This is a genomic window from Albidovulum salinarum, assembly GCF_025673475.1.
Lineage (GTDB): Bacteria > Pseudomonadota > Alphaproteobacteria > Rhodobacterales > Rhodobacteraceae > Albidovulum > Albidovulum salinarum.
Window position 1 is genome coordinate 1 of record NZ_JAOVQO010000021.1, and the last position, 57,671, is coordinate 57,671.

Annotated in this window: 48 protein-coding genes and 6 pseudogenes (1 of these 54 running past the window's edge); 31 read left to right on the forward strand and 23 right to left on the reverse strand. The window is 65.0% G+C overall.

Features of this window, described 5'->3' with window-relative positions; all coding sequences use genetic code 11:
• A pseudogene (locus OEZ60_RS18815) lies at window positions 1–590 on the forward strand (IS5 family transposase); the annotation flags it as partial.
• A gap of 295 nt (window positions 591–885) precedes the next feature.
• Here OEZ60_RS18815 and OEZ60_RS18820 read toward each other — a convergent pair.
• Both OEZ60_RS18820 and OEZ60_RS18825 read right to left on the reverse strand, forming a co-directional pair.
• Complete coding sequence (locus OEZ60_RS18820) at window positions 886–1,251, reverse strand: rhodanese-like domain-containing protein (protein ID WP_263339595.1); 366 nt, start codon at window positions 1,249–1,251, stop codon at window positions 886–888.
• A gap of 24 nt (window positions 1,252–1,275) precedes the next feature.
• A complete protein-coding gene (locus OEZ60_RS18825; protein ID WP_263339597.1) occupies window positions 1,276–1,644 on the reverse strand; it encodes a DsrE family protein in 369 nt (122 codons plus the stop codon).
• A 401-nt stretch (window positions 1,645–2,045) separates the two neighbouring features.
• Here OEZ60_RS18825 and OEZ60_RS18830 point away from each other — a divergent pair, with 401 nt between their 5' ends.
• The 5 genes and pseudogenes from OEZ60_RS18830 (at window position 2,046) to OEZ60_RS18850 (ending at window position 7,300) form a co-directional block, all read left to right on the forward strand.
• Window positions 2,046–2,678, forward strand: a complete 633-nt coding sequence (locus OEZ60_RS18830; protein WP_263339600.1) for a TetR/AcrR family transcriptional regulator — start codon at window positions 2,046–2,048, stop codon at window positions 2,676–2,678.
• A 672-nt stretch (window positions 2,679–3,350) separates the two neighbouring features.
• The gene (locus OEZ60_RS18835) at window positions 3,351–4,850 is read left to right on the forward strand and encodes an HD domain-containing phosphohydrolase (RefSeq protein ID WP_263339603.1); all 1,500 of its coding nucleotides are present in this window, start codon (window positions 3,351–3,353) and stop codon (window positions 4,848–4,850) included.
• 70 nt (window positions 4,851–4,920) lie between these two features.
• Window positions 4,921–6,501: a class I adenylate-forming enzyme family protein gene (locus OEZ60_RS18840; RefSeq protein WP_263339605.1), complete on the forward strand. Its 1,581-nt coding sequence runs from the start codon at window positions 4,921–4,923 to the stop codon at window positions 6,499–6,501.
• Between the two features lie 232 nt (window positions 6,502–6,733).
• Window positions 6,734–6,841 (forward strand): annotated as a pseudogene (locus OEZ60_RS18845) (IS481 family transposase); the annotation flags it as partial.
• 309 nt (window positions 6,842–7,150) lie between these two features.
• Window positions 7,151–7,300 (forward strand): hypothetical protein, encoded by a 150-nt coding sequence (locus OEZ60_RS18850; protein WP_263339609.1) that lies wholly within the window; start codon window positions 7,151–7,153, stop codon window positions 7,298–7,300.
• Window positions 7,301–7,456: 156 nt separating this feature from the next.
• Here OEZ60_RS18850 and OEZ60_RS18855 read toward each other — a convergent pair whose 3' ends face one another.
• From OEZ60_RS18855 to OEZ60_RS18880, 6 genes are all read right to left on the reverse strand, one after another.
• Window positions 7,457–8,467 carry an ABC transporter ATP-binding protein gene (locus OEZ60_RS18855; RefSeq protein WP_263339611.1) on the reverse strand — a complete coding sequence of 337 codons (1,011 nt, stop codon included), beginning with the start codon at window positions 8,465–8,467 and terminating at the stop codon, window positions 7,457–7,459.
• Entirely contained in the window at window positions 8,464–9,492 is a 1,029-nt protein-coding gene (locus OEZ60_RS18860; protein ID WP_263339613.1) for a Gfo/Idh/MocA family protein, read from the reverse strand. Before OEZ60_RS18860 ends, OEZ60_RS18855 begins: the two co-directional genes overlap by 4 nt.
• Window positions 9,489–10,328, reverse strand: a complete 840-nt coding sequence (locus OEZ60_RS18865; protein ID WP_263339615.1) for a carbohydrate ABC transporter permease — start codon at window positions 10,326–10,328, stop codon at window positions 9,489–9,491. Before OEZ60_RS18865 ends, OEZ60_RS18860 begins: the two co-directional genes overlap by 4 nt.
• 11 nt (window positions 10,329–10,339) lie before the next feature.
• Window positions 10,340–11,263 carry a carbohydrate ABC transporter permease gene (locus OEZ60_RS18870; RefSeq protein WP_263339619.1) on the reverse strand — a complete coding sequence of 308 codons (924 nt, stop codon included), beginning with the start codon at window positions 11,261–11,263 and terminating at the stop codon, window positions 10,340–10,342.
• An 81-nt stretch (window positions 11,264–11,344) separates the two neighbouring features.
• Window positions 11,345–12,592 (reverse strand): ABC transporter substrate-binding protein, encoded by a 1,248-nt coding sequence (locus tag OEZ60_RS18875; protein WP_263339621.1) that lies wholly within the window; start codon window positions 12,590–12,592, stop codon window positions 11,345–11,347.
• 32 nt (window positions 12,593–12,624) lie between these two features.
• The gene (locus OEZ60_RS18880) at window positions 12,625–13,521 is read right to left on the reverse strand and encodes an N-acetylmuramic acid 6-phosphate etherase (RefSeq protein ID WP_263339624.1); all 897 of its coding nucleotides are present in this window, start codon (window positions 13,519–13,521) and stop codon (window positions 12,625–12,627) included.
• 161 nt (window positions 13,522–13,682) lie between these two features.
• Here OEZ60_RS18880 and OEZ60_RS18885 point away from each other — a divergent pair, with 161 nt between their 5' ends.
• The 6 genes from OEZ60_RS18885 to OEZ60_RS18910 all read left to right on the forward strand — a co-directional run bounded on the left by OEZ60_RS18885 (window position 13,683) and on the right by OEZ60_RS18910 (window position 22,608).
• Window positions 13,683–14,576, forward strand: coding sequence for a glucosamine kinase nucleotide-binding domain-containing protein (locus OEZ60_RS18885; protein WP_263339626.1), 894 nt, complete (start codon window positions 13,683–13,685; stop codon window positions 14,574–14,576).
• Entirely contained in the window at window positions 14,573–15,331 is a 759-nt protein-coding gene (locus OEZ60_RS18890) for a GntR family transcriptional regulator (protein ID WP_263339629.1), read from the forward strand. Before OEZ60_RS18885 ends, OEZ60_RS18890 begins: the two co-directional genes overlap by 4 nt.
• A gap of 3 nt (window positions 15,332–15,334) precedes the next feature.
• Window positions 15,335–16,363: an SIS domain-containing protein gene (locus OEZ60_RS18895; RefSeq protein ID WP_263339632.1), complete on the forward strand. Its 1,029-nt coding sequence runs from the start codon at window positions 15,335–15,337 to the stop codon at window positions 16,361–16,363.
• Window positions 16,360–17,496, forward strand: a complete 1,137-nt coding sequence (nagA, locus tag OEZ60_RS18900) for an N-acetylglucosamine-6-phosphate deacetylase (RefSeq protein WP_263339634.1) — start codon at window positions 16,360–16,362, stop codon at window positions 17,494–17,496. The genes OEZ60_RS18895 and nagA overlap by 4 nt, the downstream gene beginning before the upstream one ends.
• A gap of 858 nt (window positions 17,497–18,354) precedes the next feature.
• A complete protein-coding gene (locus OEZ60_RS18905; protein ID WP_263339636.1) occupies window positions 18,355–19,473 on the forward strand; it encodes an efflux RND transporter periplasmic adaptor subunit in 1,119 nt (372 codons plus the stop codon).
• A 57-nt stretch (window positions 19,474–19,530) separates the two neighbouring features.
• Complete coding sequence (locus OEZ60_RS18910) at window positions 19,531–22,608, forward strand: efflux RND transporter permease subunit (protein ID WP_411709817.1); 3,078 nt, start codon at window positions 19,531–19,533, stop codon at window positions 22,606–22,608.
• 318 nt (window positions 22,609–22,926) lie between these two features.
• Here the strand turns inward: OEZ60_RS18910 and OEZ60_RS18915 are convergent, their stop codons facing one another.
• Both OEZ60_RS18915 and OEZ60_RS18920 read right to left on the reverse strand, forming a co-directional pair.
• Window positions 22,927–23,472: an ATP-binding protein gene (locus OEZ60_RS18915; protein WP_263339644.1), complete on the reverse strand. Its 546-nt coding sequence runs from the start codon at window positions 23,470–23,472 to the stop codon at window positions 22,927–22,929.
• On the reverse strand, window positions 23,469–25,322 hold the full coding sequence (locus tag OEZ60_RS18920) for a glycerophosphodiester phosphodiesterase family protein (protein ID WP_263339647.1): 1,854 nt from the start codon (window positions 25,320–25,322) through the stop codon (window positions 23,469–23,471). The genes OEZ60_RS18915 and OEZ60_RS18920 overlap by 4 nt, the downstream gene beginning before the upstream one ends.
• 101 nt (window positions 25,323–25,423) lie before the next feature.
• On the opposite strand from OEZ60_RS18920, the pseudogene OEZ60_RS18925 reads away from it, so the two are divergent.
• Window positions 25,424–25,729, forward strand: a pseudogene (locus tag OEZ60_RS18925) (IS5/IS1182 family transposase); the annotation flags it as partial.
• Window positions 25,730–25,919: 190 nt separating this feature from the next.
• Here OEZ60_RS18925 and OEZ60_RS18930 read toward each other — a convergent pair.
• Window positions 25,920–26,837: a LysR substrate-binding domain-containing protein gene (locus tag OEZ60_RS18930; RefSeq protein WP_263339650.1), complete on the reverse strand. Its 918-nt coding sequence runs from the start codon at window positions 26,835–26,837 to the stop codon at window positions 25,920–25,922.
• Between the two features lie 108 nt (window positions 26,838–26,945).
• Between OEZ60_RS18930 and OEZ60_RS18935 the strand changes: the two genes are divergently transcribed.
• Both OEZ60_RS18935 and OEZ60_RS18940 read left to right on the forward strand, forming a co-directional pair.
• On the forward strand, window positions 26,946–29,285 hold the full coding sequence (locus OEZ60_RS18935; protein ID WP_263339653.1) for an FAD-dependent oxidoreductase: 2,340 nt from the start codon (window positions 26,946–26,948) through the stop codon (window positions 29,283–29,285).
• Window positions 29,282–30,736, forward strand: a complete 1,455-nt coding sequence (locus tag OEZ60_RS18940) for an aldehyde dehydrogenase family protein (protein ID WP_263339655.1) — start codon at window positions 29,282–29,284, stop codon at window positions 30,734–30,736. The genes OEZ60_RS18935 and OEZ60_RS18940 overlap by 4 nt, the downstream gene beginning before the upstream one ends.
• Window positions 30,737–30,820: 84 nt before the next feature.
• Here the strand turns inward: OEZ60_RS18940 and OEZ60_RS18945 are convergent, their stop codons facing one another.
• Window positions 30,821–31,735, reverse strand: coding sequence for a LysR substrate-binding domain-containing protein (locus OEZ60_RS18945; protein ID WP_263339658.1), 915 nt, complete (start codon window positions 31,733–31,735; stop codon window positions 30,821–30,823).
• A 142-nt stretch (window positions 31,736–31,877) separates the two neighbouring features.
• On the opposite strand from OEZ60_RS18945, the gene OEZ60_RS18950 reads away from it, so the two are divergent.
• On the forward strand, window positions 31,878–33,500 hold the full coding sequence (locus OEZ60_RS18950) for a trimethylamine methyltransferase family protein (protein ID WP_263339660.1): 1,623 nt from the start codon (window positions 31,878–31,880) through the stop codon (window positions 33,498–33,500).
• 408 nt (window positions 33,501–33,908) lie between these two features.
• Window positions 33,909–34,228: pseudogene (locus tag OEZ60_RS18955) on the forward strand (transposase); the annotation flags it as partial.
• 394 nt (window positions 34,229–34,622) lie between these two features.
• On the opposite strand, the gene OEZ60_RS18965 reads toward OEZ60_RS18955, so the two are convergent.
• From OEZ60_RS18965 to OEZ60_RS18980, 4 genes are all read right to left on the reverse strand, one after another.
• Entirely contained in the window at window positions 34,623–35,624 is a 1,002-nt protein-coding gene (locus tag OEZ60_RS18965; protein ID WP_263339662.1) for an ABC transporter substrate-binding protein, read from the reverse strand.
• The gene (locus OEZ60_RS18970; RefSeq protein WP_263339663.1) at window positions 35,621–37,618 is read right to left on the reverse strand and encodes an MFS transporter; all 1,998 of its coding nucleotides are present in this window, start codon (window positions 37,616–37,618) and stop codon (window positions 35,621–35,623) included. Before OEZ60_RS18970 ends, OEZ60_RS18965 begins: the two co-directional genes overlap by 4 nt.
• Entirely contained in the window at window positions 37,615–38,370 is a 756-nt protein-coding gene (locus OEZ60_RS18975; RefSeq protein WP_263339665.1) for a hypothetical protein, read from the reverse strand. Before OEZ60_RS18975 ends, OEZ60_RS18970 begins: the two co-directional genes overlap by 4 nt.
• 138 nt (window positions 38,371–38,508) lie before the next feature.
• A complete protein-coding gene (locus OEZ60_RS18980; RefSeq protein ID WP_263339667.1) occupies window positions 38,509–38,649 on the reverse strand; it encodes a hypothetical protein in 141 nt (46 codons plus the stop codon).
• 12 nt (window positions 38,650–38,661) lie between these two features.
• On the opposite strand from OEZ60_RS18980, the gene OEZ60_RS18985 reads away from it, so the two are divergent.
• From OEZ60_RS18985 to OEZ60_RS19030, 10 genes are all read left to right on the forward strand, one after another.
• Window positions 38,662–38,916: a hypothetical protein gene (locus OEZ60_RS18985; RefSeq protein WP_263339670.1), complete on the forward strand. Its 255-nt coding sequence runs from the start codon at window positions 38,662–38,664 to the stop codon at window positions 38,914–38,916.
• 329 nt (window positions 38,917–39,245) lie between these two features.
• Window positions 39,246–41,318 (forward strand): oxidoreductase, encoded by a 2,073-nt coding sequence (locus OEZ60_RS18990; protein ID WP_263339673.1) that lies wholly within the window; start codon window positions 39,246–39,248, stop codon window positions 41,316–41,318.
• Window positions 41,315–42,832, forward strand: coding sequence for a trimethylamine methyltransferase family protein (locus OEZ60_RS18995; protein ID WP_263339675.1), 1,518 nt, complete (start codon window positions 41,315–41,317; stop codon window positions 42,830–42,832). Before OEZ60_RS18990 ends, OEZ60_RS18995 begins: the two co-directional genes overlap by 4 nt.
• Before the next feature lie 7 nt (window positions 42,833–42,839).
• On the forward strand, window positions 42,840–44,858 hold the full coding sequence (locus tag OEZ60_RS19000; RefSeq protein ID WP_263339677.1) for a CocE/NonD family hydrolase: 2,019 nt from the start codon (window positions 42,840–42,842) through the stop codon (window positions 44,856–44,858).
• Between the two features lie 21 nt (window positions 44,859–44,879).
• Window positions 44,880–45,830, forward strand: a complete 951-nt coding sequence (locus tag OEZ60_RS19005; RefSeq protein ID WP_263339679.1) for an ABC transporter permease — start codon at window positions 44,880–44,882, stop codon at window positions 45,828–45,830.
• Between the two features lie 7 nt (window positions 45,831–45,837).
• A complete protein-coding gene (locus tag OEZ60_RS19010; RefSeq protein WP_263339683.1) occupies window positions 45,838–46,668 on the forward strand; it encodes an ABC transporter permease in 831 nt (276 codons plus the stop codon).
• The gene (locus OEZ60_RS19015; RefSeq protein WP_263339685.1) at window positions 46,668–47,639 is read left to right on the forward strand and encodes an ABC transporter ATP-binding protein; all 972 of its coding nucleotides are present in this window, start codon (window positions 46,668–46,670) and stop codon (window positions 47,637–47,639) included. The genes OEZ60_RS19010 and OEZ60_RS19015 overlap by 1 nt, the downstream gene beginning before the upstream one ends.
• On the forward strand, window positions 47,636–48,625 hold the full coding sequence (locus OEZ60_RS19020; RefSeq protein WP_263339688.1) for an ABC transporter ATP-binding protein: 990 nt from the start codon (window positions 47,636–47,638) through the stop codon (window positions 48,623–48,625). The genes OEZ60_RS19015 and OEZ60_RS19020 overlap by 4 nt, the downstream gene beginning before the upstream one ends.
• Window positions 48,606–50,156: an ABC transporter substrate-binding protein gene (locus OEZ60_RS19025; protein WP_263339691.1), complete on the forward strand. Its 1,551-nt coding sequence runs from the start codon at window positions 48,606–48,608 to the stop codon at window positions 50,154–50,156. Before OEZ60_RS19020 ends, OEZ60_RS19025 begins: the two co-directional genes overlap by 20 nt.
• Window positions 50,157–50,245: 89 nt before the next feature.
• Entirely contained in the window at window positions 50,246–50,815 is a 570-nt protein-coding gene (locus tag OEZ60_RS19030; RefSeq protein ID WP_263339694.1) for a TetR/AcrR family transcriptional regulator, read from the forward strand.
• Between the two features lie 241 nt (window positions 50,816–51,056).
• Here OEZ60_RS19030 and OEZ60_RS19035 read toward each other — a convergent pair.
• Window positions 51,057–51,269: pseudogene (locus tag OEZ60_RS19035) on the reverse strand (transposase); the annotation flags it as partial.
• Window positions 51,270–51,290: 21 nt separating this feature from the next.
• Between OEZ60_RS19035 and OEZ60_RS19040 the strand changes: the two are divergent.
• The 3 genes and pseudogenes from OEZ60_RS19040 to OEZ60_RS19050 form a co-directional block, all read left to right on the forward strand.
• Window positions 51,291–51,470, forward strand: coding sequence for a hypothetical protein (locus OEZ60_RS19040; protein WP_263339696.1), 180 nt, complete (start codon window positions 51,291–51,293; stop codon window positions 51,468–51,470).
• Window positions 51,467–51,862, forward strand: coding sequence for a tetratricopeptide repeat protein (locus OEZ60_RS19045; protein WP_263339698.1), 396 nt, complete (start codon window positions 51,467–51,469; stop codon window positions 51,860–51,862). Before OEZ60_RS19040 ends, OEZ60_RS19045 begins: the two co-directional genes overlap by 4 nt.
• Before the next feature lie 2 nt (window positions 51,863–51,864).
• A pseudogene (locus OEZ60_RS19050) lies at window positions 51,865–52,038 on the forward strand (ISKra4 family transposase); the annotation flags it as partial.
• A gap of 153 nt (window positions 52,039–52,191) precedes the next feature.
• On the opposite strand, the gene OEZ60_RS19055 reads toward OEZ60_RS19050, so the two are convergent.
• From OEZ60_RS19055 to OEZ60_RS19080, 6 genes are all read right to left on the reverse strand, one after another.
• Complete coding sequence (locus OEZ60_RS19055; protein ID WP_263339737.1) at window positions 52,192–52,371, reverse strand: hypothetical protein; 180 nt, start codon at window positions 52,369–52,371, stop codon at window positions 52,192–52,194.
• Window positions 52,372–52,633: 262 nt separating this feature from the next.
• On the reverse strand, window positions 52,634–53,791 hold the full coding sequence (locus OEZ60_RS19060) for an NAD(P)/FAD-dependent oxidoreductase (protein WP_263339701.1): 1,158 nt from the start codon (window positions 53,789–53,791) through the stop codon (window positions 52,634–52,636).
• A gap of 9 nt (window positions 53,792–53,800) precedes the next feature.
• Complete coding sequence (locus tag OEZ60_RS19065; RefSeq protein WP_263339703.1) at window positions 53,801–55,048, reverse strand: flavin-containing monooxygenase; 1,248 nt, start codon at window positions 55,046–55,048, stop codon at window positions 53,801–53,803.
• Window positions 55,049–55,221: 173 nt separating this feature from the next.
• Window positions 55,222–55,386 (reverse strand): hypothetical protein, encoded by a 165-nt coding sequence (locus tag OEZ60_RS19070; RefSeq protein ID WP_263339705.1) that lies wholly within the window; start codon window positions 55,384–55,386, stop codon window positions 55,222–55,224.
• A 68-nt stretch (window positions 55,387–55,454) separates the two neighbouring features.
• Window positions 55,455–56,036, reverse strand: coding sequence for an OsmC family protein (locus OEZ60_RS19075; RefSeq protein WP_263339706.1), 582 nt, complete (start codon window positions 56,034–56,036; stop codon window positions 55,455–55,457).
• Window positions 56,037–56,224: 188 nt separating this feature from the next.
• Window positions 56,225–57,091: a LysR family transcriptional regulator gene (locus OEZ60_RS19080; protein WP_263339708.1), complete on the reverse strand. Its 867-nt coding sequence runs from the start codon at window positions 57,089–57,091 to the stop codon at window positions 56,225–56,227.
• 400 nt (window positions 57,092–57,491) lie between these two features.
• Here OEZ60_RS19080 and OEZ60_RS19085 point away from each other — a divergent pair, with 400 nt between their 5' ends.
• On the forward strand, window positions 57,492–57,671 hold the 5' portion of the coding sequence (locus tag OEZ60_RS19085; RefSeq protein WP_263339710.1) for a hypothetical protein. 237 nt of this gene lie beyond the right edge of the window; only the first 180 of its 417 coding nucleotides appear in the window; the start codon lies at window positions 57,492–57,494; the stop codon falls past the right edge of the window.

Sequence of the window (57,671 nt, forward strand, 5' to 3'; positions counted from 1 at the left end):
GGTGAACATCCCCTACCGCGGCTCCAAGGGCCCGCTCCATCTGCTGATCGACATCGAGCCGGTGAGCGCCACCGGTTCGAGCGAACCGGCGAGGGGGGATCAAGGTCGAGGGTGAAGGCGAGTGGCACGCTCGAAAGCACGGCGGTCTAAAACGGCGGGTTTGGCGCAAGATCCACCTCGGGATCGACGAACAAACGTTGGAAGTTCGGGCCGTCGAGATCACCGGGAGCCAGATCGGCGATGCGCCGGTGCTGCCAGATCTGCTCGACCAGATCCCGGCGGGCGAGGAGATCGGCAGCGTCACCGCAGACGGTGCCTATGATACCCGAAAATGCCACGAGGCCATCGCTGATCGTGGCGCCCATGCCGTCATCCCGCCGCGCAGGAACGCGAAGCCATGGAAGACGATCACTGCCGGCGCCGTGGCGCGCAACGAAGCGCTGCGGGCTTGCAAATACCTCGGCCGCGCTTTGTGGCGACGATGGAGCGGCTATCATCGCCGGAGCCGCGTCGAAACGAAGATGCATTGCCTGAAGCTTCTGGGCCACCGGCTCATCGCGCGGGATTTCGACCGCCAGGTCGCTGGGCTACCGCCCGCCCGCGCCGGAAAGCTTCGTTCCAATGGACCAGACGCCGATGATGCACCAACAATCAACACGGACCACTCGATGGGGGCAGTCCACGGGCACATGTCGCGAGATCGGGGCGGAGTCCGGCGCGCCGCTGATCCTGACACCATGCGAACGGTAAAGTCTCATCATCCGCGACAGGCCTTGCGGTGCGTGAACCAGTGTCAATCCCCGACTTTAGCGCGCAGCACCACCGTTATAACAGATGGTGCTGCGTCAGTAGCTTCGCCGTGATTTGCGGCATTCGGCCGATCACTCAGCGAACGGTCGGATGACCGGCTTCGACCCAGGCGGTAGTGCCGCCTTCGATCCAGTTCACGCGGCCGAAGCCTGCCTTGGCGAAGGCTGTGGCCGCACGCCGGGCCATGGGGCCGGCCATGCAGGTGGTCACCACATGCAGGCTCTTGTCCGCGAAGACTGGCGGCAGGTTCCCCGCCTCCACGTCCTCGACGGAGATCAACCGCGCGCCCGGGATCTTGCCCGTGGTGGCCGCGATCACGTCCGCAGGGCGCGGGTCTACAAACTCAACGCCTGCGCGCCCATGGTAACCTTTCGCTTCGGCAACGGTGATGGCTGTGGCGGTGGAATTCTCGACGGTGCCGGCGTTTGCACAGGAAGCCATGATCATTCTCCTTCTTACAGGGGTTCAGAAACTCAGCGTCGACGCGCCGTCGAGGATCTGCGCGTGCAGCGCGGGCGAACCCACCACCTGCACGCCGTCGATGAAGTCGCTTTCCTCGTAGCCGCGCACCTTCGCGCAAGGCGGACAGACGAGGATGCGGCCTCCACCGTTCTGGAAGTTCTCGATCAATTCCTTCATCGGCGGGTCGAAGGGGTTCATCCGCACATTGTCGGCGGCGCCCTTGCGGACCACGTCCACGGCCGAGCTGACCATGAACATGGTCACCTGCTGGCCCGAAGCGATCCCGGTGTTGGCGATCGTGAAGGCCACGGTGGCCCGCTCGTCATCGAGGCCACGGGATACGACGATTGCCAGTTTCTTTGCATTTTCCATCTCTCTTCTCCTTTGGTCAGATGGGTTGTCCGGACATCACCCGGTCCGGGTCGGGAACTCTCAGGCGGGCGCTCTCCGCCGCAATTCCCGCCGAGAAAGCAACGGCGATGCCATGCGAACTGCCAGGCTGGCGGCGCTGAACAACGGAACGACGGAGGAGGCGATCATTGTTTGGGCTGCATCGATCATGGTTTTGGTTCCATTTGCATACCGACTGGTTGGTTTGTAACAGGTCGCTCGGTATGCCGTCAACGAAAATTCCCAGATCGCCGCGAGATTCCTTCTAGAGATATGAAGATACTTCGGAATTATCATTACGAGAGTTTCTCCGATTTACCGAAGCGCCCTTGTAGGTTGACCAACTCTCAAGTATATACAGACCAGTCTGTATGGAGAGAGCTATGACCGCCAGGGCCGAAGCGACTCGCGAGCGCCTGCTCAAGGCTGCCAAGCAGCTTGTCATGTCCAAGGGCTTCGCGGGGATGTCGATCGATGACGTGCTAAGAGCGACCGACCTCACCAAGGGCGCCTTCTTTCACCACTTCAAGTCCAAGGCGGACCTCGCCGACCAGCTTATGCGTTGGTATGCGGAGAACGACATGAAGATGTTTCGCACTCTCCTCGCCGAAGCCGAGGCCGCCCATGATGACCCGCTCGACCAACTCCTGAAATTCTTGACGGATTTCGAAGCCTACCTTTGCGATCCTGAACACCCGCCGCGGGGCTGCATGTATGCGCTTTACACCTACGAGGACGATCACTTCGAAAACGCGGTGAAAGATTTCGTTGCCGAAACGCTCAGGACGTGGACGGCTATGTACATCCGCAAGTTCCAGGAGGTCATCGACCGCCATCCGCCGGCACGGCATGTCTCTGCAAAGCAGCTGGCCGAGATGTTTGTCGCTGTGATCGAGGGCGGCCTGATCCTCGAACGCGCCCACAAGAACCCAGGCATGGCTGCGCGCCAGTCCGAGCAGTTCCGCTCCTACCTGGAGCTTTTGTTTCCCAGCGCCCCGCGCGAAAGGGCCGCCTGAGTCCGGATGTCTTGTCCGCATAATCCTCTGTTTCCCAGCGTCCAGATCACGCGCTTGCTGTCCTTCACGCTCAGTGGATTTCTCACCACGTTCTTGGCACATTGCGATGCCGTCGAGGGAGGGCGGCAACTACTCCATCTGATAAAGTCCGCAGCCGGGTCCCAATCAGACGATCGAGCTTTGATACTTGAAGGGGTCGCGTTTCGTCATGGCCGGAGGCTACGAGGCCGCCCTGCCCGTCTTAACCAGATTTCTTCTGACAGCGCCGCGGGTGCCTATTCAGCCAGCTGACACCTATATTGTTGTAGAAATTGGCGGCAGGCGCGATGAATTCGGGGATCCCGCTGCCCAAGTCTTCGACGATGCTATCGAACAAAGAGTTCTATTGTGTGCCGGTCTGGAATCAGAAATATCTTTTCAAGTTGGTCGGCATACCTCTCAATTTCTCGGTTCCTGCTCTCAATTAGGCTCCGGTCGTTCGCTGCAAGCCAGTTAGAAACCCGCTTCGACGGGAACGTCACTTGGGCAACCGCCGATCGGTCGCAAAGATGAATGCGTAGCCGACTGATCGAAATACGGATAGCATTCTCTGCATCATAAAGACTCACTCTGGAAAGCGTTTTCATGCCTCTGGAGCCAGACAGAGTCCTATTGTCCGAAATCCTCGGCTCCTTGTCGCTTGCGACGGATCTGGCGGACGGTCAGCCTCAGGGCTCCGCTATGGGATCGGCGCTGATTGCAACGCGCGTCGGGCAAAGGATGGGCCTCGGCAGCGCTGAGCTGACGGAGCTCTACTGGTCGACTTTGTTGCGCTTTATGGGATGCACGGCGACGGCGCATGAAATCGCTCCGGCCGGGTTCGGCACCGAGCAGGGCGTCAACAATGCATTCACCCGTAGCGACCCTTACAATCTTGACGAGATGCGACGGGTACTCGATGCCAGCCTTCCCACGGACGTCGACCCGGCCGAACGACGGGCGCGGATCGAGGCACTCGCCCAATTGCGTGATGACGCCTACTATTTCGTCGGCCAGCATTGCAACCAGGCCAAGGCGCTGGCACAGCGGCTTCCGGTGCCAGAAGGGGTGTCGACGATCGTTTCGATGCGCCATTCGCGCTGGGATGGAATGGCGCCCTTGCATCCTTCGGGAAACGATCTTCCGTTGAACGCCCGGATCATGGAATTCGCCGTGGCGATGGAACTGCACCGGCGCGCCGGAGGACTTCGGACAATGGCAGAAGTTGCGGCGACACGGTCTGGCGGTCAGTTCGACCCCGACGTTGTCACAGCCTTCCTCGTATCGCCAGAGGAGATCGCCGCCGGATCGGGGCATGGGATCGATTTCGACCTCTTCAAGTCCGTCGAGCCGGGCGGACCGATTTCCATCGCCCAGAAGGACATCCGAACCGTGGCCGAAGCCTATGCCGATTTCATTGACATCAAGTCGACTTGGTATCTGGGCCATTCCCGGAAGGTGGCTGGCCTCGCCTATCGCGCGGCCTTGAATGCCGGGGCCGAGGAGGACGTTTGCGACGCGATTTTCAACGCCTCATTGCTGCACGATCTGGGCAAGTCGGCGATCCCGAACGGGATTCTTGAAAAGCCGACGCCGCTGACGCGCATGGAAGAGATGCAGTTGCGCTCGTTCTCATTCCATACCGAACAGATCCTGGCGACGTCCTCGGTCTTCGATCCGCTCAGGGAAATGGCTTGCTCGGTGGAGGAGCGTTGCGACGGATCAGGATACCACCGTCACATTCATCTATCCGAGCGAGGCGCTTCGCTGATCGCTGTCGCGAATTTATATGACGAACTGACCCGCGACCTCCCCATGCGGGAAGCGATGAGCCCCGGCGATGCGGCGGATGTCGTTCTCGCCGAGGCCTCGGCTGGGCGGTTTCCCAGGGACGCTACGCGGCATGTGCTCGAGAACGCGTCGCATGGGCGGACCTTAGGGGCGGCGGCGCTCCCGGACGGCCTGACCCCACGCGAGGCGGATGTGCTTCGGCACATCGCAAAGGGCCTGTCGATGAAGGAGATTGCGCAGACACTTTCGGTCTCGCCCAAGACCGTCGACAATCATACGCAGAACATCTACCGCAAGATCGGCGTAAAAAGCCGGGCGACCGCCGCGATCTACGCCATGCAGAGCGGAATCTTCTCCACATAGGGAATTACCCCTATGGTTCGGTGCCCGGCCCGCCCGGTACGATCTCCCCATCGGTAACCGGCTGGAAAGTATGGATTTCCGCCAGAAGCCAAGGGAGAGAGCAATGCTTGAGCATGTGGGACATCTGTCGGTCGAGGCCGCCCGCAAATTTGGCAGTCGCGAAGCACTGGTCTTCGAAGACCGAACCTTCAGCTTTGCCGAGCTTGAGGATTTGATCGGCCGCGCGGCGGCCGGACTGGAGGGCATCGGAGTGGGCATGGGTGACGTCGTATCGCTCTACGCGTCGAACTCATGGGAATGGGTGGTCAGCTACCACGCGGTGCAGCGGCTCGGCGCGGTCGTCAACCCGGTCAATGCGATGTTGACCCAGCCCGAGCTGGAATACGTGGCAAACGACTGCGCCGCGAAGGCGATCATCCTGTCATCCGATCATCATGACAGACTTGACGGGCTGAAGGCCCACACCGGCGTTTCGGCATTCGTGTCATTTGCCGCGAAACCGCCTAAAGGAGTGACTGGCTTCGGCGCGCTCATCAACTCGGGCCGTCCGGTGCCGACGCCAGCCAGCGTCCCGCCAGACGCACTTTCGACCATCGCCTACACGTCCGGAACAACCGGACATCCGAAGGGCGCGATGCAGCCGCATATGGCCGTGCTGCTGAACGCCAAGTCGATTTTCCTGATGCAGGGCCGGCACACGGACGACATAGGCTTCTCAGCTCTGCCGCTGCCGCATGTCTACGGCAACGTCCTGATGAACGGCATGTTCCTGACCGGCAGCAAATTGGTGCTGCATGCCCGTTACGAAGCGGAAAAGGCGCTGAAGGCCATCGAGAAGTACCGCATCACGATCTTCGATGGCGTGCCGACGATGTGGATGTTTCTCCTGAGCGCACCGTCGCTGCAGGCCAGCGACACCAGCTCGCTCCGCCTCGGCTGCACGGGGGGACAGACCATTCCGGTGTCGGTGCTCGAAAGGATCGACGCGGCCTTCGGCATCGAGATGCACGAGGTCTGGGGCATGACCGAGATCGCCGGCGCAGGCTCGTCTTCAGTTTCGGGCGGGCTTCACAAGCCAGGCTCGGCCGGCGTCGCCTTCCCCTATTGCGAGTTCAAGGTGGTCGATCCCGAGGACGTGACGCGAGAACTGCCACGCGGCGAGACCGGCGAACTGATGTTCCGAGGCCCCCTCGTGATGCAGGGCTACTGGGGAAACCAGGCCAAGACCGCCGAGACCATCGAGCCCGACGGCTGGCTGCATACCGGCGACCTCGGCTCCATCGACGAGGACGGGTGCATCTACGTGATCGATCGGCTCAAGGATCTGATCATCACCGGTGGCTTCAACGTCTACCCGGCGGAGATCGAGCGGGTGCTGGCGGCACATCCCTCGGTCGCCTTGGCCGCGGTGGGCCGGCAACCCGATCCCGTCAAGGGCGAGATTGCCAAGGCCTACGTGATCCTCAAGGACGGCGCAGAGGCTGATGCGGAAGCGCTGATGTACCATTGCCGCTCGAATCTCGCCGCCTACAAGTGTCCCCGCAAGATCCAGTTCGTCACGGATGTCCCGCGGACCAGCTCCGGCAAGATCATGCGACGCGAACTGGCCACAATCAATGACGAGCCCGAAGAGTTGGCGCTCGCAAGCTAACCTCCGGCGCAAATTGGGAGTACAAAGGCCGCCAAATCAAGAGGTGGCCTTTGGCATGGCTCCGATCGCTAACAGGCCGCAGAAATAGTTGGCGTGCTTGGAGGTTTTCCCTTCGAACGGACGGAGGCCGTGCGTGTCCATCCCATGCCGTCGCGTTTCCTGCGCATGCGACGCTGGTCTTCGGCTTCATTTTACCAGCAACCGGGGCAGCCTGGCGAGGTTATTGGCGGCCAAGACCCTCAGCGGCCTCACGCCTTACGAATACATCTGCAAGGTCTGGATTTCAGAGCCCGATCGATTCATCGTGGATCCGATCCACCAGATGCCGGGACTGAACACCTGGACTACCTTGGACGTGCGTCATTTGGGCATCCGCTGCGAAGGTGATGCCGCCACCCTGAACGACCCCTGTGTCAGCTCGTTTTCATGTGATGTTTCAATTATTTCAGTGCCGATGGTTCTGGCACGGACAGGCATTGGGGATGGACCGCGCCCCGGGCGCGGGCACCATCGGCCACTCCATGTTTCAAATACTCGAACGGAAATGCGGAGCTGAAGCAAATGAAACGAAGTACGTGCCCACGCGACATCAGTCAGAAAAGTCCGCTCCCTACAAAGGCTCCATTGAAATCCGTGAAGGAGCAAACAGATGAAAGCCGTTAACGACCTCTACCATTCGCTGACACGCATGCGGGAAGAACGGCGCAACTACCGCATGGTAAGCGACCTGCCGGCCCATATCGCAAACGACATCGGCCTCCGCGTCGATCACGATGCGCGCCGTGCCTATCGGCCCTGACGACGCCATTCCCTCCCGAGCCGCCATAATACCAGCGACGGAGCCTTTCGGGCTGGCGCGATTCAAGTGTTCACACATTACGGAAGATCAGCCCGTCTCTGATCGAAGATCGGCCGAACGGCGCGCCGCCGACGCCCGTCCCAGCTGGCCCGCCCGTCACGCCGCCGCCGGAAGGATCCGCTGATCGGCATCATCGAAATAGAACGCGGCGGCGGCATCGAAGCCGAGGCTGATCCGGCTGCCCACTTCGGTTGCGTTCTGCCCGAACAGGCGGACGGTCAGCGTCTCGCCCTGGTCTGTCCTGACGAGAAGGTTCGTGTCGCCGCCAAGCCGCTCGACATGCGTGACCTCTCCGCTCAACTGCCCATCGGCTCTGAGCGTCAGGTGTTCGGGCCGGATGCCGAGCGTCCTGCCGGCGGCGAGGCCGGACACGGAGCGGTCCAGGAAGTTCATCGAGGGCGATCCGAGAAAGCCCGCCACGAACCGGTTGGCCGGATTGTTGTAAAGCTCCATCGGGCTGCCGACCTGCTCGATCCGCCCGTCGCGAAGAACCACGATCTTGTCCGCGAGCGTCATCGCCTCGATCTGGTCGTGAGTCACGTAGATCATCGAGGCCGAGAGCGTCCGGTGCAGCGCGGCGATCTCGACCCGTGTGTTCATGCGGAGCGCGGCATCGAGGTTGGAGAGCGGTTCGTCGAACAGGAACAGCTTCGGATCCCGCACGATCGCCCGACCGATGGCAACCCGCTGACGTTGTCCGCCGGACAGTTCGGCCGGGCGGCGCGTCAGATACTGGTCGAGATCGAGCATCCGGCTGGCGCTGGTCACGCGCTCTTGGACGATGGATTTCGGCTGGCCCTCCTGCTTCAACCCGAGGGCCATGTTGTCCTTGACCGTCAGGTGCGGATAGAGCGCGTAGGATTGAAAGACCATCGCGATGCCGCGCTTCGCCGGCGGCACGGTATTGACCACCTCGTTGCCGATCGTGATCGTGCCGCTCGTCGCGTCCTCCAGCCCCGCGATCACCCGCAGGAGCGTGGACTTGCCACAGCCTGACGGGCCGACGAAGACGACGAACTCGCCCTCCTCAACAGTCAGGTTGATGTCCTTCAGGACATGAACCGATCCGAAGGACTTGTTGACGTTCTCGAGTTTCAGGGCGGTCATGAGCTTTCTCCCAGATGGACGGTTTGCCCGGTGCGAATGCTTTCATCGGCGGCCAGGCAGATACGCAGCGACTGCACCGCGTCATTCATGTGGCGGGTCAGGTCGGCATCGCTTCGGATTGCATCGACGATCCAGCGCTGTTCGGCGTCGCAGAGTTCCTGATGGCCGGGCTCTTCCGGCAGGGCGATCAGCCTGTCGCCTTCGCGGCGATGCACCAGGAGGCCCCCGACCTTGGTGTGTCCGTCAACATCGTCTGAGGCACCCCTGTCGCCATCCGTGATCGACACGGCGCCATTCGGGCTGACGATGTCCTTCACGAAAAACGCGGTCTCGGACATCATCGGACCCCAGCCCGCCTCGTACCAGCCAACCGAGCCGTCGGCGAAGATCACCTGAAACTGGCCATAATTGTACATTTCGGCGGGGATCTCTGCCGAAAGCCGTAGTCCCATCCCATGCACCCGAACCGGCGGCGCGTCGGTGACCTGGCACATCACGTCGACATAATGCACACCGCAATCGACGAGCGGAGACGTCGTTTGCATCAGAGCCTTGTGCGTCTCCCAGGTCGGGCCATCGGATTGCTGGTTGAGGTTCAGGCGGAACACGTAAGGCCCGCCGAGCGCGCGCGCCTCCGCAATAAGGCGCTGCCATCCCGGATGGTGCCGCAGGATGTAGCCGACGCCGAGTTTGCGTCCGTGCCGCCGGGCCGTCGCGACGACCCGTTCGGCCTCGGCCGCGCTGGTCGCGAGCGGCTTCTCGACGAAGACATGCGCCCCGGCCTCGATCGCCGCGACAGCATAATCGGCATGGCTGTCGGTATAGGTCGCGATGACCACGAGATCCGGCCTGGTCGCTGCCAGCGCGGTCCGGAAGTCCCGGTGCATCGGATAGCGTGCCAGCGCCGCGGGCAGGTCGACGGCCGAGCGGTTGACCAAAGCCACGATCTCCACGTCCGGGTTTGCATGGTGCGCCAGCGCATGGCTGCGCCCCATGTTTCCCAGCCCGGCGACCAGCACCCTCATTTGACCGCACCCGAGGTGATGCCGCGGATCAGCTGGCGCGAGAAGAACACATAAAGGATCATCACCGGCAGGATCGCCATCGACAGTGCCGACAGGACCGCGTTCCAATCGGTCACGAACTGGCCGATGAACACCTGGCTGCCGAGCGTCAACGTCTTGGTCTCTTCCGACGGGGCGAGGATCAATGGAAACCAGAGATCGTTCCAGATCGGGATCATGTTGAAGACCGCGACCGTGGCCAGCGCCGGGCGTACGAGCGGCAGGACCAGCCGGAAGAAGATCATGTACTCGCTGAGCCCGTCGATGCGCCCGGCATTCTTCAGATCGTCCGACACGCCCTTCATGAATGCCGACAGGATGAAGACGGCCAGCGGCAGGCCCTGCGCGGTATAGACGAGAATGAGCGCGGTCAGGGTGTTCACGAGGCCGGTCGCGACCATCATCTCGAGGATCGCGACGGTGCCGATCCGGATCGGAATCATGATGCCGAGCGCGAGGTAGAGCCCCATAAGTGTGTTGCCCCTGAACCGGTACTCCGCCAGCGCGAAGGCCGCCATGGCGCCGAACAGAAGCACCAGGAACAGCGAGACCACCGTCACGATCATCGAATTCTGGAAGTAGAGGAAGAAATCGCCCTGTTTGAGCACCGTCTCATAACCGATCATCGAGAAGCTCTCGGTGTTCGGCAGCGCCATCGGCTCGCGGAAAATCGCCTTGCGGGTCTTGAAGCTGTTGATCAGGATCACGAAAACCGGGAAGAGCGCGATCAAAGTGTAAAGGACAAGCGCCCCATGTGCCGCGATGGTCGTGCCGGGATTGCGTCGTGCCTTGTTCATGGTTCCACTCCTCAGAACTGGTAGTGGCGGAGACGGCGCTGTATGCCGAAAAGATAGATGCAGACGCCGGCCAGGATGATTGCGAACATGGCCGAGGCGATGGCCGAGCCCATATGCGGATCACCGAGCTGGAGCTGGAACCCGAAGAAGGTGCGGTACATGAATGTCCCCAGGATGTCGGTCGAGAAATCCGGACCGGCCAGCGCGCCCTGCGCGGCGTAGATCAGGTCGAAGGCGTTGAAGTTGCCGACGAAGGTCAGGATAGAGATGATGCCGATCGACGGCAGGATGAGCGGCAGCTTGATCTTCCAGAAAGCCGACAGACCGGTGATGCCATCGCATTCCCCAGCTTCGAGAATCTCCTCGGGGATCGACAGCAGCGCGGCGTAGATCAGCATCATCGGGATCCCGACGAACTGCCAGACCGAGACGAGGGCGAGCGTGGTCAGGGCGTATTCCTGCTTGCCGAGCCACGGCTGGTACAGGAACTTGAGCCCCACGGCATCGAGCATACCCGGCGCGATGCCCCAGATCGGCGACAGGATCAGTTTCCAGGCGAATCCGACGATCACGAAGGACAGGATCGTCGGGACGAAGATCGCTGAGCGGTAGAGCGCCGCGAAGCGAAGCCGGGGGCTGGAAAGGATCGCGGCGAGCGCGATGCCGATCGGATTCTGGACAGCCATATGGATGAGGAAGAACCAGAAGTTGTTGGCCAGCGCATTCCAGAATTGCTTCGACCAGACCGGGTCCAGGAACAGGGTGCGGAAGTTTCGCAAACCGACCCAGACGCGCTCGTGGTCGATCTCGGCGAAGAACGACAGGCGCAGCGTGTTGAACAGCGGGTAGATCATCACCGCTGTGTAGACGAGCACGGCGGGCGCCAGGAACACGGCGATGTGCCACCTGAACTTGGGCTTGGAAAGAGTCGCCATCTCGCGTCTCCTCGGTGCATTTCTGGGGATGATGAGTCCCCGGGCGGGGAGGATCGCCCGGGGCGCTGGTGTCGACCGCGCCTACTTCTGCGGCTCGTACCAGCTGGCAAGGCCGTCCTGCAGGCGCTGCGCGGCCGCTTCCGGAGCCTCGGCGCCCTTGATGACGGCAACCGACGCGTTCCAGGTCTCGTTCTCGAGGTTGGGTGTGCCGCGCGAAAGGATCTGGTAGGTCGACCGGATCGTGCTCGCGCATGCGTCGCGCCACGAGATCATCTCCTGCGCCAGCGGATCGCGGAGTTCGACCTCGGCGTTCGACAGCGGGAAGAAGCCCGGCAGCTCGTTCGCGAAGATACTGGCGAACTCGGACGAGGCCACCCAGTTCAGGAAGGTCTTCGCCGCTTCGGGATGGGTTGTTGCGGCGTTCATCCCGATACCGATGTCGGTGTGGTCGGAGATATAGCAGGCATCGCCCGCATTTGGCACCGGCGGCTTGAAGGCGCCCATCTCGAAATCGGCCTGCGCGTTGAATCCCGAAATTTCCCAAGATCCCGCCGGGTAGATCGCGGCGCGCCCCAGCGTGAAGATGTTCTGGCTGTCGGGATAGGTCTGCGCCTCGTAGCCGTCGCCGAGATAGGCGCTCCATTTCGCGAGCTGGCGGAAGGGGTCCACCCAGGGCTCGTCGGTCAGCTTCTGCTCACCTTCGATCAGCGCGAGGCGCCCTTGTTCGCCCTTCCAGTAGTTCGGGCCGATGTTGTTGTAGCCCATCGTGGCCGCTTCCCACTGGTCGTTGGTGCCCATCGCCATCGGGATATAGCTGCCGTCTTCCTTGATCTTGTCGAGGACGGCGAAGAACTCGTCCACGGTTGCCGGCACTTCGAGGCCAAGCTCGGCGAAGGCGTCCTTGTTGTAGATGAAGCCGTGAATCACCGAAGCCATGGGAACGCAGAAGGTATGCGCACCGTCATCGGTCGACCAGCCGGACTTGGCCACGTCCGAGAAACTGCCCATGCCTTCGAGATCGCTCAGGTCCGCGAGGTGACCGGCCTCGTAGAGCGCGAGCGAGGCGTCGAACGGACGGCAGGTGATGAGATCTCCCGCCGAGCCCGCGTCGAGCTTGGAGTTCAGCACCGCGTTGTACTCGGCCGGAGCCGAAGGCGTAAACTTCACCTTGATGCCGGGATGCGCGGCCTCGAAGGCCGGGATGATCTTGTCCTGCCAGATCGTCAGGTCGTCGTTGCGCCAGCTTTCGATGGTCAACTCGGCGTCCTGCGCCGTCGCAGACGTCGCGCCAAGCAGTGTGGTGATTAGCAAAGCGCCTTTGAGTGTCATGGATTTCACTTGTCTCTCCCTTGGTTGGAACTTCAGTTCGTGCTCGGATCACCCGGGGCCGTCGCCAGGCAGTCGCGAAGCCGCCCGCCCGCCCCGGCGAGGCGATTTCGCGCGTCGCCTTCGCCCACTCCCAACGCGATCAGGACCGCCAGCTTGGCGTCGTAGCGCGACACCTCGAGCGCGCGCACCGCAGCCTCCTCGGGCACTGCGGCGATCCGCGCCACGATACGCGCCGCCCGCTTGCGCAGCTTGATGTTGTCGGCAACAAGATTGACCATCATTCCGTCATGGACGTGACCCATCAGGATCCCCGCCTGGGTCGACATCATGTTGAGCGCGACCTTCTGCGCCGTGCCGGCACTCAGCCGTGTGGACCCCTCGATCACCTCCGCCGGAGTCGGAATCGCGATCGCCAAGTCCGCCAGCTCGAGAAGGCGGGCCGCCGACACGTTCGCAATCCCAATCACGGTATTTCCTTGCGCCACCGCCGCCTCTGCGAAGGCGACTGCGAAGGGCGTGGTTCCGCTGGCGCTGACAACGATGGCGACATCGCCCGGCGCCATGCCGCGCACTGCGGCGGTCGCTTCGCCGTCGTCGTCCTCGGTCGCGCCCGGCATGATGCCGTCGGCCGGAACCCCGCCCGCCATGCAGATGCGGATCTGCCGCGGATCGACACCGAACGTTCCGGGCAATTCGCAGGCATCGGCGAGCGCCATCAGGCCCGAACTGCCGGCCGCGACGTAGAAAACGGCCCTTCCCCGAGCGAGCGCCTCCGCCAGATGCCCAGCGGCCGCGTCGATCGCTGGCCGCGCCGGCGCCACCGCGGCGACCGCGGCCGCGTGGGAGGTGAGCATGGCGGACAGCGCATCGGCGCGCGGGAGCGCGTCGATGGGTCGGGCCGCTTTATCCTGCGATTCCCCTGGCGGCACAGTGATTCTCCCTTCGATTTCGAATTATGATACCTAATTAATACCTATTGTCTACCAATAAATGCCTTACCAGGCAGGAAGCGATAAAACTGCAAACCTTTCGGCCATAGCGACGCGGATTTGGGCTTTATTCCGGTATATAGGTATGCTATAGGTATCATATGGGTAGCATTGTTGAATACCATCTCTGTGCGATTGATGGCGGCGGCACCGGCTGCCGGGTGGCGATCGCACGCGCGGACGGCACCGTGGTGTCGCGCGCATCGGGCGGGCCGGCGAACTTCGCCACCGATGCCGCACGGACAGTCGATGTCGTGCGCGAAACGGTACTTGCGGCGTTGCGAGAGCTTGGGGGCGAGGCGCCCGACCCGCAGCGACTGATCGCCCATGCGGGCCTCGCCGGCATCATGAACGCGCAGGACGCGAGAGCGCTTGCGGCGCAGCTGCCCTATGCGCGCTGCGGCGTCAGCGACGACCGGCTTACCTCTGCCATCGGCGTGCTAGGTCTGCGAGACGGCGCCGTGCTCGCCATCGGCACCGGCGCATTCGTGGCGATCAAACGCGGCGGCGACGTGCGGTTCCTCGGCGGATGGGGGCTCCATGTCGGCGACCAGGCGTCCGGCGCCCGGCTCGGGCGCGAGCTCTTGGAACACACACTTCTGGCTTGGGACGGGCTGGCGCCCGAAAGCGGACTGACTCGCGCGATCCTCGCGCGCTTCGACGGCGCGCCGGCCGGCATCGTGGCCTTCGCTGGGTCGGCCCGTCCGGCGGATTATGCGCGGCTTGCCCCGCTCGTCGTGGATGCGGCCAAGGCCGGTGACGCCGTGGGCCGCATCCTGATGGATCGCGGGGCGGCATACCTGAACGGAGCCCTCGACTTCGCGCGGCTGTCCGGCGCCGACATCATCTGCCTGACAGGCGGCGTCGGCCCGCATTACGAGGCGTTTCTCGCCGCCACCCATCGCGAGCGTATCGGCCGGCCCGAGGGTTCGGCGCTGGACGGCGCGCTGCAGCTTGCCCGCCGAATACTCGAAGAAACGGAGACTCGAGCATGAACATTGCGGAATTCCTCGAGCCATCGGCCTGGTACCGGCCCGATGCGGGGCCGCGCTACGTGCAACTCCGGCGGCGGCTGAGCGACGGGGTCTCGCAGGGCGTTCTCGCGCCGGGCAGCCCGCTGCCACCGGAACGCGAGATCGCCGCGATCACGGATTTTTCGCGGGTGACGGTCCGCAAGGCGATCCAGGCGCTCGCCGACGAAGGAACGGTGATCCAGCGACAGGGCTCGGGATCCTACATTTCCTCGCAGCCCGAACGGATCGAGCAGAAGCTGTCGCGCCTGACCTCGTTCTCCGAGGACATGGCGCGGCGCGGCAAGAACTCAACCTCCCGCTGGTTGGAGCGCGGGCTCTTCATGCCCTCGCCCGACGAGATGACGGCGCTCGGCCTCTCGGCGGACGATTCCGTCGCGCGCCTCGTGCGTCTCCGTCTCGCGAACGGCGAGCCGATGGCGATCGAACGCGCATCGTTGCCGACCGATATCCTGCCCAATCCGCTGCTGGTCGAGACGTCGCTTTACGAAGTACTCGAACGCGCAGGCCATCGCCCGATACGCGCGCTGCAGAAGATCTCGGCCGTCAATCTGCGCGAGAGCGAAGCCGAGCTTCTCGCGGTGACGCCGAAGGATGCCGGACTGCGGATCGAGCGCACCTCGTATCTCGCCAACGGTCGCGTGGCCGAATTCACCCAATCGCTCTACCGCGGCGACGCCTACAACTTCGTGGCTGAGCTGCGCCTGTCAAAGGACTAGACCATGCCTTCCCAGACCCATATGCGCCGCGAAATCCTTGAAATACCCGCCGCCGTCGAGACCCTCCTCACCGAGGGGCAGCCAGGGATGAAATCGGCTGCGGCCGCCCTCGCCGACCGCGATCCGGCATTCATGATCTCGGTCGCGCGGGGATCCTCCGACCACGCCGCGACCTACTTCAAGTATGCCAGCGAGCTCGTGGCCGGCGTTCCGGTCGCATCGGTTGGCCCCTCGATCGCGTCGATCTATGAGCGACGCCTGAAGCTGGGGGGCAGTGCCTGCATCGCGATCTCGCAGTCGGGCAAGAGCCCCGACATCGTCAGCATGGCCGACATGGCCGGGCGGGAAGGCGCGCTGTCCTTCGCGTTGACCAACCATCCGGACAGCGACCTCGCGAGTGTCTGCGCACACACGCTGAATCTGCACGCAGGGGCCGAGTTGAGCGTCGCGGCCACGAAGACCTTCGTCACGTCGATCGTGTCGGCGATCTGGCTGCTGGCGGAGTGGCAGAAAGACGACGCCCTTCGGGCGGCAATCCGCAAACTCCCCGAAGTGCTTGCCAGCGCCGCCGCGGCGGACTGGGGGGCGCTCGGAGAGCAGATCGCATCGCACAAGTCCCTCTTCTGCCTCGGTCGCGGACCGGCGCTCGCCATCTCGAACGAGGCCGCGCTCAAGTTCAAGGAGACATGCCAGCTGCACGCGGAATCCTACTCGTCCGCGGAGGTGCTCCACGGGCCCGTTTCGATCGTGGACAGAGGGTTTCCCGTTATCGCCCTGACCGCCGCGGACGCCGCCGAGCGAGCGCTCGTCGAGGTGGCGGACGAAATCGCCGGCAAAGGTGCCATCGTCTTTGCGACCTCGGACAAAGCGGCGCGGGCGTCGCGCCTGCCGGCCGCCCGCACTTCCCACCCGCTCACCGATCCGATCTCGTTGATCGTGTCCTTCTACGCGATGGTCGAGCAGGTCGCGGTGTCGCGCGGCGTGAACCCGGACGAACCGCGACACCTCAGGAAAGTCACGGAGACGGTATGAGAAAGCGCGCGCTACGGGGCGCCAACATCTTCGACGGGACGACGCTTCACGCCGGCAAGTCGGTTCTGCTCGACGGCGCCATCGTCCGCGGAATCGTGTCCCCAGGAGAAATCCCGGCCGACTTCGATATCGTGGAACTGGATGGCGGCACGCTCCTGCCCGGGTTCGTGGACCTTCAGGTCAACGGCGGCGGCGGCGTGATGTTCAACGACGTCACGTCGCCAGACGGGGTGGCCGCCATCGCGGAAGCGCACGCGACGACGGGGACGCGCGCGCTCCTGCCCACCCTCATCACCGATACGCCCGCGAAAACCCGTGCCGCCGTCGATGCCGTGGCGGATGCGATCCGGCGCGGCGTTCCGGGCATCCTCGGCATCCATCTGGAGGGGCCCCACCTTTCGCTGGCGCGCAAGGGCGCGCACGACCCGTCGCTCATCCGCCCGATGGAGGAGGAGGACGCGGCGTTTCTTTGCGCGACCGCCGGACGCCTTCCGAACCTGATGGTCACGGTCGCGCCGGAAAATGTCACGACGGCGCAGATTGCCCGATTGACCGAGGCCGGCGTCATCGTTTCGCTCGGCCATACCGACTGCGATCTCGCTGCGGCCGAAGCTGCCTTTTCCGCCGGCGCACGCTGCGTCACGCATCTGTTCAACGCGATGAGCCAGATGGGCAATCGCGAGCCGGGACTCGTCGGCGCGACTCTCGCCACGCCGGGGATATCCGCGGGACTGATCGCGGACGGCATCCACGTTCACGCCGCCAGCATCCGTGTCGCGCTCTCGTCAAAACGACCGCCGGGAAGCATCTTCCTGGTGACCGACGCGATGTCGACGGTCGGTTCGGACATAGCCGAGTTCACGCTGAACGGGCGTCGCGTCATCCGGCGCGACGGTCGGCTGACTCTGGCTGATGGCACACTCGCGGGGGCGGATCTCGATTTTCCCACCGCGATCTCGGTTCTCGTCGAGCGGGTCGGCGTCACCGTCGGGACCGCCCTTGCGATGGCGACGTCGGCGCCGGCATCCGTTCTGCGGGACGCGCGAGGTTTCGGAGCGATCCGAAAAGATGCTCCTTGGAACGGGATCCATCTCGACGGGATGGGCCGATACCGCGATCTGGCATGGATCTGACGACGGCCGGATCGAATGTTGCCGGCGTCGGACGAACTGGTTGCCGCGAGCGCCGATCGCCCGGCGGAACCGGTTGCTTCCGTGCATTTCGTCATATCGCGCATATCGCAAAACTGGCGCCAACTCGCCGCCGGTCTCGTAAAGTTCGTTGATGGACCTGCCCTAGTTGCGCGGCCTCTGCACGGCATAAGGGACAGCGTCGCTGTCCTTGTGGAGACCAGTTCAAGTCCGTCTGACAACACCACTTCGCCCACCTGTTCCCGAACCGCTTCAGCGGCGGCCCATGCGCCTCGCAATATTCCCTCTGGTTCAACGGGCTGTCCCGCCAGCTCTCGATATATGCCGTCCGGAACGCCTACAGTTCATTGCGTTTTGTCACGCTCATCCGCAGCATCGACGCCTCCTTTGTCACAGACCTCGCCGTGAAAGGAAGACCCGCGCGCCTCGCGGACCGGCTTGCCCTCAGCGCCGCGGTCAAAGCTTGCGATCGCTGTATTGCAGCTCGGACAGCGTGCCCTCGCCGGCGGGCTCGAACCGATGGCGCCGCGCTGGCTCGATCGTGGCGCCGCCGTGACGAACTTGTCCCATCGTGCTTCCTTCCATTCCGACGAATGGATCGCACCATCAAACCGTGGGATCAAACACCTAGGACCGCTATGAAGAGGTCGCAATCAGGTTCGCCGCAGGCCTCTCCAGCGACCCTTCAAGGAAGTGTAGCCGAGACGATGCGCGGCGAGGACCAGCGCTGAAACGTGTCGAAGATGACAAACGGATTGTTCTCGCTAGAATGGCCCCAATTGCGTATTTCGATTTGGGGGCAGGATGCAGTTGATCTCTCGGAAAGATGTGTCTCGGATCATGGCGTCGAAGATCCGGCAGCACGGCCTTCCCATTGCAATGACAGTCATTCTTTGCACGCTGCAACCCGCCCAGGCTCAATCCACGCCGTCGGTCGTGCCGGCCGTTACAGCCGCCCCCGCCGAGGTGACGGCGGTCGCGCAAAGCGCCTCGTTCAATGGCCGCGTCGTGGCCGTGCAGAAAGTCGACATCCGTGCGCGCGTCAGCGGCTTCGTGAAAGAAATTGGCTTCTCGGAGGGCGGAACGGTCGAGGAAGGTTCGGTCCTCTACCGCATCGAGCCTGAGGAATACCAAGCGTCGCTCGCGCAGGCCGAAGCGGTGCTGGATAGCGCGCGGGCAAGCGAGCGGCTCGCGTTCATCGAACGTGACCGGCAGGAGGAACTGGTCGCGCGTCAGGTGTCCGCGCAGTCGCAGCTCGACCGGGCCACCGCCGAGGCGCAGCGGGCGACCGCCGAAGTCCAGAGAGCCGGCGCGCAGCGAGACCTGGCCGCGCTGAACCTGTCTTATACCGAGATAAATGCACCCTTCGCCGGTCGTGTCGGTCTGTCAGGTGTCGATGTCGGTGCGCTGATAGGTCCCGACACAGGTACACTCGTCCCACTCGTCCGAACCGACCCGATGAGCGTGCAGTTCCCGGTTCCGGAGCGCGATCTACTCGACCTGCGCGAGAGGGCGTCCGCGAGCGGCGAAAGCGAGGTTTTCTCGGTCGAGCTGATCTTGGGCAACGGGTCGGTCTATCCGGTGCCGGGCACCGTGGATTTCGCCGACGTGTCGGTCAGTCAGTCCACCGATACCGTGCTTATCCGTGCGAACTTTGCCAACACTGAAGGCGTCCTGCGGGACGGCGCTCTGGTGACGGTCACTGTTCGCGGTGCCGAACCGGAAATGGCGCTGACGGTACCGCAGCAGGCGGTGCTGCGCGACCTGACCGGCGCCTATGTGCTGGTCGTCGATGCCGAGTCCGTTGTCGAACAGCGCCGCATCGATGCCGGGGCGACGACTGCGGGACGAACGATTGTCGTCTCCGGGCTTGATGCCGGCGAGATGGTCATCACCGAAGGTGTGAACAAGGCCCGCCCCGGCGCCACCGTGGACACCGCGCCCGCAGGGGACAACTGAGCTATGATCTCCGACGTCTTTATTTCCCGCCCGCGGCTCGCGGCCGTCATTTCCATCGTGCTTTTCCTGGCTGGCCTGATCGCGATGCGGTCCATGCCGGTCGAACAGTTTCCCGACATCGTGCCGCCCCAGGTGTCGGTCACCGCGGTCTACCCCGGCGCCGGGGCCGCGGTGACAGAGCAGACCGTCGCCCAGGTGATCGAGGACAAGGTCATCGGCGTCGAAGACTCGATCTACATGAAGTCGACATCCGGCGCGGATGGAAGTTATTCGCTGAGTGTCACCTTCGCGGTCGGAACAGATCCCGACATCGCCACGGTCAACGTCCAGAACCGCGTGGCGCTGGCCGAACCCCTGCTGCCGCAGGAGGTGCGCCAGACCGGCGTCAAGGTCGCCAAGAAGTCGACCGCACTGCTTGTCGCTTTCGCGCTCTATTCGCCCGACGCATCGGTCGACGCGGCGACGCAGACCAACTTCGCCCGGATATACCTCCTGGACGCGCTGAAGCGTGTTCCGGGCATCGGTGACGCCAGCATCTTTTCTTCGAACGAATTCGCGATGCGGGTCATCCTTGACGCCAACCGTCTGACCGCGCTGGGGATGACGCCGTCCGACGTGTCGGCGGCGCTGAAGGCGCAGAACCTGCAAGCGGCGCTGGGCCGGATCGGCGCGCAGCCTATGGTTGACGACCCCGGCCTGCAACTCAATATCGAGACGCAGGGGCGGCTCTCCGATCCAGAGGAGTTCGCCCGCATCATCGTCCGGTCCAACCCCGATGGCTCGGTCGTGACGATTGGCGACGTCGCGGAGGTTCGGCTGGGCGAACGCAATTCCGACGTGCAGACCACGTTCAACGGCGCGCCCGCCACGCTGATCGGGCTCTACCTCGCGCCCGGCTCGAACTCCCTTGCCGCGGCCGAAGGCGCAAAACACGTCATGGAGGAGTTGAGCGCGACCTTCCCGCAGGGCGTGAGCTTTGAAGTCGTCGGCGACAACTCGGTCTTCGTCGAGGAGAGCATCGCGGAGGTCGAGCACACGCTGATCGAAGCCTTCGTGCTCGTGGTCATCGTGGTCTTCGTCTTCCTCGGCAGCCTGCGCGCGACGATTATTCCCATCGTTGCGGTCCCGGTCGCGCTCGTGGGCACCTTCGCGGCGCTGCAGGCGTTCGGCTTCACGATCAACACGATCTCGCTGCTGGCCATGGTTCTTGCGATCGGGATCGTGGTGGACGACGCCATTGTCGTGGTGGAGGCGGTGGAGGCCAAGATGGCCGCCAATCCGGGCATGTCCCCTACCGAAGCCGCGCGGGCCGCGATGGGCGAAATCACCGGCGCCATCGTCGCGATCACGCTCGTCCTTCTGTCGGTCTTCGTGCCCGTCGCGTTCATTCCGGGCATCTCGGGCCAGCTCTACCAGCAGTTCGCGGTGACCGTTTCGGTCTCCATGGTGATTTCTGCGATCAATGCGCTGACGCTGTCGCCCGCGCTTTGCGCCATCATCCTGTCGCCGCACCACGAGCCGAAGAAGGGCGTGATGGGCATGATTTCACGCGGGATCGACAAGGCGCGCGACGGTTACGGCCGCGTTGCAGGCGCCATCGCGCGGCGCGCCGTGCTTGGCGTCCTGCTTCTCGCCGGGGCCGTTGCCCTGACAGGGTTCCTGTTCAAGGTCGTTCCGACGGGTTTCCTGCCGGCGGAAGATCAGGGCTACTTCATGATCGAGACGCGCCTGCCGGATGCCGCCTCGGTCAACCGGACGGTCGAGGCGCAGCGTCAGGTCTACGAGATCGTCAAGGACCTTCCCGGTGTCCAGAGCGTGACGAGCCTTTCGGGCTTCTCGATCATCGACGGGCTGGCGAAATCCAACGCTGGCTTTACCCTGGTGACGATGGAACCCTTCGCCGAGCGCGAGGCGCTGACGAAATCCGTCTTCGCCGCGATCCGGCAGACTTTCATCAGTGGTACCGCGCTGAGGGAGGCGCAGGTCCTGCCCTTCAACCTGCCGCCGATCTCCGGCCTTGGAACCGGATCCGGCTTCGAGTTCCAGCTTCTGGACCGGCAGGGCCGCGACCCGGTGGAACTTGCCGAAACCGCGCGCGGGCTGACCGTCGCGGCGAACCAGAACGAAGGCTTGGGCGGGGTCAACACGACCTTCTCGACCTCGACGCCGCAGGTCTTCCTGAACATCGACCGCGACCGGCTCTATGCGCTCGGCGTCTCGCTTTCGGACGTGTTCGGCACGCTCCAATCGATCCTGGGCTCGGCCTATATCAACGACTTCAACCTGTTCGGGCGGGCCTGGCAGGTCCAGCTCACGGGGCGCGAGGTCGACCGCAGTTCCGTCGACAACATCGCGCGAATCCATGTCCGTTCGCGCAGTGGCGAGATGGTCGCCATGGGCGCGGTTGCGACACCGGAATTCACAGTCGGCCCATCGCTTCTTCAACGCTACAACAACACGCGATCCGCAACCGTCATGGGCAACCCGGCAGAGGGCAAGTCCTCGGGACAGGCGATCGCTTCGATGGAGGAGGTGGCGGCAACGACGCTGCCCGACGGCTACGGCTACGAATGGACGGGCACGGCGCTTCAGGAAAAGGAAGCCTCTGGCCAGACCGCCCAGATCCTGATGCTCGCGCTTCTGTTTGCTTATCTCTTCCTGGTGGCACTTTATGAAAGCTGGACGATACCGGTGCCGGTGATGCTGTCCGTCGCCTTCGGCGTGGCGGGCACAATGGGGTCAGTCTGGCTTGTCGGCCTGCCTTTCAACATCTACGCCCAGATCGGCCTTGTCGTTCTGGTCGCTCTGGCGGCCAAGAACGCCATCCTGATCGTGGAGTTTTCCAAGGCGCGGCGCGAGGAGGGGATGGCGGTGACAGATGCCGCCATCGAAGGGGCGAGGGAACGCTTCCGGGCGGTGATGATGACCAGCCTCGCATTCATCGCCGGACTCATCCCGCTGGTGACAGCGACAGGGGCTTCGATGATCTCGCGCCGGTCGGTCGGAACCGGCGTGGCGGGCGGGATGCTCGCTGCGGCTGTGGTTGGAATATTCGTGATTCCAGCGCTCTACGTGGTGTTCCAAAGCTTGCGGGAACGGATAGCGCGGTTGCGATCCAGCAAGGCCGCAGGGTGATCAACCTGGGCGAAAGGCGCAAGGGCCTGCGCTTGCGCCCTTCCATGTTCCGGCCAATTGATATTCGGTCTGCACGATCTTCCTTCGACAGGTCACCCCCGTTTGGCGCCCAAATACGCGGCCTCATGAATGCACGTCACCCCTGGCTTTCATGCCGACAACCGACGTGGAAGCTGGCCGAAGAAGGCCAGCGCCTGGTCCCTTGTCAGCTTCTTGCGCGGCCCGCGCGGCCCGAGACATCGGTCTCGTGAACCTGCAACACAGCTTCGCCAGATCGGGTCCAGCGTAAGCATCCGCCGCGCCGCCCGGCTTGGCGGATTAGAAGCCAGCCACGCATTTCGGGTAGCCAAATCCCCACCGCCAGGGCAAGTTGAGACAAGGCTGGCCACCGAAGCGAACCGCATTGTACATCGCCTCGGCGACCGCAAGGTAGGCGCGGTCGATCGTGTCCGGAGCAACATTGTACCGTTCGGCCAGTTCCTCGCGTCGCGTCTGCCCCTTGGCGATCACGCAGGCGCGCAGGGCCGCGTCGGCGCCTAGTCGCGCCTCGAAGCTTGCCTCGGCATCTGCCGCGCCGCCGGCATCGTGGTAGGCGCGGTCGTGAATGACGCAACAGTCCTCCCACGGCGGAGCGTCGTCGTGCATGTCGGCGAAGTCCGGAAAGAGGTCCGCCACCACCCGCCACGATGTCGAAAGGCCGCCGCTGCAGCCGTCGGATTCGAAGGGTGCGAGGTTCGCGCCGCGGATTTTCGCCATGAGCGAACGATGCGCCGGAAGTTCGAGCGCGCGCAGAAAGGTGGATGGCTCGTCCTGGGCAGCGACAGGTAAGGCCAACAGCGCGACGGCCAATGCTGTCGCCCTCATTGCTCCACCACCTCGTTGGCGAGGCGGTCGACAGTCACGCCGAAGCTGTCGCTGATCCAGAGCGCCAGCCTGGCAATCGTTGGCAACGCGTTCCTTTCGACGATGACGCGCCGCGCGAGTTCCGGTTCGTCCGTGATGAGCCCGCCGACGCCCATGGAAATCATCCGCGACATCGTGGCGGCATCGTTCACGGTCCATGCATATACGTCCTTGCCCGCGCTCTCAGCCCTCCGGACCAGGTATGGCGAGACCATTGTCAGGCTCACGGCCAGGAAATCGCCGTCGAGACCGGAAAGGTCGCCGATGGCGGTCGCAGCGAGGACGCCGGTCCGCCATTCCGGGCGCAGAGCCCGCATCTTCTGCACTGCGGGGTATTTGAGCGACATGGTCGCGATGCTGTCGGCCATGCCGGTTTCCTCGACCACCGCGATCACACGGTTCTCGAGGTCGACGTCATACCCGTAATACTTGAGCTCGATGATGACGCGCGAGCGACCCTTCGCTGCCAGAAGAACGTCGCGCAGCAGAGGCGTGCGTTCGTCTGAGTAGGCCGGGTCGAACCAGCTGCCGATGTCGATCCGATCCAGATCCCTTAGCGTCGCGTCCCATACTTTGAGCGGATTGCCGGCGGACTTCATGAAATCGCTGTCATGGGCGACGACGACTTCGCCGTCAGCGCTTTCCTGGACGTCGATCTCCACCCAGTCCGCGCCATCCTCGATCGCTTTCCGGACCGAGGCCATGCTGTTTTCCGGCCGTGAGGCCGCCGCCCCTCGATGGCCGATGACGACGACGTCTGCATCGGCCTTGATGCGTTCGGAAAAAGCTACAACAGTTCCGATGCTTCCAAGGGAAAGGACGCCGATAGTGGCGAAGCCGCCCACCATCAATGCCGCCGATCGCCCGGTTCCGCTCGAGGGGCCATTCTCACCCCGGTCGAAGGCCCGGCCGTCGCTGACGCGACGGTAGAGATCGAACAGGAGCTTGGCCAGCGCCCCGTTCGACCACGCGCTCAGCGTAGTGGTAGCGGCAAGCGATGCCGCGAGAAAGACCAGGACAGCGATCGCCGCCGAGGCAAGGCTCTGGCGGCCGAGGGCCGGTGCGTAAGCAAGCGCGAATGCCGTCGCAGCCGATATCGCCGCGCCCGCCGTCAAGCGCACGGCAAGCCAAAGCACGAGTATCTTGATCAGCTTGATCCGCCGCCCCTTCATCAAGGCGCGGCTCTCGCGGAACGCCGCGTTCGTTCCGCTCCTTTCGAAAAGCACCCTCTGCAGCACCAGCGCCCACCCGGTCAGGCGGTCGAGCAGCACCAATGTCAATGCCGCCAAGACCAGCGCAATGAGCCCCACTGCCGTCAGGAACTCGGGCGGCCGGTAGGTCAGGTAATAGTTGATGTCGTAGGTGGAAAGCCATCTAACGTAGAGCACACCGCAGACGGCGAGAAACGGCATGGCCATCGCGACGATCCGAAGCAACAGCCCTGCGGCAACAGCCAAGAGTACAGGTGCGGAGCGGACCGCGAACGCGACACCGGCGCTCAGCGCCGCCGCCGGCCGCCGATCGCCGCTTCGGATCGTGGCCGTCATCACCGCGACGTCGAGTGTCATCGCGGCGATGACGGCGCTTCCGATCAGAAGCGCCCCGACCGCTCCGGCAGGGGTGAAGATAAACCTGGCAATGTCTTGATCGGTCAGCGCTGTTTGATCCGAGAACTTCAGCGTGAGCGCCAAGAGCACCCCGATCAGCGGCAGGACAATCGCGGCCGACACAAGACGCAGGGCGATATGGGTCAGAAGAAACGGAGCCAAGAACCTAAACGCCTGGCGATAGCTTTCCGCGACATCTCCCATCACGCGCCCCCTTCCGTGAGATATCCAGCAATGATAGCCGTCGCGAACACCGGTCGCCACTCGGACTGTGTCCCAAGCAAGCAGCGCAATGGCCTTAGAAACGCGACCGCGCTTCCATCATCCCCATTCGCAGGAATGGTCGCCTCCGGAAGGAGGACTGACCTGCCGTAAAGGCGCGCAACGACATCCTGCGCGCTACCCGACGCGTTAGGCGAGCGGTCTGGAAGCGGTGGGCCGGTCACCACAAGCCAAGTCGGATCGAGGCGAAGATGCGTGGTCTCAAATCCTTCGGCGAGAGGATCGCATCACGATATCCCGACCGCCAGACCGCCGAACTCCACATCCGCATTACCCTCATGAACCGCTTCAACGCACTCGGCACTGCCGAGGTCGAACGAGTAGCCTAAGGTCTCGGGGAAGGGGTGCGGCTCATCCCGACGACGCGTTCTGCAACAATGTCTCCGCAAGCAGATCGATGGAACCTTCGTCTAGGCCACGACCGTGGGCGGAATGGCGCAGCAGTCTATCGAGGCGTCAAGCCCGGTAGGCAGGTAAACCGTTCTTCGTTCCTGACATTTTCGGCAGCCAGCCAGCATATTATGTGCGTCCGTTGGGCGCCGGGCCACCTTTGCCGCTGCGTGCGTACGTTTTCAGCCAATCGAACACGATGCTGGCGGCACGGCCGGCGGGCGGCGGATCCGGGCGCGTCAGGAAATACTGGAACGGAGCGGGGAGTGCTTGACGGAAGAGCGCGACGAGCCGTCCCTCGGAAAGCAGGCCCTCGATCAGGGGCAGCGTGCCGAGCGCGATCCCGTGGCCGCGTGTGCAAGCCTCGATCATCAATGCCGGATCATCGAAGACCCATTCGCTCGGAGTACCCGCAAGGTCCACTCCCGCCCGCTCGCACCACCCCCGCCACATGTCCGTGGTGCCTTCGTGCAGGATACGATGCTGCCGGAGAAGCTCCTCCGGCTCCGCGTCGCCGGCCCCCGCGATCAACGCCGGGCTCGCGACCGGCATCTGGGTCGCCGACATGAGCGTCACGCCATCGCAACCTGTCGGCATGCGCTCGCCCCAAACGACTGCGATGTCGACCTCGCGGAGCAGTTCCGGCCGGTCTACCGTCACGTTCAGGATCCTAAACGCGACGTCGGGATTCGCCCAGGCGAACCGATCGAGCCGCGGCAGGAGCCAATGCGCGCAGAAAAGCGGCGGCGCCGCGATTGTCACGGTGCCGGCGACATCCCGGCCCTCGCTTTCCCAGCCGAGGCCGGAGAGATCGGCAAACGCGCTTTGCGCGACCGCGAAGACCCGTTGTCCGTGCCGGGTTAGCACCAGGCCGGAACGGGTTCGCCGGAACAGTGCCGTGCCGAAATAGGTTTCGAGCGCCTTGACCTCGTGGCTGACCGCGCTCTGGGTGAGCGACAGTTCCCGCCCGGCCGCCGAGATGCTGCCCAGCCGCGCGGCGGCCTCGAACGCGCGTAGCGGATAAAGCGGAGGAAGGCGACGGGTCAATCAGATCCCCCATGAATCAGGTTCATGCCCAACATGAGCATTATCCGTTATCCGCCGGCCGGGGAAGGCTCCTAACCTGCCGCCGTGAAGCGAATGCGGAGTAGGATCGTGCAGGACAGGGCGGAGGTTCTCATCATCGGCGGCGGCGCGGTCGGCTGCTCCATCGCCTTTCACCTGACGCGGAAGGGCTGCCGCGACGTCGTCCTGTGCGAGAAGCACGAACTCGCCTCAGGTGCGACGGCCTTCGCGGCGGGTCATGTCATCCTCTACGCGCTCAACCCCACCATCAGCCGGCTCAATCGGTACAGCGTCGATCTCTACGGCCGGCTCGAGGCCGAGACCGGCATGTCACCGGGCTTCCATGCCTGCGGCAACCTTCGGATCGCCACCCATTCCCGCCGGCTCGACGAGTTCAGGCGTTACTTGGGTGTGGCGGAGGCCACTGGTGCCGAGGCCCGCCTGCTGACGCCGGAGGAGATCGGCACGCTCTGGCCGCTCATGTCGACCGACGGTGTTCTCGGCGGGCTCTACAATCCGCAGGACGGCCACATCGCCCCGGCCGACCTGACGCAGAGTCTCGCCGCCGGGGCACGTCAGGGCGGTGCCCGGATCCAGCGCGGCTGCGAGGTGACGGCGCTGTCGCGGATGGCGGGCGGCTTCTGGCGGGTGGAGACCTCGCGGGGCACGATCATCGCCCGCCATGTCGTGGCGGCCTCGGGCAACCATGCCCAGAGCGTCGCCGGGATGCTGGGGCTGACAGCGCAATGCGTGCCGGTGCGGCACCAGTACTTCGTCACCGAGCCTTTGACGGAGCTTGCCGAACGGCGGCGCGCGGGTCTGCCGGAGATGCCGGTGATGCGCGACCCCGAGGATGTCTTCTACTGCCGGCAGGAGGGCGACGCGCTTCTGGTCGGCGCCTATGACGGACGCGGCGAGGCCCGGTTCGTCTCGGAGCCGCCTGCCGGCATGGCCGAGCCCTTCCCGGACGAGATGGAAAAGCTCCTGCCCTACCTCGAACGCGCGGTGGAACGGGTCCCGATGCTCGGCACGGCGGGCGTTCGCCGTGTCGTCAACTACGCGATGCCCTACACGCCCGACGACCTGCCGACGGTCGGCCCGGCCTTCGGGACGAGGAACCTCTGGCTGGCGGAAGGCAATCCCTTCGGCATCACGCTCGCCGGGGGCATCGGCTGGCAGATGGCGGAGTGGATCCTCGAAGGCGCGCCGTCGGTCGACATGGCTTGCTGCGACACCCGCCGCTTCGGCGAATGGGCGACGCGCGAATGGTCCGCGCGCAAGGTCGAGGAGGCCTATGAGCACACCTATCTCCTGCCGAAGCCCGGCGAGGAGCTGCCGGCGGCGCGCGATTTGCGCACCTCGCCGATCCACGACCTCCTTGCCGCGCGCGGGGCGCGGTTCGGCGCCGTCGCCGGATGGGAGCGGCCGAACTGGTTCGCGCCGGAGGGCGCCGTCGACGAGCCTTCCTTCTACCGTCCGAACTGGCACAGCGCGGTCGGCGCAGAGTGCCGGGCCGCGACAGCCGGCGTGGCGCTGGCCGATGTCAGCCACGGCGCGGCAATCCGAGTGTCCGGCGCCGGGGCGGCGGCGCTTCTCGGCCGGGTTCTGTCTGTCGCTCCGCCCGCGCCCGGCAAGGCGTCATCGGGCTATTTGCTGGCTCCCAATGGCGGTATCGAGGCGGAGGTCGCGGTTGCCCGCGATGGCGATGAAGGCTTCGTCCTGACCGCGACCGCGGTGGCGGAGCGCCGGGTTCTCGACGCTCTTCACCGGTCCGCGCCATCCGGGAACGACCTGTGGATCGAAAACCTGACTGCCGCAGAGGGGGCGCTGCTCCTGTTGGGACCGGCGGCGCGGCAACATTTGCAGAAGGCAACGTCGGCGGCATTGGACGACGAGGCGTTTCCGCGCGGTGCCGTGCGAACGATCACCATCGGCCATGCGCCAGTCCGCGTCCATCACGCGGATCCATTCGGGCGGTCCGGTTACCGGCTCCACGTCCGCGCGGACATGCTGCGCCACGTCTTCCTTGCTCTCGAAGAGGGCGCGGCGCTGATCGGGGCGCGGGCGCTCGAGTCGCTCCGGCTGGAGGCCGCGGAAGCCGCCTGGCCGGAAGAACTGAATGTCGAGGTGACGCCCGCGATGGCCGAGGGCGCCCCCGGCACGACACGACAGCTCATCCATCTGCAGATCGAGGGCGCGGACACGATGCCGCACGGGACGGAGCCGGTTCGCGACGAGACCGGGCACATCGTCGGCCGCACGACCTCGGGCGGATGGGGGCACCTCGGGAACAAGGCACTGGCCTTCGCGCTGCTCGATCCCTGGGCGGGCGGGCTCGAAGTCCGCGTCATGGGTGCCTGGCATCCGGCGGCACCGACGAAGGGAACCGCCGGGACGGAAGATGAGATCATGGAAAGGACACTGGCATGAGCGCAGCGATGAAGGACTACTGGCGCAACTATATCGGCGGCAAATGGGTCGACGGATCGGATGGCGGGCGGATCTTGCTCCTGAACCCCGCGACGGGGCGGCCGCTCTCGGAAGTGGCGCGGGCGACCGCGGCCGATGTCGACAGCGCCGTCGCCGCCGCGCGCCGCTGCGTGGCCTCGCGCGCGCTCGTCGACATGCGGCCGATGGCGCGTGGCCGCATGGTGGCCGAGATCGGCCGCAAGCTGCGCGAAAGGTCTGAGGAAATTGCCACGCTGATCTCGCTCGACGCGGGCAAGCGCATCTCGGAGGCGCGGGGCGAGGTCGAGGGCTCGGCCAAGTATTTCGAGTATTACGGCGGGCTCGCGGCACAGATCGAGGGAAGATACATCCCGCTCGGAGACGGCTATGTCGACTATGTGGTCCCATGCCCTTACGGCGTCAGCGCCCACATCATTCCGTGGAACTTCCCGCTGAACATGATCGCGCGCTCTCTGTCGGCTGCACTCGCGGCGGGCAATGCCTGCGTCGTGAAGCTGCCCGAACTCGACCCGACGGCGGGCTATGTGCTCGCCGAACTAGCCGAGGAGGTCGGCCTGCCCGAAGGTGCCGTCAACCTGATCTGCGGCTACGGCCACGAGGCGGGGGCGGCGCTTGCCAGCCATTCCGGCATCGACCAGATCGTCTTCACCGGCTCCGTCGTCACCGGTCGCAAGGTCGCTCATGCCGCCGCCGAAAACCTGATCCCGGCGGTGCTGGAGCTTGGCGGCAAGACGCCGGGCATCGTTTATGCCGATGCCGACATGGACAATGTGGTGGCCCAGACCCAGGCGGGCATCTTCTTCAACACTGGCCAGTGCTGCGATACCATGTCCCGTCTCGTCGTCCATGAAAGTGTCTACGACGTGACGGTGGAGCGGCTCGCCGCGATGGCGAGCGGCCTGACCATCGGCGCCGGGATCGAGGATCCCGACATCACGCCGCTCATTTCGGCCGAGCAACTCGCCAAGGTCGACAACTACGCCCAGATCGGCGTGCATCAGGGCGCGCGGGCGGTGGCCGGCGGCGGCAAGCTCGATCGCGAGGGCAACTTCATGGCGCCGACGATCCTGGCCGACGTGTCGCCGGACGACCGCGTGAACAAGGAGGAGATCTTCGGCCCGGTCCTCTCCGTCCTGAAGTTCTCCGACCCGCGCGAGGCGCTCGAGATCGCCAACGGCACCGAATACGGGCTCGCGGCGGTTGTCTTCACCAACGACCTCGACCGCGCGATCTGGACGACCGAGCGGCTCGATGCCGGGCAGGTGCATGTCAACGAATGGGGTGTCGGCGGTGTCGAAACCCCGTTCGGCGGCTTCAAGAAATCCGGTATCGGCCGCGAGAAGGGCGTCGAGGCACTGGCGAGTTATTACCAGTCGAAGAACGTTGGCATGAAGCGCCTGCAGTCGTTCTGAACACCCCGCCGGGCGCCCAAGGCGCCCGGTTCCTCCCGCGGATCAAGCGTTTCCGCAGCCCGGTCCGGTATCGTCGCGGCCGCCTCAGGTACCACGTGCGGCCGGCCCGGCGTGGCTGTGCTCGTTGGCGACATCGGCGACCAGCCAGTCCGTGAACGCCCGGATCTTGCGGTCGCGTTCGCGGTCCGCCCGGTAGAGAACGGCCCATTCGCCGCGCGACCGCGCCACCAGATCGACCGGCAGCACGAGTTCGCGCCGCCTGAGTTCCTCTTCCGCGAAGGGGCCGTTGAGCATCGCGACCCCGGCCCCGGTGATCGCCATCTCGAGCGCCAGCGCATAGGTGTCGACCTTCGTGTAGCGCAGCGCAGGCACGTTCTCGACGCCCGCCGCGCGGAACCAGTCGCGCCAATCGTTGGGCGCCGAGGAAACCTCGATCAGCGGCAGGCCGAAGAGGTCAGCAGGCGTGACGACCGGGCTCAGGTCACCGAGGATCGACGGGCTGCAGACCGGGTAGAGCGTACCTTCGAAAAGCGTTCGCGCGCGCAAGCTCCCCGGCAAATCGCGGTCGAGATACATGATGGCGACATCGGTGTTCGTCTCGTCGAACCACCATTCTGTCCGCCGCGTGTTGAGTGAGAAGTTGATCTCGGGATGGGCGGCATGGAACCGCGACAGGCGCGGCGACAGCCAGCGGATCGCCACGGTAATGTAGGTCTCGATCCTGAGATCGGCGTCCGGGCCGTGCCGCCTTATGATCCCGGCCCCGGTCACCAGTGTCTCCAGCGCCTGCCGCGCGTAGTCGTAGAAGACCCGCCCCTCCTCGGTCAGCGCCACCGTGCGCCCCTCGCGCAGGAAGAGCGCGCAGCCGAGATCGTCCTCGAGCTGGCGGACCTGATGGCTGATTGCGACATGTGTCACGTTGAGCTCATCCGCGGCCTTGCGGAAGCTCAGGAGCCGCGCCGCCGCCTCGAAGCCCTTCAGCGCATTGAGCGGTGGCAACGACCGGAAAGACAGCCGTCCAGTCAACTCCCGAGCCCCCCTTGAGCGGCCCGCGAATGCGGGCACCAGGACCGGTAACCTGTGCTTACCGATCGCCTAAAAACTATCAATTGTTTGGAACTGCGCCAGCCACACAATGCGGATGCGACACGAAACCACAGCGGGAAAGGGCGCCGCGATGAACCAGATGCAGGCGACGAGTTCAAGACGCGGCGGGCGCGAGGCGCGAAAGGCGCTACGGGCGGCACCGGGCGGACCGGACCATCGGCCGGTGCGCGGCGGGATGGAGAACCCGCGCCATTTCCGCCCGCTGAGCGAGACCGACATGGCGCGGATCCACGAGGCCGCGCTCGACGTGCTCGAAACCGTCGGGATCGGCGACTGCCTGCCCTCGACGGTCGATTATCTGACCCGGCTCGGCTGCATCTACCGCGACGGCCGCATCACCTTCCCCCGCGCCCTGGTCGAGGATTACATCCCTCGCATCAATCGCGACTTTCTGCTCGCCGGGCGTGATCCCCGGCACGACATGCACATGCAGGGCAGCCGCTTTTACTGTGGTACCGCCGGTGCGACGGTGAACATGGTCAACCCGCGCACCGGCGCCTATCGCGGCACCACGCTCAACGATCTTTACGACTGCTCGCGCCTCGTCGACACGCTCGACAACATCCACTTCTTCCAGCGCACCGTGGTCCCGCGCGAGATCGAAGACTTCTTCGAGATGGATTTCAACACCTGCTACGCGAGCCTCGCGGGTACCCAAAAGCATGTCGGCACCAGCTGGGGCGGCGTGCGCCAGCTCGAAGCCTCGCTCGAGGTGATGCATCTGCTCGCGGGCGGCGAGAAGCAGTGGCGCGAGCGCCCCTTCGTCTCGATGTCCTGCTGCTTCACCGTCTCGCCGCTGAAATGGGCGGCCGACAGCTGCCTGTGCCTCGAGACCGGCGCGAAGGCGGGAATGCCGATCATGCTCGTCTCGCTCGGCCAGGCCGGTGCCACCGGCCCCGCCGCGCTCGCCGGCAACGTCGTGATGACCCTCGCCGAACTGCTTGCCGGCATGATCTATGTCGATGCGGTCGCGCCGGGCAATCCGGTGATCCTCGGCTTCTGGCCCTTCGTGTCGGACCTCAGGACCGGGGCGATGTGTTGCGGCAGCGGCGAACAGGCGCTCCTGACATCTGCCTGCGGCCAGATGAGCCGGTACTACGGGCTGATCTCCGGGATCCCCTCGGGCATCGCAGACAGCAAGATGCCGGATGCGCAATCGGGCTACGAGAAGGCCATCAACCATGTCGTCACTGCCAATTCCGGCGCCAACCTGATGTACGAGGCGGGCGGCATGGTCGCCTCGCTCATGGGCTTCTCGCTCGAAAGCCTCGCGATGGACAACGACTCGGTCGGCGCGGCCCTGCGCACGGTGCGCGGCATCGACGTGAACGAGGACACCGTCTCGGTCGATGTCATCCGCGAGGTCTGCATGGGCGGCCCCGGCCACTTCCTCGCGCATGGCCAGACCATGAGCCTGATGGAGCGCGACTACGTCTACCCGAAGCTTGGCGACCGCATGAGCCCGAGCGAATGGGCCGAGAAGGGAAACCGAACCGCGCTCGACCGCGCCATCGACTATGTCGATTCGACGCTCGGCGCGCATTACCCGGAGTATGTTCCGCGTGCGATCGATGAACAGATCCGCGCGAAATACCCGGTCCGCTTGCCGCGCGAACGGATGCGCCCGAACGCGGACTGGCCGCGCAACCGGGGTTGAGCGGCGAGCCGGCACCGGCCGCGGTCAGTCCGCGGCCGGTCAGGCGGCCAGATGGATATTGAGTTCGGCGCCGAACTGAGCCTCCCCCAATCGAAATGGTCCGCCGTTAAGTTTAGGAAACGGAGGATCGAGATGGCTACGAAGCGACGCACAGTGCGCTGAATGACCGCCCGCCGGCCCCCGAAGCCATCGTCCCGATGAACCAGAGGCCGATCATGCACCAACACTCAAACCGGACCACTCAGGCGGGGCTGGTCAGATGAAGCTCGAAAGTCAGGCTTGGACATGATCCGCCGATCGCCATGCCGGCCCGCGGCGTCTGAAGGGCCGCAAATCGAGATCTGAACCTGGTTCGCACTTGATCACACGCCAATGAAGGCAAAAGGTACTTGCGTCACGGGCGACAACCAAAGAAGCGACTGCACAAGTGCGGCGGCTCTTCCGAGCAGCTTTCCCGATGCGGAATGGCTTCTGGCCGACAGGGGATAGGACGCTAACTGCTTCCGGGAGGCCCTGACAAACAAGGGTATCAAACCCTGTATCCCCGGAGGAAGTCTCGGGGAAAGTGCGTCAACAACAGCAAGCGCCTGTACAGACGTCGCAACCGGATCGAGATCATGTTCGGCCGCCTCAAGGAGTGGACGCGCGCGGCGACACGCTACGACGGATGCCCGAAGGTCTTTCTGTCCGCCGTCGTTTTCGCCGCAACCACCTTGTTCCGGCTATGACCAAGAACCAGCCCGGCCCTAGCATCCAGCGCAATGGTTGAACAACAGAAGCAAGGCCTCCCGCCGACAAATACGAAGGCGCACGAAGATCATGGGCCGCATCAGATCCCCGGTCAACTGCGGCTCGTACTATCCGTCCAAGGTCAGTTTGCCGATCTGTCCCGCCCGAAGCGTCAACGCCTGTCCGCAGGATTCGGCCGCCGCGTTGACCGCTCGACCTTAGGCATCATCAGCAAGCCCGGCCGGACAAGCCCGCCATAATACCCTCGGCGAACGCGTGTCACCGGCACCTCCGCCACCGGGGGCGAGCGTCAAAACACAAGATGTTGCTTCTTCCGCATCATGGCGCCACACATGACGCCGTCGGAGGGCGTGTCCGAGCCGCTGGCAAGAGCTAATTGACGGTCTCGGCAATCTGAAGCAGGCCGATCGGCGGGTATAGTTTGAGCTGCTTTGCCATTCCGAGATTGATGGTCACCGCGAAGTTGGTCATCCGGGCGACCGGAAGGTCTCCGGGCGTAACCCCCTCGACCAGGATGCGTTCGGCCTGCGCCCCCGCCAGACGGCCCACTTCGTAGTAGCGGGATGCCACGGACACCAGCGCGTCGCCGCTGACGACCATCGCTTCGTAGGGGCTGAGCACGGGAAGCGCCTGTTCGAGTGCGGCCTTGCGCAGTAGGGCTGAATTGTCGCGCAGGAAAGACGAGCTGCCGACATGGACGAAATCGACGCCCGCGGCCTTCAACTCTGCCATCTTCGGAGCGAGGTCTTCGGCCATCGGCGCGCTGTCGGCCCCCGCTGCGATTTCGAGCGCGGTGAACCCGATCCCCAGTTCCCGGGTCAGCGCCTCCAGTTCGTCGCGCTTGAGGACCGAGTTTTTCTCGTCGGTGTTGTAGAGCAATCCGAGGTGGTCGAAATCCGGCAGGTAGCCCCGTATCGTCTCCAGAGCCACGGTTTCAGGCATGCGGTTGTAGGTGCCGGTCAGGTTCGGACGGCCGGTCGCGTCGAGCGACGCCACGATCCCGGACCCGACCGGATCGGCGACGATCATGAAGATTTGCGGGATATCATGGTTGAAGGCCGGGTCATCCAGGTCATCGAGGGTTCCCGCGATTTCGCGCGTGACCGTGGTTCCCCAGGACACGATCAGGTCGGGGTCGAGCGACCGTGCCTCTTCGAATATGGCGGGCAGGGCCGCGGCCTCGGTCTTGGCGTCGCGCAGGACGAACGCCACGTCGATCCCGGCTTCGGTCAGGTAATCCTGGAATCCCTGGCAGGCTTCTTCGCATCCCCGCCAGGTCGCGATGAAGACGGTGTAATCGGACGCGGCGGCAGCGACCGGCAGTATGAGTGCGGCGCCGAGCCCCACGACAATCCGACGGCATAGCTCTTTCATACTGGCGCGCCCCGGTCCCGATCTCTGGAAAGCCCTAACACTATAGCAAACCCGAGACCGCCTGCCAAAGACACCCCGCCGAGGAGACCGAGCGTCGAGGAAGGGTCGGAACCGCCCAGCAGCAGTGCGCTCGCGGACAGGCCGGCCAGCGCCCCGGCACGCTCGCTGAAACGCAGCGCGCTTATCATGCGTCTGGACTTGCCCGCCAGTTCGACCGCGAGCGCGGTCATCGGCGCGCGGATCAGCGCGTGGCCGATTCCGCAGCCGGACACCAGCGCAAGGACGGCCCAGATATCACTCGCCGACCGGAAGTACAGCAGAATCACCCCGGCGAAGGCCGCCCCGGTCACGACGGGAACCGCCGTCCCGCCGCGGCCCTTCGCCAGCCCGTTCGCCAGAGGGCCGATCAGCGTCGACGCCAGATAATAGAGCATGATGATGCGCGCGACGTCGGCCGGTGGGTAGCCGCGTGCCGCCAGGCCAAGCGGCGCCAAGTACCAGATGAAGATCGCCGTCGTCGCGCTCGTCGGGATGGAGACGCAAAGCGTCAGCGACCAGAAGGCGAGTCCGTTCCCCCGTGCCGCAGGGGCATCGGGCTGCGGCACCGGGCTTTGGGGCGCGGCCGGCTCCCCTGCCCGGCCGCGCATGGCCGAATAGGCGACACCGCCGGCGGTCAGTGCCATGAGCGCCCCCAAAAAAAGCGCGGCAGGGAAACCAAACCGCCCGCCGATCACGCCGCCGAGGACAGATCCACAGAAAGCGCCGCCGAAGATCATGCCGACGAAGGCGCTGGAGGATTGCGACGCCTCTCGGGTGCTGCCGGCGCGGATCGTGTATTCCTGGCAGGCGATGGTCGCCAGCGCATAGAATATCCCGATGACCCCGCGCCACAGCGTCACCGCGACCAGCGAGTCGGCGATCGCCATCGACGCCAGCGCCACCGCCGTCGGAACCGCCGAGGCGACGAAGGCCCGGCGGGCTCCGAAGCGCCGTGACAAGGCGCCGCCGAAGGGCGAAAGGGCGGCGACCGCGATCAGGTAGACGCCAAGCGGAGCTGCTGCCGACAGCTCGCCTGACAGCCATGCCGGGCGCGCCGCGTCGCGGGCATAGATCGGAAGGAAGGACGCGGTGATTTCGGTTGCCGTGGCAAAGAGAAACAGCGCCAGCCGCACGTCATTGAAATCCGAGTACCGCATGCGCTGAAGGCGCATGGCCGACGCGACACCGGCTGCGCCGTCGCCCAAGGACTGCCGGAGAGCCGGCGGCAGCGCTTGCGCGCGGCGCGCCAGATCCTCGGCCTGCTCGTTCAGGCGCACGGCCGCGCGCCGGACACCGGAGACGCCCGTCGCGCGGATCGTCTGTGAGAAATCCCCCGCCATCTGTCCGGCCAGCAACCTCAGAACCCGCCCGTATGGCTTCCACACCGAGGCGGCGGCGACAACCAGCGCCAGCTCGACGCCCAGGAGCAGCGCGACGACGGCGAGGACCGAGACGTCCATGAACACGTCGCGCAACCGGGTTTCGACGAATTGCGGGCTGCCCACCACCTCAATCCGGCCGACCAGTTCGTTGCCGATCAACACCGGAAACGCGAACTGGACGGACCGGATCCCGGCGACGTCCGCCAGGCCCGAGCGTTGCAGGAGAGTCGGGGCCTCGTCGCGGGTTATTTCCGCGATGACGTTGTCGCCACCCTGAACGATCGTGATCCGGCTGATTTCGTCGAACTCGTTTATCGTTTCGCCGATGTAGGCTTCGAGCCCGCCGAGCGCCCGGAACGGAACTCCGAGGTCGAGCGTACGCTGGATTTCGCTGCTCAGGATCGAGCCGATGATACGGGTGCGGTTTTCGAGTTCCGGCGCGATCGCCCGGTCGAACGCGGCCAGCGTCGCCATGCCGAACATCGCGACGACGGCCACCATGATCGCGGTGAGGATCGCGATCAGCCGGGCGCGCAGCAGGCCTGGCTCCGGCAGGGCCTTGCGCGCGCTCATGTCGGCCGCCCGGCCTCGAGGCGCCGGAGTTCGGCAACCGCGGAACGGTATTGATCGTAGGACTCGTCGAGATCGGCCCGCAATCCGCTCGCGGGCGCAGCTTCGTCCTCCCGGCGCCAGGTGTCGCGTTCGAAATCCGCGATCTCGGCGTCGACGCGATCGAAGGCCGAGATGGTCCGCCGCAGGCCGATCCTCAGCAGCAGTCCGGCGGTCAGAGCGCCGAGCACGAAGATGCCGAGCACCGCGACGGAAAGCTCTGCCGCCATCGCCCACACCCTCGTCGTGCTGCCGCCGCGCGGATACAGAACCGCGATCCCGCCGGCCCAGTCGCTGGACGGCCCCGCGATGTTCACGCCGGCGATGAATCCGGACGCGATCTCGCCATGCCATTCCTGCGCGCCGATCATCCGCGCGCGCACGGCCGCGACCTCGGGCCCGTCGCCGGCTTCGCCGAGAGTCGCGTGGACGATTCCGCCCTCCCGGTCGAAGACGTAGATCGCCGAGATCCTGTCGTCCGACCGCCGCGCCCGCTCCAGGATTCCGACAGCGTTGCGAACGCTGGCGATCGGCAAGCCGAGCCGCACGGCGGCCTGAAAGGGAGCGGCGGTTCGGTCGGCCAGCACGATGAGGCGCTCACCGACGAGGTCGGAATGGACGCGGCTGAACTGGAAGGTGGACAGGGCGAGGAACACCAGAAGGACCGCGAGCATCACGCCGGCAGCGGTCGCCCAAAGCCTCCAGAGAATAGCCATACCCCCCCACCTATCACGTCATCGGACACCAACCGCATCGTTCAACAGATTCGAAAGACCGACAAGCACAAGAACCGGTCGCCTCCGCCGATACGGCGCCGGAATGATCCTCCCCAGTGAAGCGGTCCGCCGTTATGTTCAGGTATCCAGTCCCGGTACCTGGTGGATCGGGTCGACGATGAATCCGTCTGGGTCTGAAATCCAGACCCTGCAATTGCATTGGTAGGCGGCCAGGCCGCTGAGGGTCTTGAGCTTGCGGGCGAAGGTGTAGGCGGCCATGAAGTCGGCGCGATGGCCGCGCAACTGGTGGTGGCTCTCGTCGCGGTAGCGTTTGACGTTCAGCGGGGAAACGGCCCCCCGGATCGATTCCTGATCCGCCTCACTTTGTTGATCGTGCGGCTCATCCGCTCGACCTGGCCGTTCTCAGGGGACTTGATCCACTGGATCAAATCCGGATCCTTGAAACTCTACGGATGGTTCGGCTTGGTCAGCCGGTGCTCGGTCCCGTTTGCCTCGCAGATCATGTCGAAGAGCATCTGCCGTTAATGGATGGTGTAGCGGTTCCGGGGCCGGTCGGCGACCTGGATTCCCCTCGCCGTCGGGCACGAACCGATGGCGCCGAGATGGCTCGATCAGTCAGGAGCGTGTAGATCCGGAAGGGAACCCGCATCGAGCAGGTGCTCCAGGAACTTCCACGCCGTTCGCCGGTCGACCCCTTCGAAAAGTCGGGCGGGGCCCAACTTGCCGGTGCGGTCGATGGCGACGAAGAAGGATGGCTTCCCCTCGGCAGTCCGCACCTCTTGCCGGCGCTCAGTCGTGCTTGACAGGCTTAACCGGCCGGATAACTATACAGTAGTTCAGCAATGGTGTCTTCAATGGCCCGCCCCCCTCGCTTCGACTTGCTGTTCGGCCCTGTACGGATCGGTCCGAAAACCGCAAGGAACCGGTTTTTCCAGGTGCCGCATGCCTCTGGCATGACCAACGCGAATCCCCATGTCCGCGCCGCTTTCCGTGGCATGAAGGCCGAGGGCGGCTGGGCCGTCGTCTCGACCGGAGCTTGTTCGGTCCATCCGTCGTCCGACGACAGCCCGTTCCCCTTCGCCTCGCTCTGGGACGAGGCCGACATCCGCGCGCACCGTGTGATGACCGATGCGGTCCACGCCCACGGCGCGCTCGCGGCGGTGGAGCTCTGGCACGGTGGCGCGGCCGCGGTGAACCGAACAACGCGGCACGCACCGCTCTCGCCCTCAGGCGTGCCCTGGATGGCCACGCATGTGGGTTTCATGTCATCCGCCCGCCCCAGGGTCATGGACGCGGGCGATATCCGCAACCTGATCCGATGGCATGCCGAAGCGGCAAAACGGGCCGAACGTGCTGGCTTCGACATCCTCTACGTCTATGCCGGGATGGGCTATCTGCCCTACCAGTTCCTGCTTTCGGACTACAACCATCGCACCGACGCCTACGGCGGCTCGGTCCGGAACCGCGTCCGCCTGACCGAGGAGCTGATCGACGCGGTGCGCGAGGCGACTGGCGGGCGTTGCGCGGTTGCCTTGCGGGTTTCGCTCCAGGAACTTCGCTCGCGTCCGTCCGAAGTCGCGCCATCGGAAGCTCACGAGGTGATAACGCATCTCAGCGACGCGCCCGACCTCTTTGACGTCAAGATGGACTATTCGGCCACGGATTGCTCGCCCTCGCGGTTCACGCCCGAGGGCAGTCACGAGCCCATGGTCGATTTCGTCAAGACCCTGACCGCCAAGCCCGTCGTCGGCGTCGGGCGTTTCACCTCGCCCGACACGATGGTCTCGATGGTCCGGCGCGGCGTCCTCGACTTCATCGGCGCGGCGCGGCCGTCGATCGCAGATCCGTTCCTGCCCAGGAAGATCGAGGAGGGGCGCGAGGACGACATCCGCGAATGTATCGGATGCAACATCTGCATCTCGTCCTGGCATGACGGGGTATGGGTCCGCTGCACCCAGAACCCGACGGCGGGAGAGGAATGGCGGCGCGGCTGGCATCCGGAGATTGTCCGAAGGGACGCCGAGGGGTCGGTCCTGATCGTCGGCGGCGGCCCCGCCGGGCTCGAGGCGGCGCTGACGCTTGGCCGCCGAGGCTTTCGCGTGACGGTCGCGGAGGCACAGCGCGACTTCGGCGGCAGGCTCTTGTGGGAAAGCCGGCTCCCGGGTTTGCGGCAATGGTTCAGGGTCGTCGACTACCGTCTTGGCCAGCTTCGGAAGCTGCCGGGAGTGGCGCTTCATGTCGAAAGCCGTATGGAGGCCGCCGACGTGCGGGACTTCGGCGCCGATCACGTGGTCATCGCCACCGGCGCGCGCTGGACTGCGAACCTCTGCGGCGCGAATGAGATTCCGGCGGGATCCCTCGTCGGCCCCCGTGTCTACACCCCGGACGATATCGCGGCCGGCGCAGAGATCGAAGGCCCCGTCGCGGTCTTCGACTTCGACAACTACTACATGGGGTCGGCCGTCGCCGAGCATCTGGCGGCACGGGGTCTCGACACGACCTATGTCACAAGCGCCGGAAGCGCCCAATCCTGGGGCGTCATGACGAACGAACAGCCGCTCGTGCATCAGGCATTCCTCAAGGCCGGGATCGCGTACCGAACCCTTGAGATCGTCGAGGCTTTCGACGGGGAGACGCTGTCGCTCGCCCAGATATTCACGGGTGAACGGCGGCAGATCGCCGCGCGCGCCCTCGTCGTGGTCGGCCAGCGCGCAGGGGGCTCGGCGCTCTACGATGCGCTGGCCGGGACCGGGGAGCCGAAATCGCTGGTCCTCACGGGCGATGCCAACGCGCCCGGCGCCATCGCGCATGCGGTCTATCAGGCCCACCGCGCGGCGCGTGAACTTGCCGCGGCAGCACCACGGATCCGCCGCGATGCGCCTTTCGCAATGCGCGATCTCGACGCCTGCGGGGAGGCCGCGCAGTGACCGCCCGCACCCGCCGCAGGAGCCGGAATGGCGCGGCGCGCATGCCGCAGCCGGGATTTGGCCAGCGGCGGCGTCCATATGTACCCGTCGAGGTGCTGAGCGCCGATCAGGTCGCGGCGATACACCAGGCCGGGATCGACATCCTCGCCCGCTTCGGCATGCGCGTGCTCGACGGTGCGGCTCGCGCGCTTTATCGCGACGCAGGCGGCGAGGTTGCCGATGACGTGGTGCGGCTCGATCCGGGGCTGGTCGCCGAACACCTGTGCACCGTGCCGAAACGCTTCACGCTCCATGCCCGCAATCCTGCGCATGATGTGACCGTTGGCGGCGATGTCTGCGTCTACACCTCGGTCGGCGGGCCGGCCTATGTGATGGACAACGACCGGGGGCGGCGCGACGGGACTTTCGCCGAGATGTGCGATTACATGCGGCTCGTCCAGGTCCTGAACGTGATCCACCAGGAGGGCGGCGGGCCCTTCGAGCCGATGGACCTGCCCGCGCATACCCGGCACCTGGACATCTACCACGCCCAGATCGGGCTGCTCGACAAGACCTGGCAGGGCCAGACGCTCGGCCGCGCGCGCACGATGGACGGGATCGAGATGGCGGCGATCGCGCTCGGCACGACGCCGGAGGGGCTGGCGGAACGCCCAGCGCTCGTCGGAGTCATCAATACCAACTCGCCGCTGCAACTCGACGTGCCGATGGCCGAGGGGCTGATCGCGATGGCCGAGCACGGGCAGGCGCTGGCGATCACGCCCTTCACATTGGCAGGCGCGATGGCGCCCGTGACGCTCGCGGGCGCGCTGGCGCAGCAGCATGCCGAGGCGCTGGCGGGGATCGTGCTCACCCAGATCGTCCGCCCCGGCGCGCCGGTCCTTTACGGCGGTTTCACGTCGAATGTCGACATGCGCTCCGGCAGCCCGGCCTTCGGAACGCCCGAGTATGTCAAGGCCGCACAGGCCTCGGGCCAGCTGGCCCGCCATGTCGGCGTGCCGTTCCGGTCCTCGAATGTGACGGCCGCGAACGAGGTCGACGCGCAGGCGGCCTATGAGAGTCAGATGGCGCTCTGGGGCGCGCTCATGGGCGGGGCGCATCTTCTGGAGCATGGCGCGGGCTGGCTGCATGGCGGGCTGACGGCCAGTTTCGAGAAGCTGATCCTCGACGCCGAGCTTTTGATGATGATGGACGCCTATTTCTCGCCCATCGACACCTCGCCCGAGGCCCTCGCGCTGGACGCGATCCGCGAGGCGGGGCCGGGAGGCCATTTCTTCGGCACCGCACACACGATGGAACGCTACGAGACCGCGTTTCATGCGCCCCTTCTGTCGAACTGGGACAGCTACCCGACCTGGCTCGAACGCGGCGGCATCGACGCGCGGACCCGCGCGAATGCGGTCTGGAAGGCGCTTCTGTCCGAATACGAGGAACCCGCGCTCGACCCCGCCGTGGCCGAAGCGCTCGACGCCTATGTCTCCCGGCGCAAGGAAGCCGGCGGCGCACCGATGAACTGAGGGAACCATGACGACGATCCGACACACATTTCCCCACGAGGTCGAGATCGTCGAGAACATCTTCGTGCCGATGCCCGACGGCACGCGCCTTGCTGCGAAGCTCTGGCGGCCGAAGGGCGTGGGGCCGGTGCCCGCGATCCTCGAATACCTGCCCTACCGCAAGCGCGAGGGAACGCGCGGCCGCGACCAGAAGATGCACGCCTGGCTTGCCGGTCACGGCTATGCCTGCCTCAGGCTGGACATTCGCGGCACCGGGGATAGCGAGGGGCTGATCGAGGACGAGTACACCGAATGCGAGATCCTCGATGGCTGCGACGCCATCGGCTGGATTGCCGGGCAGGATTGGTGCGACGGCCAGGTCGCGATGTACGGCATCTCCTGGGGCGGCTTCAACGGCCTCCAGATCGCGGCGCGGCGCCCGCCCGCCCTGAAGACGATCATCACCGTGGGCTCGACCGACGACCGTTACGCGACGGACGTCCACTATGTCGGCGGCTGCCTCAGCAAGGACAATTTCGACTGGTCCGCGACGATGCTGGCCCATAACGACCTGCCGCCGGACCCTGAGATCGTGGGCCCCGCCTGGCGCGACATGTGGCAAGCACGGATGAGGGCCAACTCGCCGTGGATCCTGCACTGGCTGTCGCATCAGCGCCGCGACGCCTACTGGCAGCACGGCTCGGTCTGCGAGGATTTCTCGGCGATCACCATCCCGGTTCTTGCCGTCTCGGGCTGGGCCGACAACTACTCCGAAAGCGTGCCCCGGCTCCTCGCCGGCCTGTCCGGACCCCGGCGCGGGTTGATCGGCCCCTGGGCACATTCCTTCCCGCATGATGTCACGGTCGAGCCCGCCATCGGCTGGCTGCAGGAAGTCCGGCGCTGGTGCGATCACTGGATGAAGGGCGCGCCGGGCGGGATGGTGGACGACCCCATGTACCGGGTCTGGATGCAGGAGAGCGTGCCGCCCTCGACCTGCTATCTCGAACGCCCCGGCCGCTGGGTTGCCGAGGCGGAATGGCCCTCGCCGCGTATCATGCACCAGACGCTGCACCTCAACCCGGACGGTCGGCTCGCGGCCACCGCCGAGGGGGTGGACGAAATGCCGGTCTGCTCGCCGCTCTGGGTCGGGCTCGCTGCCGGAGAGGTCGGGCGATACGGCGAGGATGCCGAGTGGCCGACCGACCAGCGCGAGGACGATGGCGGCTCGCTCGTCTTCGCGACCGAGCCGCTGCCCGAGCGCACCGAGATCCTCGGCGCGCCACAGCTTCACCTGCGGTTCTCCTGCGACAAGCCGATGGCGCTGGTCGCGGTTCGGTTGAACGACGTCTGGCCTGACGGTCGGTCCACCCGTGTGACGCTCGGCTGCCTGAACCTGACCCATCGCGACAGCCACGAGCACGCTGCGGCTCTGGAGCCCGGGCGGATCTACGATGCGGTCATCGACCTTGACGACATCGCCCATTCCTTCCCGGAGGGTCACCGGATCGCGGTTTCGCTTTCGACAACCTACTGGCCGATCTGCTGGCCGTCGCCCGAACTGGCCACGCTGACCGTTCGGACCGGAGAGACCTGGCTTGATCTGCCCGTCCGCCCAACCGATCCCGCCGACGCCGCCTTGCGATCCTTCGCCCCGCCCGAGATGGCCGCGCCGACGCCCTCTGTCGACCTAAATGCCGGGTCCGCCGCCCGCCGATCCGTCACCCGCGATCTCCTTAGCGGAGAGATGGTCGTCGACTTTCCGCGATGGACCTACGCGCGCGAGATGCCGGATATCGGCCAGACCGTCACCTCCGACGCTTTCGCCCGTTACCGCATCGCCGACGGCGATCCGCTCTCGGCCAGTTGCGAGACCGGGGCCAACGTTGTCATCCAGCGCAAGGATGGCGCCTTTGGTCATCACTCGACGGGCCGGCTCACCTGCGATGCCACCCATTTCCGGGTCGAGACCTCGCTTCGGATCACCGAAAACGGCGCGACACTTTTCGAGCGCCAATGGGACGAGAGGATCCCGCGCGACCATGTGTAAGAGGGGGCAGCAAGCCGGGACATGCTGAGATACGCCGTCAAGCGCGTCGCCCTCGCTATCGTGATCCTGTTCACGGTGATGCTGGCGATGTACGCGATGGTGTTCCTCGTGCCGGGCGATCCGGCGGCCCTTGCCCTCGGGCCGCGGGCGACGCCGGAGCTGAAGGCACTGCTGCGCGAACGGATGGGGCTCGATGAGCCGGTGCTGATGCAGGTCTGGCACTTCTTCCACAACGCCGCGACCGGCGATCTCGGCTATGACGTCTGGTCGAAGCGCCCGGTCCTCGACCAGATCCTCGAATTCTTCCCCAACACGCTCGTTCTCGGTGTCACCGCACTCGGCTGGGCAGTGGTGCTCGGCATCGCGCTTGGCTGCGCAGCAGTCATTTGGCGCGGCACTGTGACCGACCGGCTTCTCGGCATCCTGTCGGTGGGGCTGATCTCGGTCCCCGCTTTCGTCGTCGCGATCTACGCGATCCTGATCTTTGCCGTCTGGCTGCGCTGGCTGCCCGCGATCGGCGCGGGCACGCCGGGTGATATCGGCAGCCAGCTGCGCGCGCTGGTCCTGCCGGCCTTCGCGCTCGGCATCGGCTGGGTCGGCTACCTCGCACGGCTCGTGCGCGCCTCGCTCCTCGAGGTGATGGGCGAGAACTACATCCGCACCGCCCGCGCCTTCGGGCTGCCCGAACGCAAGGTCGTCTTCCGCTATGCGCTGCGTGTCGCGATCATCCCGACGATCGCGCTTCTCGCCGTCGGTCTCGGCTCGATCCTGTCGAGCGCGGTCTTCGTCGAAACGGTCTTTGGCCGGCCCGGAATCGGGACGCTCATCACCGGCGCGGTACAGAAGCGGAACTATCCCGTCGTCATGGGTACGGTCCTCTTCATGACCGCCTTCTACCTCTTCATCGTCACCGCCGCCGATCTCCTGATCGCGCGGCTCGATCCGAGGGTGCGCGATGTCTTCCGGCAGTAGATTCCGGGTGCTTCGCGCCCTTCTTGCCGACCCTATGGGGGCACTCGGTCTTGGCCTTGTCCTGCTCTTCGTCGCGATGGCGCTGTTCGCGCCCTGGGTCGCGCCCGCCGACCCCATCAGGCTGAACGTGGTCGAGAAGTTCCAGCCGCCTTCGCTCGCGCATCTCGCGGGCACCGATCAACTCGGCCGGGACCTCCTGTCGCGGATCATCTTCGGGGCGCGAACGGCCTTGTCGATCGCGCTGACCTCGGTCGGGCTCGCCGGGCTCGGCGGGCTGATCCTCGGCATGATCGCGGGCTTCGGGCCGCGTTGGCTCGACGCCGTGCTGGTCCTGATGTTCGACTCGATGTCGTCGCTGCCGATGATCATGTTCGCGCTCGCCGTCATCACCATCGTCGGCCCCGGTACCGGGACGCTGATCCTCGTCGTCGTCCTCGTCTCGATCCCGGCCTATGCGCGGCTCATACGGGCGCAGACGCTGAGCCTCGTGGGGGCGGACTTCATCGTGGCCGAACGCGCGATGGGGGCATCTTCGGCGCGCATCCTCTTCCGCCACCTCCTGCCGAATGTCATCGGCCCGCTCGTCATCCTCCTGTCGATGGACGTGCCCGTGGTCATCATGCTTGAGGCGGGGCTGTCCTACCTCAACCTCGGCGTGCGGCCGCCGACGCCGTCCTGGGGCAACATCCTCTACGACGGCTACACCTCGATCCGCTCGGCGCCCTACATGGTCCTGATCGCAGGCTTTCCGCTGGTGCTTTCCACGCTCGGCTTCACCTTCCTCGGCGAGGGTCTGCGCGACGCGCTCGACCCCAAGCTCAAGCGGGGTGAGCAATGATGAGCGAACCGGTCCTCTCGGTCGAGAACCTGTCGCTTCGCTACCGGGTGCCGGGCGGCGCCATTGCGGCCCTGAGGAACGTGAGTATCGCTGTCCGGCAGGGCGAGGTTCTGGGGATTGCCGGCGAAAGCGGCTGCGGCAAGTCGACGCTTGCGGCGGCGATGATCGACCTTGTGGGAACGAATGCGGAAGTGACATCCGGGGTCGTTCGCCTGAACGGGCGCGACATCCTCGCCCTGTCACCGGTGGACCGGAGACGGCTTCGCGGCCGCGAGATCGCGATGGTCTTCCAGGACCCGATGACCGCATTCAGCCCGGTCCTGACCGTCGGCGCGCAGCTTGTCGACTTCCAGTTCAACCTCGACGGCCTGGCGGGCCGCGAGAAATGGCGCCGCGCGCGCGACATGCTGGCGCGGGTGGGGCTTTCCGACCCCGACCATGCGATGGGCCGGTTTCCCCATGAACTCTCGGGCGGAATGCGACAGCGGGCGGCCATCGCGGCGGCGCTTCTGATGCGGCCGTCGGTGCTGATCGCGGACGAGCCGACGACCGCGCTCGACGTCACGATGGAAGCGCAGATCGTTCATCTGCTGCGCCAGTTGCAGGCCGACTATCGCTGCGCCATCGTCATCGTCACCCATCATCTTGGCGTGATCGCGGAGCTATGCGACCGGGTGGCGGTGATGTATGCCGGCGAGGTTGTCGAGGAAGCACCGGTCGACGCCCTCTTTCACGATCCCCGCCACCCCTATACCCGCGCGCTCCTCGCCTGCGACCCGGCACGGATCGAGGCGGCGACGGGCCGGCTTCCCGCGATCGGCGGGCGGCTGCCGGATCTGTCCAGCCCGCCCACCGGTTGCAGCTTCGCCGACCGCTGCGGGATCGCGACGGACCGCTGCCGGGTGGCACCGCCGCCACGCGTAGGGCTCGGTCCGGACCGCAACGCGCTGTGCCATGAGGTGGCGCCATGACGGTGCTGCTGTCGATCCGCGACCTTGACGTGGACCTGGGGCGAGGCGGCTGGTTCGCAGACGCGGCGCCGCTCAACATCCTTTCGGGCGTGTCGCTCGACCTCATGCCGGGCGAGACGTTGGGCCTGGTCGGCGAAAGCGGATCGGGCAAGACGACGCTTGCCCGCGCGGTCCTGGGGTTACAGCCGGTGAGCGGCGGGAGGCTCTGGTTCGACGGGGCCGAACTGACCCGGCCCGCCGATTTCCGCGCCATACGGCGAAGGGCGGCGCTGATGTTCCAGGACGCGACGGCCTCGCTTTCACCGCGCATGACCGTGGGCGAGGCGGTGACCGAGCCCTTCGCGATCCACCGTATCGCGGTGAGGAACCGCCACGACAAGGCCGCGGAGCTTCTGGCCGAAGTCGGCCTGCCGCCAGAGATGGCCGCGCGGTATCCGCACGAACTGTCCGGCGGTCAGGCGCGGCGGGTGGGCGTGGCCCGCGCGCTGGCGCTGAAGCCGGCGCTGGTGATCGCGGATGAGCCCACAGCGGGGCTCGATGTCTCGGTGCAGGCGGAAATCCTCAACCTCATGGCCGATCTCAAGGAACGGCACGGGCTGAGCTATCTGATCATCACCCACAACCTCGCGCTCGTCCGCCATGTCGCCGACCGTATCGCCGTCCTCTATCTCGGGCGCCTGGTCGAGACGGGGCCGACCCGCGCGATCTTCGCCGATCCGCGCCACCCCTACACGCGAAGCCTGATCGCGGCTGAGCCGAAGCCTGATCCCCGCAAGCGCCGTGCCGATCTGGCGATCCGGGGCGAGATCCCGAGCATACTGCGCCGCCCGGCGGGCTGCGAGTTCCACACCCGCTGCCCGCTCGCCCGGGAGATCTGCCGCGTCGAGCCGCCCGCGCTCGGCGACATCGGCCGGGGCCGCTCTGCGCGCTGCCATTTTGCCGAAACGATGACAGAGGGAGGAAGACATGAACTGGAACACAGATAGACGGAAATTCCTGAAGCTTGCCGGTGCCGGCCTGGCCGCCGCCGCCGCCTCGCCGCATTTCGCCTGGGCGGCCGAGGGCGACACGCTCCGCATCCGCGTGACCTCCGATTTTCAGGTACTCGACCCGTGGGGCATCATCGGTGAACTGGACGAGATCATCCCGCGCTGCACGCAGGTATCGCTTGTGCGGATGGGCGACATGCGCGCGGGCAACCAGTGGGAACTCTACGCCGCGGAAAAGCTCGAATGGCTCGACGGCACGCGGCTCGCCTTCACGCTGCGGGAGGGGCTGGTCTGGACTGGCGACCACGGGCCCGTGACTGCCCATGACGTCAAGTTCTCCTATGAGCGGATCGCCGGGTCCGACAGCGCCTGGGCCTATCAGTTCGAGAAGCTGAAGGAGGTCGAGGTCATCGACGACCGGAACGGCGTCATCCACCTGACCGAGGCGTTCGCGCCCTTCATCGTCATCGCCATGCCCTATTACGGCGGTCATATCGTCTGCAAGGCAGCGGTCGAAGCCGTGGGCGGCCAGTACACGACGGAGATCCCGGCACAGTGCGGACCGTACTTGTTGGACAGCTGGGAGCAGCAGCAAAAGGTAACTTTGGTGCCGAACCCAGCCTGGGCCGGAGAGAAACCTGACTTCTCGACGGTCGAAATCTACATCGTCACCGATGACCAGGCGGCTCAGCTTGCCTACGAGGCCGATGCCTTCGACTACACCCGGCTCGCGCCCGCCGCGGTCAAGCAGCTGAAGGAGGCAATGCCCGAAGGCGCGGCGCTGATCGAGGCGGAATCGACGCGGTACGTCTGGCTGACCATCAACCAGAACGCCGAACCCCTGAAGGACATCCGCGTGAGGCAGGCGATCCAGTACGCCTATGACAGCGACGCGGTGCTTCAGGGCGCCTATGACGGGCTTGTCGGACGCTCGGCCGGGGTGGTCCAGCCCGGCACCGCCTTCGCGCGCGAAAAGAACATCATCGACACGCGCGATGTCGAGAAGGCCAAGGCGCTTCTGGCCGAGGCCGGCGCGGAGGGGCTGACGCTGAACCTCGTGACGCAGACCGACTCGACCTCTCAGACGATCGCCCAGATCATTCAGGCAAGCCTTGCCGAGGCAGGGATCACCATCGTCATCCAGCCGACCGAGGATGCCGCTTACTGGGCCTTGGGCGACAAGACCGCAGGAGACGACTACCTCTCGCTGGAACTGGTGCTGCAGAGCTTTGCAGGCGGCGTCGACCCGACCGAGAACCTCGTCTGGTTCCGCCCGGACCAGATCGGCGTCTACAACTGGACCTTCTTCGACAGCGCCGAATACGAGGAGCTCTACCAGAAGTCGCTGATCGAACAGGACACCGACAAGCGCAGGGCGATGTTCAACCGGATGGAGGACTTGATGGAGGAATCCGGCGACTTCGTCTTCATCTGCTTCGAACCCCTGGTGGCGATCCACGACGCGAACCTCAGCCCGGTCATACTTTCGGACGGGCATCCCGATCCGGTAAGGTTCACGAAGGTCTGACATCCCGTGCGGTGGCGTCCAGCGATGGGCGCCACCCCTGCCAAGGATCCCCGATGAAGCAGAAGTCGCCAGCACCGAGATACGTCCGCATGACCAGCGAGGAGCGCCGCGCCGCGCTGATCGAGGCGGGCCTCGCCTGCATGGCGCGTGGCGGCATCCAGGAGTTCACGGTTGACAAGATCTGTGCCGAGGCGGGCGTGTCCCGCGGCCTGATCAGCCACCACTTCGGCTCGATGAACGCGCTGCTGGCGGCGGTCTACGCGACCATGTACGACGGCTCCACCAGGCTCACCCGGGACCCCGCACCGGGCGAGACGCGGCTTTCGGCCCTGCTTGATGCCTTCTTCGCACCCGAGGTTTTCAACCGGGAAGCGTTCAACATCTGGCTCACGCTCTGGGGGCAGATCTCGCTCAACCCGGATCTCGGCGCCGAGCATCGGGTGCAATATGCCCGCTATGTCGGAGACGTCGCCGAGGCGATCCGCGAAGTCGCCAGGACCAGGGGGCGCAACACGGATGCCAACGCCCTCGCCCGATCGTTCGTCTGCCTTGTCGATGGGCTCGGTATCCAGCACTGCATCGAACCCGCGTCCATGCCTGCAAAAGACGCGAAGGCGGCCTGCCGATTGTTCCTTGAGCCGCATCTCGGCGACTTTTGAACGCGGCAGGCCCGGTCACCCTGGCTGCCGAGTGGCGCCAACACCCGCGCATTGCCGGTCCCCTGTCCTGTGGTCGGTGTTCCTCGGCCATGAGTGGGTTACCGCTCGCCGCCCCCCCCGAAGCCATCGCCCCGATGGACCAGAGGCCGATCATGCACCAACACACAAACCGGGCGGCAGTGTCCCAGGGTTCTCTAATCGCCTTGGTCAAGTGCTGATCTCGCAGCGTTTTATCCTGCGCGCCGGGCTCCAGGAACTCCTTCGACCACGAGTAGGACAGGCTCTGGGCAATCCCCTCGCGCCGGCAGAGCTCGGCGATGCTCTCCTCGCCGCGCAGACCCTCCAGCACGACCCTGATCTTCTCCTCAGCTGAATGGTGCTTCCGGGTCTCGCGGCGGATGTCCTTCACGACCTGTTCGGCCGGAAGCTTCGGTGTTCCGGATTTCTGTCTCATCTCCACTCCTTGGCGGTTACGATGAGCCAGAAATCCTCCGTTGCGCAATCACGTCAAAATGGCCCACAGGCGCTGACGGCGGACAAGCGAAGGGGCTGGCCCTGGCAATTTCCGGTCGCGACGCGGATGCGCTTGAACGGGCGCGGCTTGCCGTATCCCTGGCACCAGTCGATGGGCATGTCCTCGATCTTGCCGGAATGATCGCCATACTGGCCGGAGCACCCGACTTGGCCGCGGACGTGTCAGACCCAACTCGCGAGCGGCATGGCGTCGGCCGATTCGGCGCGCGCAGCATCTGGGGTGTCTCGCAGTTGATGCTCGGCGATGATCGAACAGTGATCACGGCCTTCTCAGGCGCCGTCGCCGCCGGCTCATCGGTCAGCCCGCCATCGCTACTCTTCCAGGCTGTCGCACATCATCGGCTCGGAGAATACGAAAAGGCGCCTAACCTGATCGACGAACTCAGCGCAACATGGCCTAATTTTCCGGTCCGCTTTCTTGTAGAGCGAGTTCTCCGCGACGCCGCACCCGTCGAGCGAGACATCCTCGAAGCGCTGGACTCGTATGGCTTCGTCGGTCCCCAAACCGATTGAGCCGTTTATGGGGAACGCGTCTGAACCGGCTTGTCGAAAGCACCGTAAACACCGTCGTCGGCAAGCGCTGTGGCAAATGTCGGCAGATGCGCTGGCCAATACGCGGCGCTCACCTCATGCTGCAAACCTGCACCCGAGCACTCGACGGAGCTCTCCGCCAGAAATTTCAACGGTAGTATCCGGGGATAAGGTCCGTAACCAAAATCTGCCAGGCCGCCTCGCTGCCGATCATGCGGGACCTGTCGTCATTTGAGTTGAGCGCGGGGCATCAAAATGGCGGGCTGTTTGGACGGCTCGAAGGACGGATACGGCTAGTTGATTTCGTGACATCATACCAGATTTGGGATGCTGTCAAACGCCGGCAACAAGACGGCATGGGCACGGGTAGCCTGCACTGACTGATCCAGTTTGATTGTTAGTGCATCATAGGCCTGGTTTCCATCGTCACGATCGTCTCGGGAGTCGGCGGGCGATGTCGGCCACGCTTGCCGGTCGGTGGTGGTCGCCATGTCATCTCTGGATCAAACCAGATCGAAGGCGATCCGCGCCGCTTCAACGCGTTCGCGGGTTCACTCGAACCGGTAGCGTGAACCGCTCACTGTAAGCCGACCAGTTCGTGGTCTTGTACTTCGTAGGGGCCCAACTGCTCATACCATCCAGCTATCCTACTGGATCCATGCGGTGAATTCCTCAGCCGATCTGTGCAACAAGGCCGTGCGGGAGGATAGAATGAAACCCGCCCGAAGGCGGGTTTCCATTGCGAGGCGCCGGTCACGCCGCCGTAGGCAGTTCCCGTTTGAACCCTGCAACCCAGCGCTGGTTCGCCTTCATCGATCGGTTGAGGTCGAGGTGGATGTTCTGCACCTCCCCCATCGTCCAGTCGAGTCCCGCCAGCCGGTCGGTCAGGGCGAAGAACTCGGACGACAGCGAATCCCGTAGCGCCGGATAGTCGACCAACGTGCCTGCGATGACCGCATCCGCCAGGATCTCGGCGTCGCGAAGAGCGTCGCTTATGCCGTGCGCGCTGATCGGATCGCGGAAATAGCCGGCATCGCCAACGAGCGCCCAGCCCGGTCCCGCCGATTGGCGGAAGAAACCGGGAAGGCCGGAGAAGAGGACGGGAACGCTTGTCGCATCCGCGCCCGCAAGATCGTCGGCCAGTGCGGGCACGAAGCGGCTGGCGATCTTTTCCAGGTTCTGCGGGCCCGCCTTTCGCACTTCGGCCTGCAGCTCGGGCGGCAAGCCGACAAAAACGCAGGAAAGCCCGTCGTTTGTCGGTATCACCCCGCCTGCGGCGCCGGGCGCGAAATGCCAACGGTAGCCGCGATTGGGCAGGCCGCGCACATACTGGTAGAGGCAGGAAATGGTATTCTGCGCCGTCCGCGTCACCTGCGCCCCCGCGGCCCGCGCAACCGACGACCGGCGACCGTCCGCCCCGATCACGAGAGGCGCGCGCACCTCCCTGATTATACCTGAGGGCGTCCGGACCTTCGCACCGATCACACGGCCCTGATCGTCGGTGATGAAGCCCGTGAATCCGGTTCCGTATCGCAGTTCGGCCCCGGCGACCGCGGCTGCCTCGGCAAGCGTCACGTCCAGCAGCGTGCGGCGCGGCGCGTAGAGCGCAGCGATCCCTTCCTCGTCCTTCAGGTCGATGTCGAGCGCCTCGCCGTCGTAGATGAAACTCGTCCGCCGCACCGCGGGCGTTCCCGCGCCGACGATCGCGTGGAGGAGCCCCCATTTGCGCAGCTGGAACACGCCCGCGCGCATGAGCGCATGGGTCGACATCGTGTCGGTTCCAGGCTGATCATGATCGACGACAAGCACCTTGGCGCCCCGTCGCGCCAGAAGCATGGCTGTCGAAGCTCCGGCGCAACGGGCACCGACAATGATGGCATCATACGCGGTGTTTCCGAAATCGCGGGTCATGGTAACCTCTCATGCTGCAATACGTTTCGAGTTGCTCAAATGTGTCGCGACGGCCTCTGCTATGGCCTCGGCGTCGCGGCCAGCGCCGTAGATGAAGGCCGAACTGCGGTGCCGCATGAACGGCAGACCGAGCGCGAAGAGGCCCGGTTCTGGCGTGACGCCGCCGGCGTGCAGGATTTCCCCCTGAGAACTGAGGACGGGCAGTCGCAACCACGGATAGGCCCGGCGGAAACCGGTGGCCCAGACGACGGTTCTGATACCGGCGGCCTGCAAGTCCGTCTGGGACGGGCCATCGCCCAAGACCGCTGGCCGCAACCAGGCCTCCGGACTTTGCGGGGCGAGGAAGCCCATCTCGGAGATGAACTGGTCGATCATGGACAAAAGCCGGTGCAGCCGCGCCTCTGCTTCGTCGACAGTTTCCCGAAGAGAGCCGGCAAAAGGAACCTTTCCTGACGACACGCCGAGCGCACGACCGGCGATGGTCACGCCTTGCGCGCTCAGCCGATCAAGGCCGACCTCCTTCCCGTCCTCGCTGCCGGTCAACTGGAACGACGGCAGCCCCTGAAGACGTTTGTTCGAGATCGTAGGATCGCGCGGCTCGTAGAGGAAACCGGTTCGGTCGAGCCAGTCTACGAAGTCCCGCCCCCGATAGCGGCGCGGCGCGCGGACATGACGTCCGGCCGCGATTGTGACCGGCCGGCCGGACGCGTGTATCTCCCCCGCAAGCTGGACGCCCGAGGCGGACGCACCGACGACCAGAACGCCGCCCTCATCGAGCGTGTCAGGTCCGGTATAGTCGCGGGCGCTGATCTGGCGGATGCTGCCTGGCAGCCCGTGGGCCCAGGCCGGGACTGCCGGCTGATCGCAGGCGCCGGTCGCGACGACGACCGCGCGGGTCGAAAAGTCGCCTGTCGTGGTTTGGACGAGAAAGTGTCCCTCCACGCGCGTGACCGATAGCACCTCGCACCCGGTCTGGACCGGCGCACCGAACCCGTGCCCGTAGCGATCCAGCAACCCGGCGAAATCGCTCGCCCGCATGAAGCCATCCGGCTCGGACAGCCTTCCGAGGCCGGGCAGTCGGGTCATGGAGTTCGGCGACAGTAGCCTCAGCCCCGGCCAGCGTTCAGAGAACCAGCGTTCACCAACGCGGCCGCGTTCGAGTACGACGTGGTCGATACGCTTTTCGGTCAGGCAATGGCTTAGCGCCAGTCCGGCATGCCCTGCACCCATGATGATTGTATCCACGCGAAGTGGCATGTCGTGTTTCCATGGTTTTGCCAGCCCTCCTTGCTGCGCGCGTGTTTCAGGCGAACTGCGCGCCGCGGAGGAAAGGGTTTCATTTGTTTCGGCGACGCGAAGTTCCTGCAGCGCGGGCGAAACGCCCGCGGGAGGCAGCCAGCAGGCGTCCGCGTGAGGTGGCTGGTCCGAGCTCAGGCGGCCATGCCATGGGTCGAGGCCTCGGCTTCGTCCACGCCGTCATCGAATGGAAAGTCGCTCTTTTCGTTCCACCAGGCGATGAAGGCTCGGACCGCCTCCTTGCTGTCCATGTGGTCGAAGCCGTTCTCGTGGCCTCTCATCTGGCGCGTCTCACGCATGGTTCCTGTTCTCCGATTAGGGGAGCGGATCAGAGAGGCCAGCACCCCAGGTGCTGGCCAACCCGTCTTCAGTTCGCGATGGCGGCAACGGTGACCGGCACGCCGTTCGTCAGCACGTCGAAGACGGCCGAACGGGCGACCGACTGATGCACGATCTGCTCAAGCACCTCGTCGGACGCGTCCCCCTTGATCTTGAAAGTGGCACGGACCCCCGAGAAGCCGTTCCGCACGGTCTTGTCGAGGCCGAGGATGCCGTTGAGGTTGATGTCGCCCTCGATTGAGGTCTCGACCGAGTGAAGCTTCACCTGCCGGATCGAGGCTATATTGCCGATGCCTGCGGTGATGCAGGCAGACAGGCCCGCGAGCAGCATCTCGACCGGCGTCGCGCCATTGTCGCCGCCGCAGAGCACCTGCGGATGATCGCCGTCGATGCTGTACGTGTCCTTGTGCTCCATTTCGGACATCGCGCCGAAGAAGCCCGAGAAGCTGGTGCGAGAATGAGTCCCCGAGAGCCATTCGCCATTCGCGCGGAAGGTGAACTTCGCGATGTCGGGCGATTGGCCGACGACTCCGAGCGTGGCGACGAAGGTGGGTACGTCGACGCCGTTGATCGCGACCTTGGCGGGCTTGTTGACTGTTGCAGTTGTCATGGTCTGGTCTCCTGTCATGCATACTGGCTGCGCGGACGAACCCTTCGCCCGATGGACAAAAGACCTAAGATCGCCATGTTTCAGGCGAATTGCGTGGCGTGTTTCAATGGTTTCGGGTGTGGACGATTGCGCCGAAGCTACCTAGGTCACACGGGTGCAGGCCCGCGTCGCCGCGGGCCAGCGCGTTGCTACTTTCCCGCTGCGTCGGCGCTCTGCCGCGCGAAGAAGTCGAGATAGTGTTTCCCCAGCCGGTCGATGACGGGCGAGCGCTTCGCATAGGACCGCTCTAGCCGGATGTTCAGATGTTTCATCACCGGAAAACCGTCCTCCTCCAGATAGGCGCGCTCGCCCTCAACCATGCTGCCCTCGACCAGGACGGCGACGCAGAGATTGGCGGTGACGGCCTGGTGCTGGGCGTGGACGCTGCGGCACATGCAGACTGGTCGATAGTGCCGGCCCATGGCTTCAAGCGCCGCGACGAGCGGCAGTTCGTCCTGGTTGCGCTCATCCCAGACAGCGACCGGCAGCGGATCGACCTTGCTCAAATTGATCGCGGAAGGCCCGACCACCACAAGCCGGTCTGTGAAGGCCACGGGTCCGCGCGTCGGGCAGTTGCCCTCGGTCACGAAGGCCAGATCCACCGACCCGTTGGCGATCCGCCGGGAAAGATCGAGCGAACCGTCGATCACGATGCTTATCGTGCCCTGCGGCAGGAGGCTCCTGAACTCCGTCAGAACATCTTTGAGAATCCGGTTCACATAGGCATCCGCCACCCCAACGACGACGACCCCCTCGAAGGTCGTGCGCCGGAACATGGCCATTGCCTCGTCGTGCATATCCACGATCTCTCGCGCCGGACGCAGCAGCGACTTTCCATATTCCGTGAGGCTGACCGGCGTTGCCGTCCGGTCGACAAGTGGCTGTCCGAATGCGTCCTCGAGCCGCTTGACCTGCTGGCTTACCGCCGATTGGGTTCGACCGACAATCTCGGCTGCAGAGGTGAAGCCGCCGGAATCGGCGATGGCGAGGAACGTGCGGTAGAGCTCCAGGTCCATAAGCGTTCCTTATCGAATGCATACGAACAATTCGTTTGAAATTGACGCGCCGATCAACAAAAAATTGCCCACGTTCCGATCAGAAGCCAGTCACAGTGTAACAAGTCGAGCTCCCGAAATTACGGTCGGAGCGAAGCGACAGAACCAACAGAGGACGATCTGACCGAATACATAACACGAAAGAGCTTTTCAGCTCTAAGTAATTTCTTTGCTTATAACGTCATGAGTATGAATGATTTTCGGTGCCTATAGTTCCGGTGGCCCGCGAGATTTGAACTCCTGCCGATCCTAGTCGGCCGCGCCCCCGACCAATCCTGGATGCGGACCCGATCTGACCGTGGACGGCTACGCTCTCACCCGGCGGTCACGCTCGATGCGTGACCTGAAAAGAGGAAATGTCATGCTTAACGCAAATGCGACCACCGCATTTTCGCGGCGCGATACCGTGTACCTAGATTCTGGCCTGCCCCGGCCTTCGGTGGAGCGCGCGAACCGGTCTATCCTGCCGACGGGCGCGGCATCGGTCGGGCCTGTGGACGGAACAGCCGGCGTCCTCGCCGCCGCCTCCGCGACGGAGGAT

Coding starts and splice junctions, on each gene's coding strand:
- OEZ60_RS18820 (WP_263339595.1), bottom strand. CDS start 1,251: ATGGCTTCCTGTGCAAACGCCGGCACCGTCGAGAATTCCACCGCCACA.
- OEZ60_RS18825 (WP_263339597.1), bottom strand. CDS start 1,644: ATGGAAAATGCAAAGAAACTGGCAATCGTCGTATCCCGTGGCCTCGAT.
- OEZ60_RS18830 (WP_263339600.1), top strand. CDS start 2,046: ATGACCGCCAGGGCCGAAGCGACTCGCGAGCGCCTGCTCAAGGCTGCC.
- OEZ60_RS18840 (WP_263339605.1), top strand. CDS start 4,921: ATGGATTTCCGCCAGAAGCCAAGGGAGAGAGCAATGCTTGAGCATGTG.
- OEZ60_RS18850 (WP_263339609.1), top strand. CDS start 7,151: ATGAAAGCCGTTAACGACCTCTACCATTCGCTGACACGCATGCGGGAA.
- OEZ60_RS18855 (WP_263339611.1), bottom strand. CDS start 8,467: ATGACCGCCCTGAAACTCGAGAACGTCAACAAGTCCTTCGGATCGGTT.
- OEZ60_RS18860 (WP_263339613.1), bottom strand. CDS start 9,492: ATGAGGGTGCTGGTCGCCGGGCTGGGAAACATGGGGCGCAGCCATGCG.
- OEZ60_RS18865 (WP_263339615.1), bottom strand. CDS start 10,328: ATGAACAAGGCACGACGCAATCCCGGCACGACCATCGCGGCACATGGG.
- OEZ60_RS18870 (WP_263339619.1), bottom strand. CDS start 11,263: ATGGCGACTCTTTCCAAGCCCAAGTTCAGGTGGCACATCGCCGTGTTC.
- OEZ60_RS18875 (WP_263339621.1), bottom strand. CDS start 12,592: ATGACACTCAAAGGCGCTTTGCTAATCACCACACTGCTTGGCGCGACG.
- OEZ60_RS18885 (WP_263339626.1), top strand. CDS start 13,683: ATGGGTAGCATTGTTGAATACCATCTCTGTGCGATTGATGGCGGCGGC.
- OEZ60_RS18890 (WP_263339629.1), top strand. CDS start 14,573: ATGAACATTGCGGAATTCCTCGAGCCATCGGCCTGGTACCGGCCCGAT.
- OEZ60_RS18895 (WP_263339632.1), top strand. CDS start 15,335: ATGCCTTCCCAGACCCATATGCGCCGCGAAATCCTTGAAATACCCGCC.
- nagA (WP_263339634.1), top strand. CDS start 16,360: ATGAGAAAGCGCGCGCTACGGGGCGCCAACATCTTCGACGGGACGACG.
- OEZ60_RS18905 (WP_263339636.1), top strand. CDS start 18,355: ATGGCGTCGAAGATCCGGCAGCACGGCCTTCCCATTGCAATGACAGTC.
- OEZ60_RS18915 (WP_263339644.1), bottom strand. CDS start 23,472: ATGAGGGCGACAGCATTGGCCGTCGCGCTGTTGGCCTTACCTGTCGCT.
- OEZ60_RS18920 (WP_263339647.1), bottom strand. CDS start 25,322: ATGGGAGATGTCGCGGAAAGCTATCGCCAGGCGTTTAGGTTCTTGGCT.
- OEZ60_RS18940 (WP_263339655.1), top strand. CDS start 29,282: ATGAGCGCAGCGATGAAGGACTACTGGCGCAACTATATCGGCGGCAAA.
- OEZ60_RS18950 (WP_263339660.1), top strand. CDS start 31,878: ATGCGACACGAAACCACAGCGGGAAAGGGCGCCGCGATGAACCAGATG.
- OEZ60_RS18965 (WP_263339662.1), bottom strand. CDS start 35,624: ATGAAAGAGCTATGCCGTCGGATTGTCGTGGGGCTCGGCGCCGCACTC.
- OEZ60_RS18970 (WP_263339663.1), bottom strand. CDS start 37,618: ATGAGCGCGCGCAAGGCCCTGCCGGAGCCAGGCCTGCTGCGCGCCCGG.
- OEZ60_RS18975 (WP_263339665.1), bottom strand. CDS start 38,370: ATGGCTATTCTCTGGAGGCTTTGGGCGACCGCTGCCGGCGTGATGCTC.
- OEZ60_RS18980 (WP_263339667.1), bottom strand. CDS start 38,649: ATGGCCGCCTACACCTTCGCCCGCAAGCTCAAGACCCTCAGCGGCCTG.
- OEZ60_RS18985 (WP_263339670.1), top strand. CDS start 38,662: ATGGCCGCGCAACTGGTGGTGGCTCTCGTCGCGGTAGCGTTTGACGTT.
- OEZ60_RS18990 (WP_263339673.1), top strand. CDS start 39,246: ATGGCCCGCCCCCCTCGCTTCGACTTGCTGTTCGGCCCTGTACGGATC.
- OEZ60_RS19000 (WP_263339677.1), top strand. CDS start 42,840: ATGACGACGATCCGACACACATTTCCCCACGAGGTCGAGATCGTCGAG.
- OEZ60_RS19005 (WP_263339679.1), top strand. CDS start 44,880: ATGCTGAGATACGCCGTCAAGCGCGTCGCCCTCGCTATCGTGATCCTG.
- OEZ60_RS19015 (WP_263339685.1), top strand. CDS start 46,668: ATGAGCGAACCGGTCCTCTCGGTCGAGAACCTGTCGCTTCGCTACCGG.
- OEZ60_RS19020 (WP_263339688.1), top strand. CDS start 47,636: ATGACGGTGCTGCTGTCGATCCGCGACCTTGACGTGGACCTGGGGCGA.
- OEZ60_RS19025 (WP_263339691.1), top strand. CDS start 48,606: ATGAACTGGAACACAGATAGACGGAAATTCCTGAAGCTTGCCGGTGCC.
- OEZ60_RS19030 (WP_263339694.1), top strand. CDS start 50,246: ATGACCAGCGAGGAGCGCCGCGCCGCGCTGATCGAGGCGGGCCTCGCC.
- OEZ60_RS19040 (WP_263339696.1), top strand. CDS start 51,291: ATGAGCCAGAAATCCTCCGTTGCGCAATCACGTCAAAATGGCCCACAG.
- OEZ60_RS19045 (WP_263339698.1), top strand. CDS start 51,467: ATGATCGCCATACTGGCCGGAGCACCCGACTTGGCCGCGGACGTGTCA.
- OEZ60_RS19055 (WP_263339737.1), bottom strand. CDS start 52,371: ATGGCGACCACCACCGACCGGCAAGCGTGGCCGACATCGCCCGCCGAC.
- OEZ60_RS19060 (WP_263339701.1), bottom strand. CDS start 53,791: ATGACCCGCGATTTCGGAAACACCGCGTATGATGCCATCATTGTCGGT.
- OEZ60_RS19065 (WP_263339703.1), bottom strand. CDS start 55,048: ATGCCACTTCGCGTGGATACAATCATCATGGGTGCAGGGCATGCCGGA.
- OEZ60_RS19070 (WP_263339705.1), bottom strand. CDS start 55,386: ATGCGTGAGACGCGCCAGATGAGAGGCCACGAGAACGGCTTCGACCAC.
- OEZ60_RS19075 (WP_263339706.1), bottom strand. CDS start 56,036: ATGACAACTGCAACAGTCAACAAGCCCGCCAAGGTCGCGATCAACGGC.
- OEZ60_RS19080 (WP_263339708.1), bottom strand. CDS start 57,091: ATGGACCTGGAGCTCTACCGCACGTTCCTCGCCATCGCCGATTCCGGC.